Source organism: Streptomyces sp. NPDC030021 (genome assembly GCF_055574035.1).
In genome coordinates this window covers 63,883-118,913 of sequence record NZ_JBVIAH010000020.1, presented here as the reverse complement: position 1 = coordinate 118,913, position 55,031 = coordinate 63,883, and the positions used below count along the sequence as shown (strand labels likewise).

The window sequence follows — 55,031 nt, the reverse complement described above, 5'->3', positions numbered from 1 at the left end:
ACCACGGTGCGGGTGGGTGCGGGTACGGCCGCCCGGGATGGGGGCCCCGGGCGGTACCCCGCAGAAGGGGAGGCGGCATGGCCAAGCGGACCGACCTCACCACCTACGCCTACCACAAGCAGCGCGCCCGCCTCTTCGACCCGGTCCGCGAGTACCGCGCTCTGGCCGGGCTGCCCTGGAGCGTGGAGCCCATGGCCGGCTGGGCGGTTCTCCCACCGCGGCGATGTCCCCGGCAGTCCCGGCTGGAGTGACGAGGAGAAGGAGAGGGGCGACCGGATATGGGGAGTGCTCTAGGTTCTGTCCGGCGGATCCTGGCATGTGTTGCAATGGTTGAGTGAAGTTTGAACATGACAACATGGTCGGGGTCCACCTGGCCGTGTCGCTGGTGAATCTCGAGTCGAGTGGTTCCTGGGGGTCTGAGGCACTGGAACGGGCACTGCAGGAGCATGCGATCCGGCGTTCGCGTGTCACTGGCTCGGCCGGTGAGAAGATCAGGGTGTGGTCGCGGCGTTTGAGGCCCGTTTTCGAGGCTGCCTCGCAGGACGAACGGTGCGAGATGATCAACGCTCTGCTCGCGGACGGCGCTGGAAGCGTGTACCTGACCACGCACGACGACTTGCGGCCACATCTGCACTTCGCACCGGACGGCCAGGACGTCCAAAGCCGTGTGAAAGCCGTGACCGCGGGAGCTCTGGCCATCTTCACCATGGAGGCCGAGGGGGAACGGCTGGGCGTCTGCTCGCTGGACTCCTGTCGGACCGCCTTCGTCGACACCAGCCGCAGCGGTCGCCGCGCCTACTGCTGCGCGCGCTGTGCCAACACCGATGCGGTCCGCCGCCACCGCATGAAGCGGCGCTAGCCAGCCTTCCGCCCGGTTGTAAGCGCTATGCCGAGACCAGCGCCAGGACGAGCGGGACGGCGGCGATCCCAAGAAGTGTCTGCGTCGCGGTGATCCCGGCCATCAGGGGTGCGTCGCCGCCGAGTTGCCTCGCCATGATGTACGAGGACGATGCCGTGGGCAGGGCCTGGAAGAGCACGGCGATGATCAGCGCCTGGGATCCCAGGCCGACCATCTGAGCCGCCAGGAAGGTCGCGGCGGGCATGAGGGCGAACTTGACGGACGACGACGTGAGGATCGGCGCCGCCCACGACCGTGCCGCACCGAAGCGCAGCGCGGCGCCGATGCACAGCAGCCCCAGCGGCATCGAGGCGGCTCCGAGTGCCTGGAGCGCGGGCTCTACGCCCGGCGGCAGGCGCAGATCGAGAGCCTGAAGGAGGATGCCTCCCGCGCAGGCGAGGATGAGCGGGTTGGTCACGAGCTGTTTGACGATGCCCGCAAGACGCAGGCGTGCGCTCCCGAACCGCGCGAAGACCAGCACGCACAAGACGTTGACCGTGGGCACGATCGCCGCGTTGCAGACCGCGGCGGTGGCGATGCCCTGGGTGCCGTACAGGCCGGCAGCGATGGTCACGCCGATGTAGTTGTTGAACCTGACGCTGCCCTGGAAGACGGAGGTGAAGCCGTCGTCTTTCAGTCGCATCATGGGCCTGAAGGCGATGATCAGCACGGCGACTGTCACCGTGGAGGCGACCAGAGTGCCTGCCAGGGCCGCTACCGGCAGATCGTCAGTGTCGGCCGTCGCCAGACTGTGCAGGAACAGAGCCGGCAGCAGCACGTGATAGCTGAGGCGCTCGGCTGCGGACCAGAAGCCCTCGGCCGTGATCATCGATCGCTTGAGCGCGTAGCCCAGCGCGATCAGCAGGACGACCGGGATCAGGGCCTTGACGGTCAGTGCGATCACGCCGGGATCCCGTCCAGCGTGGCGACGATGATGCGGCAGCCCTCTTCCAGGGTGGCGATGTCGGTGGCGAAGGAGAGCCGCAGGTGGCCCGGCGCGCCGAAGGCGCTGCCCGGGACGGTCGCGCATCCCGCTTCGAGGAGGGAGTTCGCTGCCGTGAGGTCGTCGCCCTTCGCAAGGCGCGGAAGGAGGTAGAACGCGCCGTCGGGTTCCAGTGTGTCCAGGTGCCGGCTCTGCTGCAGAATTGCCAGAGCCGCGTCGCGCCGTTGGCGGTATGTTTCACACCGTTCCGCCAGCAGTTCCTGCGGTCCCTCCAGGGCGGCGACAGCGGCGATCTGGCTGACGGTCGCCGTCTGCGTGCAGTTCTGTGTCTGTACGGCGGTGATACGGCGGACAAGTTCGGCCGGGCCGAACCCCCAGCCGACCCTCCAGCCGGTCATCGCGTACGCCTTGGAGGCGCCGTCGACGAGCAGGATCCGCTCGTGCAGATCAGGTGCGACCTGCGCGATGCTGATGTACTCGCCCTCGCCGTAGCGGATGTGGGCGTAGATCTCGTCCGAAAGAATCATCGCCGAGGGGTGCCGTCGCAGGACTTCGGCGAGACCGGTCAGGGTGTCATGGCTGTAGGTGGCGCCCGAGGGGTTTCCGGGAGCGTTGAGCACGACCCAGCGTGTGCGTTCGGTCATGGCCGCTTCCAGGGTGTCGGGAGCGATTCTGAACCCTGATTCGGCCGAGCAGGCAATGATCACGGGCACGGCGCCGCACAGGCGAACCATGTCCGGGTAACTTGCCCAGTAGGGCGCCGGGATGATCACCTCGTCGCCCGGGCCCAGGGTGGCGAGGAGCGCGTTGAAGATGACCTGTTTGGCACCGCATCCCACGGCCACCTCGGCATCGGTGTAACTCAGGGTGCGGTCTCGTTCCAGCGCGTGCCGTGCGGCCTGGCGCAGTTCCGGTATCCCGTTGGCGGGGGCGTAGCCCAACGGGCGGGCGGCGGCCTCCTGGGCGGCAAGAACCGCGTGCGCAGGCGGGGCGAAGTCGGGCTCGCCGAGCGTGAGGTCGATGATGCGACGGCCTGCCGCGCGATACTCGGCCGCGCGGCGGGCCATCTCCAGGATGGGTGAGCCGGAAGGTGTCACCGGGCAGCCAGTCACCGGCCAGCCCTCCCCGAGCCGAAGGGAACATCCGTAGAGTCGGTGGCCGCTCTGACTCGCCGGTGGGGGTGGGAAGAGTCAGTGCCCTGGGCACTGGGTGTCAAAGAGTGCATGCCGACAGGTTGATGTAACGCTGCGAGGCATGACAACCATTACAGGATTCCCGTGCGGCGCAAGTTGCGCCCACTCGTCGTTCGTAAGATCACCCCGCCCCACGACCGCAACAATGACCCAACTCGAGGATCCCGGCGGCTTCACCCTCGACCGGCTCCTGCAGCTCCCGCACCAGGACATGGTCGACGACGTCGTCCACCAGCTCTACCTGGCCACCACCGGCCCCCTGGAGGCGCTGCGCGGCCGCACCCAGGCCCCAGGGCTGCATTAGGCGTTGGGGACCAGCGGTACAGCCGTTGGCGCTAGGGACTTGATCTTGATCGTCTAGCACAGGCGATCGGCGCTCATCGGCCTCCGTGCGCATCCAGCCGTCGCCCCGGGCCTCCCCGCTGCCGCGCACCCTGCGCCGGCGCTCCGCCCGCATCCGGTACGCCCCCGGCGTTTGCTTCATCTCCACTGCCCGCACCCCTGTCCATACTTGACGCACGCCACCGCCTCGCGCGCTGACGTGACAGGCACTGTGACCTGCAAAGAGGACAGGAAGCCGTACAGGTTTCCTCGAACACCGCCCGGCACACGACGGGGAGCACCTGGCGGAGGAGTCCGCGGGGCCCGGGCGTACGGTCGAGGGGTGAGCACGACGTTGACGGAGCCGGTGGAGTCCCGGCCATGGCGGCTCGAGGACGGGCCCGAGCCCACGGTCTGAAGCTGGCCTGCAGGCGACCGCCCGGCCCTGCAGGTGTGGTCCCCGCGGGGCGTGGCGGTACGGGGCTGTGATGGCGCGGCACGACTGGGCTGACGGCAGGGTGATCTACAAGGTGGCCGTCGACCTGGACGGGTCGACCAGCACGGTGTCCCGGTTCTACCCCATGGCCGCAGCCGGGCCTGCGCCGGGCGCATGGGTCCAGGTCGGAGCCCTCCGCCTCGGGCCCGCCGACGCTGGCCGCCGGTCGGCGGAGCGTCGACTCCGCGTAGAGACAGGCGGGGCTAGGCGGCTACAGGTGGGCCAGGTGGTGGAGGTTTCCGTGGGCGGTGGTCCAGGCGACGTCGTCGACCTGGTGGCCGGTGTACTCGGGGATGACGCGGTGCAGGTACTCCTCGCGTACGGCCTCGCGGGCCGCAGGTGGCGGGACGTCGGCGAGGGAGTCCAGGGCGGCGACCATCTCCTTCCACCATGTCTCGGGCAGGCCGGGGTTCTCGTCGAGGACGGGGCGTGGGGAGGCGATCGGGTCGGGGGCGAGGGCGTACAGCTCGGCCCGGTAGGCGTAGCCCTCGGTGGTCCAGTCCCGGATGCGGAACAGGTCGGGGCGCGGCACCGAGGCGGGGAGGGTGCGGGAGGTGGAGGGGCCGTTCTACAGGGTGCCGCCCTGGGTGCCGGTCTCGGCGCAGACCACGGGGAGCCAGTGCGGGCCGGCGGCCGAGGAGAGGGTGCGGCCCCGGTACCCCACACCCGGTGGCCGGTGGCGCGCAGGCCGAACTGGTCGGCGGCGTGCTGCCGGGCGGCCAGCATCCGGTCGACGGGGGCGGGGGCGGGGGCCTCGAACATGGCGGGTCCTACCTCGGTGGGAGACGGCGGCCGCGTCCTTGGATACCAGCTCGGTGGCGAGGGCCGCGGCCTGTTCCACGGTGAGGCCGGAGCGCCCGGCCAGGTCCCCGAAGGTGAGGCGGGCGCCGGAGACCAGGGCCTCCAGCACGGGGCGCACGGAGGTGTGGAGCTCCCATTCGTGTCCGGCGGCGCGCAGCACGACGGCCTCGTCGGCTCCCTCCAGCGCGGCCCGGGCGGTGGTGAGGGCCAGGACCAGGCCGGGGTCGGCGGGGACGTCGCCGATGTACGGGAGGGAGGGGGCCGGGCGGCCGGGGTCGCGGGCGTCCAGACAGGCGGCGAACTCCGAGACGATGTGGGGGTGGAGCGCCTCGGTGACTTCTTTGCGCAGCTGCTCGGCGTACGCGGTGCGCTCGGCGGGGCTGGCCACGGTGGGCACGTTCGGGCGCAGGGTGGGGGAGTGGAGGAGCTGTCCGGCCAGCCACACCAGGAGGTGGTGTCCGGTCGCCGGGGTCAGGCCGCATGTCAGGTGCAGGGAGCGGCCCTGGGTGGCGGCCACCGCGTGCCACCAGCCCCGCGGCGCGTACAGCATGTCCCCGGCCTGCAGGACCACCTCGGCGAGCGGCAGCCCCTCGGGCTTCTCGGGCGCTTCGACGTCCAGGCGCAGCGGGTCCGTACGGGTCGCCCCGTACAGGGTCCACCGCTTCGCCCCTTCGAGCTGGAAGATCACCGTGTCCTGTCCGGGCCCGTCGCGGACTACGACGCGCACTGTGGCAGACGTGCCGAGGTTCGGGGAAGGCGTCCAGCTCTCCAGCGGCTGAGGGAACAGCCCCCGTAGTTGTCTGCCAGCACGGGCTGTCACGTCGGGAGGGTTCCGTGGCCGGGGAGAGGTTCACCCGCTCACAGAGGCAGGCCTGCGATCACAGCCGCTGCCGCCCGTAGTCAGCAGCAACTGTTCCCTGGCCAGTACAACCAGGATTCAATGGGAGCGGACGAACGCGCGGGCCGTGGGTTTCGTATCGGGGAGGTTCAGTGACGGGTTTCGACGTCAGCTCTCTAACTGACATTGAGCGCCAGGTTGTCGACCACGTAGCGCGCGGCGAGACGCTTGATCTGGTTCGCGTTGGCCCAACCACGGCTGAGGCAATGCAGACCTGGGGCGAGGCCCGGACGGTGCGCGCCAAGGTGCTAAGGGAGATCGTCCGGGGGCGCCTGGTCGACGATCCTGATCCGCGTGGTTTGCGCCTGCGCGGAGCTCGGATCACTGGCCGGTTCGACCTGGAGAATGTGGCAAGTGCGGTTGGCGTCGAATTGACCGACTGCTTCCTTGAGGAAGGCCTCCATGCTTATGGCGCGCAGTTCCCTGTTCTGGCGCTTGTTGGATGCTTGGCTCTCGGAGAAATTAACTTGGGTGGTGCACGTATCGGATTGCTCGATTTTTCGAGTGCCATGCTATGTAACGCACGTGGTGCAGCCCTGTATGCCAATGGAGTTCAGGTTGACGCTGCACTCATATTAATGAACGGATTCAGTGCCCGAGGAACCGGAGAAGTGGGAGCTGTTCACCTGTCAGGAGCACGCATCGGGGGTTGGCTGAACTGTGAAGGAGCCGACATGCGCAATCACTCCGGACCGGCTCTGAAGGCAAACCAGGCGAGTCTTTGGTCGCTTAACCTGCGAGACTTCGTGGCTATCGGCGCCGGATCAGGAGCGGTAGTGAATCTGGAGCGGGTGGAGGTCGCGGGAGCACTCGTATTCTCCCCAGGGCAGCTGGAGCATGACACTGACTCTCGTCTAAGGCTACTGGTCGACGGTCTGACCTACAGGGGCTTGCCCATTGGGTACTCTTCCAGGCAATGGCTCGATCTCCTGCAACAGGCCACGCCTGCGTATGCCGCACAGCCGTACCAGCAGCTCGCCGCTGTTCACCGGGATGCAGGACACGACCGAGAAGTCCGTAGGATTTTGATGGCACAGCGCAGCGACCAACTTCACCGCCGCGCGCTGACAGGACGAAGCGAGCGCACCTGGACTCGACTGACCGGTGTGGCATTGGGCTATGGCTACCAACCCTGGCGTGCCCTGATAGGAATGCTCGCTGTAGTCACTACCGCTGTTGTCCTCACCTTGATAGCAGGGACGCACGGAGGCCTGTCACCCACACGAGCTGCTTCAGCGAGCTGCTCCCTGACCGAGAAGATCGGGGCTGGCCTGGACACCGCCCTCCCGGTGATCGCAACCGGGCCCGCAGACCGGTGCAAGGCAAACAACAGCGCTGCAGGGCAGCTGATCACCATGGCCAGCTGGGGGCTGAGGATCCTCGCCTGGGGCTTTGCCACGTTGTTCGTCGCTGGCTTCACCGGAGTGGTTCGCAAGCCATAGCCCCGAGCGCCCCGAACCCTGGTACGACGCCGATGTCCGCTGGCATGCCCGGGCCTGCTGGAGGCCGCCGTCGCCTGGCCCGCATCCGAACGGCTCGCACAGGCAGAACTGCTGCGCCTGGCCCTGGCGGGGTGGACCTCGCCCGAACGAGGCCTGCCGGTTGACAGTTTTTACGAGGCGATCGCCGACACAACCTGCTCAGCCACCACGCTCCGCAGCCGCCGCGACGAGTGGATACGACAGGGCGTCTTCGCCCGGCTCAAACGGATCGCGCTCGACGCCTACCAAGGCACTCGGAGGCGGCGAAGTGGCCGGGCGTTCCCCCGTCGATCGCGGCAAAAAGGGACTGAAACGCTCGGGCATGACGGACGGATACGGCATTCCACTGGGTCGTGTCCTGACCGGCGCCAACCGCCACGACTCCCCGCTGCTCGCCCCGACCCTGGACCGCCTGAACGACCTGGGACCGTTGCCCGACAACGTCACCGTGCACCTGGACGCCGACTACGACTCGGACAAGACCCGCACTCTACTCAACGAAGGCGGCCTCCACGGCCGCATCGCGCACGAAGGCGAGAAGGCACACATCCAGGCCAGTCAGCGCTGGCACGTCGAACGCACCCACGCCTGGCAGAACGCCTTCCAGCGGCTCGCCCGCTGCCACGAGCGGCGCGCCACCGTCGTTGACGCATTCTTTGACCTCACCGACACGATCATCACCGTGCGCAGCCTGATTCGGCGGGCATGGATAACTCACCGCTGGGACGAACGCCCGAACCGCCGACCATGACCGCACCCCTATCCGCACCACCTCTAACAGAATGGGCCGGAGACCAAGCCGCCGTACGCCTCGTATAGCTGGGCTATGCCACCGCCGTTCAGGAGCTCGTTGCCGACGACGGCCGGTCCGTGGGCCAGCAGCACGTACTGGACCCCTCACGGGTCCCGCCGGGCCGCGCCGCGCTCTGGGTGCAGCTCCAGGAGGTTCCGTTCGCGCCGTCGTCCGATGCCGCGGGCGAGCTGGACGTCTCGGCGGGGTGGGACGACGAGCGGCTGGTCGCGGGCTATGTGGAGCGGGTGCTCGGCCGGATCGAGGCGCATGCCCCGGGCCTGCGCGCCCTGGTGACCCGGTGGAGTGCGGTCAGTCCGGCGGGGGTCGCCGTGGCCAATCGCAACGCCGTCCGCGGCGACCCCTACGGCGGCTCCGCCGAGCTCGACCATAACCTGATCTGGCGGCCGGGGCTGGGTTCCGGACACCTGGTCGCCCGGCAGCTGTTCGCCGTGCCGCACAGCTCCGTGGCCTGTTCGCCGCAGGGTGAACGGTCCTGCGGCGATCCCTCGCCCGGGCACGGTTCGACCGGTCGGGGGCAAGGGCCGGGGGCTGCTCGAAGGGCCACCCCGGGAACGGGGCGTGCGGACGCTACCGTCCGGTGTAGGTGAACTCGTCGGCCGGGCTGGTGGGAGAGGTGGCCTTGCCGACCGTCACGGTGAGGTTCACCGTCTGGTGGTCGTCGAGCTGACCGGGCGCGGTTGCGGTGATCTGTCCGGTGGAGACGAACTTGACCGAATCGGATGCCTTGTCCTTGAAGTGCACGGTGGCGCCATCGGCGAAGCCCGAGCCGCTGATGGTGACCAGGGTGCCGACCTGTCCGCTGGTCGGGCTGACGGCACTGACCACCACAGGTGCGGGTCCGCCATAGGCGAACTGCCCCATCGCGACGGCCGGGGAGGTGCCGAGGGTGTTGGTGACGCGGACGTGGACGACGCCGGTTCCGTTGGGGACCTTAGCGGTGATCCTGCTGTCGGAGTCGATGTTGCGCGTGGGGCAGGCGAAGTCGCCGAAGTCGACCATGCTGTCCTTGCTGAAACCGGTGCCGTTGATGGTCACCGTGGCGCCTGGTTCGCCGAAGGTGGGGGTCACGTCGGTCACCACCGGTGCGGAAGGGACGGCAGGCGCTCCCACCAGGTCCAGGTAGGTGGAGTTGGCGTGCTGGAAGGCGACCTGGCCGAGGAAGTCCTGGGTGGTCTTGTTGACCAGGTTCTTGGCAAGGCTCGTGTAGCTGGTGTTTATCGGGCAGAGCATGCCGGGCTGGACGTAGACGTTGCCCTTGGTGCGCTTAGAGATCGCCCCGATGAGCAGCTTCACTTCTTCGGTTGCCTGCGGTCCCGGGCTCGGGTACCAGCCGGCGGTGGTGTCGAGATCGGCCCACGCGTGCGGTACCAGGTCGTAGGCGTTGTTGTGGCGCTCGTCGATGACCCACGGCACGGAGTCGAAGTAGTCGACGAAGCTCTGTACGCCGGCGGTGGGAGCGGCATAGGTGATCACCGCGAACTTTGGCTGTTTCGGCCAGGTCTGTGCCTGCAAGTACGGCGCGAGCATGGTGGCGATGCAACCGCCCAGGCTGTGACCGGTCAGATAGACGGTCGGCTGCGGCGAGGAGGGCGCCGAGTTGAGTGCGGCGGTGAGCGCCTGAGCGAGCGTGACGTTCGGGGAGGGTGAGGCGATCGAGCGGGCGTTGACAACCCGTTTGAACGCATCCATCGCCCCCTTGGAAACGGCGATGGGCTTCGGCGATCCGCTTTCGGGGAACGGGACGACTGTGCCGACATCGAGGTCCTCGAGGATGTCGGTCAGATCGGCGTCCGTTCCGCGAGCGACCACGGCGAACTCGTTCGAGCCGTTGGTGCTCCGTGCGATGTAGGCCATATTCGCGTTGGCCTCGCTCAGGGCGAGCCACACCAGCCTCCACGCGCCCTGCGTCGCAAGGCTGGGATCGCTCAGTTGCGCGTTGATGCCGGTGATGATTCGTTCGGTCTGTTGTTGCGGGGTTTCCCCGGACGGACGCGGGGTGGCCCCGGTGGCTGCAAGGGCAGCCAGGGTCATGGTCACCTGGGCGGTTGTCGGATCGGTTGCCATCGTCGTTCCTGCTTCTCGGATGTTTTGCCGGTGCGGAGGCGGGGCGGCCTTTCGGCAGCATCAGGGCAGATCTGTGCCGAACCGGCCGGCAGAGTGGATCGCACACAATCAGACCTCTCCTCTGCGTTGTCCGGTGCTTTTCCTGCCTGCAGGTTGGCCAGGTTCACCTTGTTGGCCGTTCGGCGTACGTGTGTGGGGTTCGCCGAGCCAGGTGCGCAGCGCGGTCGCCAGAGCTGCGGTGTCTGCGGGCAGGCCCGGGGCGGCGGCCCAGGCGACGATGCCGTCGGGGCGGATGAGCGCGGCCGAGGGATCGCCGCGGTCGGCAGGGGCGGCCGCCGCGGTCGACAGGCGCTCCCGCCATCCGGCCGCATCCTCGAAGCGCGGGCACAGGTCTCCCCAGTGATCACAGAACGTCGCAACTGCATGATCACCGAGACCTGTGCCCGTACTGTTGCCAACGTCCTCCGACCGTGCCTATCCGCGCGACCTCTTAGGTGTTCTTTCACCCGGCCAAGGTCGGGCACCGGCCGTTGTGGAGAGGTGAAGGCTGACGGACGTCAGGGGGTCTGACTGGCAGCGGCTGGCCGCAGCGACGTCTGGACGCCTGGCGGCCGCGCCGCCGGGCGTGGTGGGGCAGGGGCGCGCCGGTTCAGCAGGAGCAGCCCCACTGCGGGGTGGGTGCGGTCGAGATGGTTCCGGAGGCCCGGTCGGTGGGTGCGGGCGGGTGGACGGTGGTGCCGGCCTTGATGGTCTCGATCACCTTGATGTCGCGGATCTGATCGGGGTCGACCGTCAGCGGGTTCGCGCTGAGGATGACCAGGTCCGCGAGTTTGCCGACCTCGATACTGCCCTTGCGGTCCTGCTCGCCGTACTGGTGGGCGGCGTTGATGGTGATCGCGCGAACCGCGTCCAGGGCGGAGACCTGCTGGTCGGGGCCGATGACGTGGCCGCTGCGGGTGCGGCGGGTCACCTGGCTGGACAGCACGGCGATCGAGTTCGGCAGCGCCACTGGGGCATCGTGGTGCGAGGTGTAGCGCAGGCCCTTGTCGAGTGCCCAGCGGGCGGGGGAGATGCTCTCCGCCCGCTTCTTACCGAGGACGGTCTCGCGGTACCAGTCGCCCCAGTAGTAGGTGTGCATCGAGAAGAAGGACGGCAGGATTCCCAGCCGAGCGAACACGCCGATCTGGTCCTCGCGGGCGGTCTGCGCGTGGATCGCCACGGTCGGCCGCCGGACCGGCCCGGCGGCCTCGACCGCCTTGAGGAACTGGTCGATCGCCGCGTCGCCGTTGACGTGCGCCAGGACCTGCCAGTCCCGCTCGACCGCCGTACCGATCTGCTTGGCCACCACCGCGTCGTCCGGCACCGCCGGGTACCCGCAGTAGTCCTCGGGCTGTCCGGGCGGCGGCGTCAGGTAGGGCTCGGTGAGCCACGCGGTGCGCCCCTGCGGCGAGCCGTCCAGGACCAGCTTCACGCCGGCCGCGCGGACGCCGTCCACGTACTCGTCACTCACCCCGATCGGGTCGTCGAGCGTGGACGAGGTCGCCTCGTCGGCCTTCACGTACGCGACCACGTCGACCGGGAGCGGCACGGCGGCGGCCGTGTCCCGCAGCGCCTTGAGGTTGGCGAGGGTGGTGCCGCCCTCCTGCACGGTGGTGAAGCCGAAGCTCGCCGCCGTGGCCGCGCCCGTCGCGAACAGCATCAGCAGCTCCCGTTCCGGGAGCCCCACGAGGGCCAGGTCCGAGGCCGGGGTGAACGCCTTCTCCTCCAGCACGCCGTCGGGCTCGCCGTACGAGGGCGGGACGGCGAGTTCGCGCCGCCGGACTACCCCGCCCTCGGGGTCGGGTGTGGCGGCCGAGTACCCGAGCCGCTGCAGGCCGAGGCTGTTCACCGCGCCGAGGTGGAAGGACTGGTGGATGGCGAGCACCGGGCGGTCCGTGGACACCTCGTCGAGGTCGTCTCGGGTGGGGTGCCGGCGCTCGGCGAGCATCGCGTCGTCGTACCCGAAGCCGATGATCCAATCGGAGTCGGCACCTACCGGGCCCGCAGCCCAGGAGTGCAGCTTGTCCTTCAGAGAGGCGAGGTCGGTGATGTCGCCGTCCGGGTCGGCGAGCAGGTTGGCGATGACGGCCTGCAGTCCGATGCCGCCGAGGTGCCCGTGCGCGTCGATGAACCCGGGGAGCAGGGCGCGGCCCCCGAGGTCCCGCACGACGGTGTGCGGGCCGCGCCAGCGTTCCAGCACCTCCTGCTCGGGGCCGACGAGGACGATGGTGCCGGCCTTGATGGCCACCGCTTCGCCCCGTTCGTCGCGGTGCTCCGCGAGCGTGACGATGTCGCCGCCGTGGAGGATGAGGTCGGCCTGCTCGGCCATGCTGGTATCCCGTTCGGTAGAAGGATGGTGAAAGCGGCCCAGAGCCTAGAAGCGACGTGGGCAAACTTCGCCGAGGACGGCCAGACTTCACTGGAACGGGTCAGCGCGGTCGGGGAACGGGGGCCGCGCAGGGGGCAAGGAAGCCGTCACCGGTGATGCGGTAGCAAATCAGGCCCCGGGGACCAGCTCGGCCCTGATGCCAGCCGACAACCTCAGCGTGACCAGCTCCTCGACCCTGGTCGCCGGGTCGACGTGGTCGATGGTCCCGATTTCCATGTCGACCCGGCCCTCGCGCAGTGGCAACGAGCTCCGGGCGCGCCACGCTGAACCTGGCTCGTGGTCGCGTCCGCCGGGGTGTGTGGGGTGGCACCCGTCTGCGACCCAGCCCCCCGGCCATACGAGTCGGTCAGGTGGCGGGGTCGTAAGTGATCCTCGCGTTGGGGCAGTCGGCCGCGTAGCGCAGGAGTGCCTCGCGTTCGGCCGGGTCGATGGCGAGGCTCCAGCGGTGCTTGGTGGTGACCCATTCGCCGAGGTAGCGGCAGTGGACCGCGGGCATCGGCATCCAGGTGGCCGGGTCCTGGTCGGACTTCTGGCGGTTGGAGCGGGCGGTGACTCCGACGAGGGTGACGTCGGAGCCGAGGTCGTTGGCGTAGCGGCGGCGGCGTTCGGTGGTCCAGCCGTAGCCGCCAGCTGGCGGGGAGCGTCATTCGAGGTGTGCGGTATGCGTGCCGGATGGTCGCCATCTTCCCCGTGGTGGCTCTTTGAGCCGTCGAGGGCAACTCCGTCCTCTTGCTGGCAAAGGCGCATGACCGGTGGCGGAGGTTCAGGAAATTTATCGAGCCGAGGAAACCGCCACGGCCCGGCTGGCGGCGACGGTCGGCAGGTCGTCGTCGTCGAGGGAGGGGAGCCCTGGTGGAGGCTCCCCTCATACGCGGGTAGTCGGGAACCGCGCTTAGGGGAGGCCGGGCCAGTTGCCAGCGATCGGCTTCGGGTAGCCCTCGTCGACCTTGTCGGCCGCAATGTCATACCGCATGTACTCGGAGCCGCGGAAGAAGAACGCCTTGCCGTTGTTCCACACCACGCCGCCGTCGAGGTCCGACGCCCACAGGCCGGGCCAGTTGCCGGTGATCGGCTTCGGGTAGCCCTCGTCGACCTTGTCGGCCGCGATGTCGTAGCGGACGTACTCGGCGCCGCGGAAGAAGTACGCCTTGCCGTTGTTCCACACCACGGAGGCGTCGATGTGGTCCGGGAACAGTCCCTTCCAGTTGCCGGTGATCGGCTTCGGGTAGCCCTCGTCGACCTTGTCGGCCGCGATGTCGTAGCGGACGTACTCGGCGCCGCGGAAGAAGTACGCCTTGCCGTTGTTCCACACCACGCCTGCGTCGACGCGGGATGTGAACAGCCCTGGCCAGTTGCCGGCGATCGGCTTCGGGTAGCCGGGGTCTACCTTGTCCATGGTGACGTCGTAGCGGTAGTAGTTTCCGCCGTCGAACAGGTACGCCTTATCTTTGTTCCAGAGCACTGGTGCGGTGACCATTTGCCGAATACCTCCTGAGTGTCGCGGTCGCGTTTCGGGCTTGCGCCGACAACGTTCCACACCCGTCGAGCGTGAGCAGGGGCCGCCCGGAGCTTGATCGTTCCTGCAATGGACATGACCACCCGCGCGGCCCAGTAGTCTGCCCGGATCGCCACGCTGTAGCACGTTCTTGATCGCGCAGTGGGTTGTAGCGGTACCCCTGCGGCCAGGGACAGGCCCGGAGGCCACAACTTGCCCGGCCGAGGGTCGGGTTTCACCGCAGAAACGATCAGGGGATGGGTCGATCGGCACCGGACAGCTACAGCGCGCTGCCTTCTAGAGTCTGGCGGTCCAGTCGGATGGTGAGTCGCGGCGCCAGACCGTTCTCATCCCGAGGCGACGGCTCGGCTGTCGCTGGGGCAGCTTGTCAGCATCGCCTCGAACGTCACGTTAAGTCCAGAACCGGACACTTTCGGACACGAGTGCCTCATCGTGCCTGGAATACCAGCAGATTCCACGCCCACTCCATGGTTGCAGTCGATGCAACATCGTGGCTTCAGGTACCACCACCCCAGGCGAGAGACGTTGTCGTCACCGGAGCAACCGACGGCGGAACGTCACTGACCAGGTCAGGAACGGTCAGGAGGTCGAGCGAAATAATGCGTGCACCCCAACACCGCCCACTTGCTGTCGTGGACTTCGGCGAGCGGAACCATGTGGTCGATGTCGATCCCGGACGGGCCCTGGACGAGGACGTCGTCGTAGTAGGAGTGCCACACCCCGCCGGTGAGGGTGCAGCCGGCGCCGATGGTCGGTGCTTCGATTGCCTCGGCGATGAGGACGTCGTTGCGTGCGGTGCAGCCGTTCTCGTCGTCGTCCTTCCAGTGCGGGTACAGCTCGCGCTTGTAGCCGTCGCGGATCTCCTCGGCGACTGGCAGGGCGGTGATGCCGTCCATGAGGGTGACCTCGTCGGCCTGGGCGGGGGAGGCGGGGGCGAGGACGGCGAGGGCGAGGGCAGCGGCCAGGAGGCCACACCGGAAGTTGGTGATCATGAACCTGGTGATACCTGCTCACCAGGACACCGATCGAGCTGCCATCGGGCGTCTCACTCCACCGGGGGAGGGGATTCACCGCAGAACCGTGCCTGCTTCCCCCGATCCGCTCGAAAACGGTCACAGACCTGCACTCGTCGGGTTCCGGCCGGCCGTTGCCCTCGCCCGTGCCCGCGGTTGCGCTGCGGATGGTCCCCAGGCCGGTCATGGTGGGCCAGGCAGCACCGTGCCCGGTGTGGATCGTGAGGCTCAGCCAAGTCCTGGCTGCGTGGGGAGGATCGAGTGACCGTCGTGCAGATACACGGGGTGCCCGGCCTTGCCGGCCCGGATGGCGGCGGCGAGCCGGTTCCGCATCCGGCTGCGAAGAAGTACGAGGGCCTTGTCGATGGGGAAGAACGCGGCCTCGGAGAGCTCGTCGTCGTGGGGGCGGACGCTGGAGGCCTGGGCGTCGTCCAGGCCTCCGGCGTCGAAGATGAAGGCGATCTGGTCGTCCCACGGGCCGTGGGGTGGCACCCAGTCGACGACGAGCAGCCCGCGGAGGGCCGCGTCCAGGCCGAGTTCCTCGCGCAGTTCGCGTGCGAGTGCGGCTTCGGGTGCCTCGTTGGCCTCGGCCATTCCGCCAGGCAGGTCCCAGCCGGGCTAGTAGGTGGGCTTGACCAGGAGCACGTGGCCGGCCCGGTTGCGGATCAGTGCGTCGGCCGCGACGCGTTTGCGGGCCTGGGTGCGGTTGCCCTCGGCGAGGTAGGCGTACCAGGCATCGGGGTCATCGGGCGTGGGCCTCATGGGCGGCGTTTCTCCTGGGCGCGGTGATGATGTCGGCCATCAGGAGCATTCTGGCCCGGCGCGCGTCGTCGAATCGCACCAGGTACTGGCCGGCCGGCCCGTATGTCGTGTGGGGTTCGAGGCGGCGGCGCAGGTCGTCGAGCTGGTGGATGACGCGTACGGAGCTGAGGGTGGGGCTGGTGGCGAGGAGGTCGTGGCCGACCTTCACGGCGGCGTCGAGGTCGCCTCGGCGGATGTGGATGTCGGCCAGGGTGATCCGGGTCAGGGCCTGGGAGCGGGCACGGCCGGCCTCGCGCAGGGCGAGGGCATGCTCGGCCTGGCCGAGAGCCTGGTCGTAGCGGCCGAGGTCTTTGAGGATCAGCGCGGATTCGCTGGCCAGCGCGGCGGTGTCGAACGGGCTGAGCCAGGGGTGTACGGCGTCCGGGGGTTCCGCGATGGCCGCTTCGGCCTGGTCGAGGGCGCGCCGGGCGGGGGAGTGCTGGGCTGCTGCGGCCAGGGCGCGTGCGGTCATCTTGTGCAGGCGGGCGGTGAGGGCGGGGATGCGGGGGCCCTGGGCGGCGAGGTGGAGACCGGTCCTGGCCCAGCGGGCTGCTCCCGGCCGGTCGTTGGTGTGCAGGGTGAGGTGGCTGGTGCTCGCGGCGATGTTGGCGGCGAGCGGCGCGTCGCCGGAGACGCGGGCGAGCGGGAGCGCGCGGGTGAGGTGTTTGACGGCGAGGTCGTCGTGGGCGGAGTCGTGGGCCATCCAGCCGGCCATTCTCGGTGAGGGCCGCGGCCGCCGCGAAGACGCCCGGGCCGCTGGCTGTGTCGACGAGGCGGGGTGCGATCTGGTCTGTCAGGTGCCGGGTCACGGCCGCGTAGAGATGGCCGCCGCCGCTTCGGCGGTCCGCGTCGCGGAACGCGTCGATCGCCGCAAGGTCACCGGTGTCTGCGGGCAGATCGTTGATGGCCGGCGCTGAGGGCTCGGGCGCGGGTTCCCAGGGCCTGCGGGCCAGGCCGAGGAGGTGGCCGGGGATGCGGAGCCCGTCGGCGATCTGCTCGAACACCGAGAGCTTCTCCACGCGGCAGTTGCCGTTCATATAGTCGTAGAAGCGGCCCTGGCCGATGTCCACGGCGGCGGCGAGCTTGCGTGTGCTTACGCCGCGGGTGTTGAGGAGCGTGAACAGGGTGCCCATGTCCCGCCCGGCCAGGGCCTTGAGCATGCGCTCGTCGTCGAGGAGGCCGGCGGCGACAGTCGGCGGGTCCAGTCCCTGACTGCCCATCATGGGCCCCTTTCACGCGGCTGGTTCGATGCTAGGGCCAGGCGCCGACAGGTGACTCCGGGTTGGAGTCACCTGCTGGAGTCTCCTGCACGGCGTGTAGAGGCGTTCACTGGCTGTCAGCCGCCGAATCCGGACGGCCTTCCCTGATGCAGCCGGCCGCTGGACCCAAGGCACCGCGGTCCGCTGCACCCCCGTTTCGTCCGAGGAGGGACACCCATGCCCGGACCGCCCTTTCCCTCTCCGCCAGGTCCCAGCCCGGAGTTGCTCGCCCAAGCTGAGGCTGGATGGGCCCGCTTTCTCACGCTCGACGACTCAGACGGCCCTGACACGCTGGCTGCGGACGAGGAGGCAGTGAAACAGGGCGACGGACCCGGGGCCATGTGCGGCTCTGCGCAGCCGCTTCCCGCCCCCGGCATGCCTGCCGACGGCTGAGACGGGTCATCCCCCACCGGTCAGGAGCGGGACGGCGGGCAGCGGCCAGCCGCACGATCCCTGTGGGGGAACACCCCCACGGAACGTCCCGGGCCAGTACCGGTCGGCGTCCCCGGCGCCGGCTGGCCGTCCCTCAGGAGTTCTTCTTCGGCCGCGCGATCGGGCGCGGCCACCTTGTCACTGCACACCCGCTTCGGCCTGCCCGCCACATACGGCGGGCCTCGGAGGCTTCCGTGAAACAGGACGTCCACAGCACCACCGGCTACACGAACGCCGACGGCATCTTCGCCTCGTGCGGTGCGCCGTATGTCACCTACCGGCGCCCCCACCCCCCCCAGCCGTAGTCGACTACATCGCGAGCCAGTTCGGCAGCGCGACGGCCCAGCCCCGCATCCTCGACCTCGGATGCGGGCCGGGCACTCTGGCCCTCGACCTGGCCGAGCGCGGCGCCTCCGTCACCGCGGTCGACGTAAGGTGTTGGCCGGAGCGGGTTTGAAGGAGCTCTGCGAAGCCGCGGACGTGCGCGTGGAGGGCCTTCAGTTCAGGGCAGTGGGCAAGGACGGCGGCGAACTCCTGGTGTTCCCCGTCGGCCAGGTTCTCGGGGTGCCGCATCATCCAGCCGGTGACCCGGCGGATTCCTGGTGGTGCGGGTGGGACAACGCGGATGCGCCGGCGGCGCCTCGATCGCAGATAGTGGCTGATGATCTGGTAGCTCCCGAGTGCGCCGAGGTTTTGGAGCTCGGCATGCAGCTGGATGGCGTTGGTGTGTCCTTCGGGAGCTGGATCCCCGGGAGCGGCGTTCCGCGTGCATAGTTCCCGGCCAGGGCCGGGAACTATGCACGCCGGACCACCTACCGGGGCTTGCGCCCCTGATTCAATTCCTTCCGAAAGTTCGGCGACTTACTCGGTTGGGCTCGACTCGCCGCGCAGCGCCTCGCGGGCACGCCGCTGCGCGTGTCGCCGGTACAGCGCTCGCATAGCCGCACCGGTCACGCTCACGAGGGCGCCGCTGAGCGTACTGATGACAACGTCGTGGATTACAGGCCACATGAAGGCATGGGTGCGCCCACAGGGGCCGGGATGCGCACCGCGCTCCTTGTGAGAAACGAAATGGGTGAAAGAGTGCTGGGTCAGCCCCGGCCCGACGCGGACCCCGGCACGTTCGACGGCTCTACGCCGTGGGTGCTGGGGTTGGGCAGTCGGTGGGTGAGAACGCTGGAATGATGTGACGTTCCGGGCAGCTGACGTCTGGATCGGCAGCGGTGTGCCAGAGCATTGGCCGTCCGGGTTTGCCGCTGGGCAGCGCTGCGGATCCGGGTGATGATGCTGTGCCGCGAGAAGGGCTGATGCACCCCACAACGCTGGGATGCGACGACGCTCGGGCATTGCCGGGTGGTGAAACGCTCTCCGCAGGCCGTGCATTGCCGGCGCCGCAGCTCCGAGCCGTCAGCGTCGATGCGACGCGCGATGATGTAGGTGTAAGCCGAGCACGAAGGGCACTGCATCGTGTGTCCCTCCCTGCCTGACGAATGCCTGGGGCAGCAGTCTAGCGCCGCCCACGCCAGGTCTCCGGAGTCATGGTCCTGAACGCGCCCTTGTGCCAAGGATTTGGCGAGCTCACCGGGCTCGACGCGGGGAGGGGTTCCGCGGCTGTGCTCGGATTCAGGGGCGGAGGTAGCACAGGGGTGCGTGTGATGGTGAGGGCTATGTCAAGGGTCAGCTGCCGGGATGATGGAGCGGCTTCTGCAGGCGCTGCAGAGCCCAAGGTGTTCATTACCCTTGGTCCATCTCGGGCACGCCCGCCTCGGCGAGCATCGTGAAGAGGTCGGTGATGGGGCCGGTGCGGTCGGACCGTGGTGAAGATCAGCAGGGGCTATCGCCGAGGGTTGAGTGACGGTTGCGGTGTTCGCAGGAATGCCTGAATCTCGGAGGTTCCGGGCGTGTAGCCGTCCGATGTGTCCACGACCAAGGTCGGGACGTCGAGGCTGATGGCCTTGAACTGCTCGGGGTCGTAGGTGCTGGCTTCCATGTCGGCGAGGAGGGCCTGATCGCCGTGGGCCGCCCGGTGGCTGTCGGTGCGGGCGCGTTCGATGATGCGTTCGGTGATGGTCGGGGTGGGCGTGGTGCACCGGATGATGCGCAGGTTGGCGAGGTCCAGGAGGGGCTCCAGACCTGGTCGCCAGAGCCGGTCCTGGAAGGCCGCCTCCGCGACGAGGGTGACCCCAGCCTGAAGGAGGACGGTGATGGTCTTGAAGAAGACGTCCAGCGTGGGGATGTTGAGGGGGTCGTCGCCGGCGGTCTGGTGATGTGGGGTGCTCATGACCATGCCCTGTTTGATCTCGTCGCGGATGATCGCCGGGCAGCCCAGCTGCTGGGCGAGGGCGCGAGCGAGCGTGGTCTTCCCCGTGGCGGGAGGGCCGCTGACTACGACGAGGGTCGGGCGGTTTTGCATGGGCGGCACTCCGATGCAGGCAATCACGACTGGTCAGGACGGAGATCAGGGGCACCTGGCGGCTTATGGAGCTGGAAGGCGATGGACCCGGGCTGGTGGGCCAGTTCCTCGTACGCGGTCGGGTGGTGGAGGACCATCGAGTGGGCGGGGCGGTGTTCGACTAGACGGTCGACGGCGAGGCCTGCGGCGGTGAACTCGTCGAACCTTGTCTGGAGGGGCTGACGCCAGTAATGGTGGGTCATGCCGTCGGAGCAGGATTCCTTGACGTGGCGGGCGTCGAAGTGCTGCCGCCGTCTGCGAGCCAGTCCGCGGTGGGGTGGCTGGTGGAGATGATGATCCTCCCGTCGGGCCGTAGGACGCGTGTGAGCTCGGTCAGGGTGCGGACGCGGTCGTGGGCGTAGTAGAGGACCAGGGCGAGCAGGACGATGTCGAAGCTGGCGTCGGCGGCCCAGGTGAGGGGCGCGTCGAGGTCATGCCAGCGGATCTGGGCGAGCGAACCGAGGCGCTCGCGGGCGAGGCGGACCATGTCCGCACTCTGGTCGATGCCGACGGTGTCGGCTCCACGCGCGGCGAGCTCGGAGAGGTACAGGCCGGGGCCGCAGCCGCCGTCCAGGATGCGCAGGCCGTTCACGTCGCCGAGGAGACCGAGGACGGTGGGGCGGTCGTAGTGCGCGTTGTAAGGGCTGACGGCGGCCTCGCGGGCAAAGGAGTCGGCGAAGCCGTCGTACGGTGCGTCAGCGGGCTGCATGCACGGCTCCCTTCAGCGGGATGTCGGTCTCAGGCCGTTCGGTCCAGGAGACGAGGCCGTGGGGGAGTAGACGGGCGAGGAGGGCATGGTCGGGCGAGCGGTGTGCGGTGAAGGTGGCGTGCAGGCCGCGGACGGCGTGTTCGTAGACGTGGGCCGGGGCGGGCAGGCCCAGGGCGATGCGGGCATCGAGTCGCTGGTCGAAGTTGCGGAACCACTGCCAGTACTCCTCCGCGAGGTCTCCGACGGCCGGCCAGTGCCGGTAGAGGGTGTCACGGGCGAGGGTGAAGGGGGTGGGGCTGGTCCGGTAGGCGGAGGCGACCGCGCCGGGGCGGGGGACCTGGTGGTAGACGCTGGTGATGCTGTCGAGGCGGGCGAAGCGATGGCCGGCGGTGTGGTGGAGGGCGAGGAGGAAGTCCCAGTCCTCGCAGTGCTGCAGCGTCTCGTCGAAGCGGACCGGGGAGGCCGCAGGGTTGCGGGCGACGATCGACCCGGTGTGAATGGTGTTCGCGACGCCGAGGAACGTGGCGTCGAAGGGGTAGTCCTTGCGCGGCAGGCCGTGGGTGCCGCGTGGCAGGTCCTCGATCCAGGTGGGGCTGACAAGGGCCTGGCCGTAGACGGTGTCGGCCCGGCCGGTGCGCAGGGCGTCGTCGGCGGCCTGGAGGTGGTGGGGCAGGAAGACGTCGTCGTCCAGGAGCGCGACGTTCTCGCCCTGGGCCACGGCCAGAGCGCGGTTGCGGGCATGGGAGACCCCGTACGGGGTCTCGCCGTCGAGGAGGGTGATGGGCATCTCGCGCTGCCAGCGGGCGATGACCTGCTCGACGGGCATGCCGCCGTCGCGGGCGACGATGACCTCGAAGCGGCGGTAGGTCTGGCGGGCGAGGCTGCGCAGGGCGCGGTGCAGCGGCCCGGGGCGGTCCCGCGTCGGGACGATCACGCTGATCACAGGGCACCCTGGAGGCTCTGGTCGGTGTGGCAGCTGACCTGGGACTCGGCCAGAGTGCGGGTCGGCCGGTCACCGGCACCCAGGAAGCGGGCGGCAGAGCGGGGTATCGCGGAGAGGCGGTAGAACTCCGCGCGGGAACGTCCGGCGGACGTGGCGCGGGTGGAGACATGAAGGGTCCACTGCTCGCGGCCGTCGCGGTCGACGATCAGGGCGCGGCCGGCCTGAGCGTCGCTGATGAGGACAGTGCCGTCGTCCAGGCGCTTGCAGCCGCCGGCCATCTCGCAGAATAGGCCCAGCTCGTACTGCCAGACGATGCCCTGGGTGAGCGGGTCGATCTCCAGGACGCGGGAGCGGCCGAGGCCCCGGCCGTTGTCGAAGACGAGGACGGTTCCGTCGGGCTGCACGGAGGGCTGGTGCTGGCCGGACAGTTCGCCGGGCCCCCACCTCCAGCGCACCGCGCGGGCGCCGAGGTCCAGAACGGCGATCAGGTTCAGGTTGCGCAGCGAGACCAGGACGTTCCCGGCCGCCCACAGCCCGGCGGGGTGGCCGGTGGTGAGGATCTCGACGGTGTTGGTGTGGAGGATGTCGCTGGGCGATCCAGGACGGGCCCGGAGCAGGCGGGACACGTCGCGGCCGCGCCTCCAGCCGTTCGCTCCTTCCAGCCGCGTTGCGAGGGCGGCAGGGTCCGCGGTCCGTCCGGCCGCGCGATGCTCGTCGATCGCGCTGGTGATCAGAGTCTCCAGCCGGGGGTCGGTGGTCAGGATCTCGTACAGGGAGTGCGCGGCCCGCAGTTGCCCGTCCGGGCCGAGGACGGTGACGGAGTTGTCCAGCAGGACGTGGGATCCGCCGGTGCAGGGCACGGGGCGGGGTTCCTCGGTCAGGACGTAGATCTCACCGGCGGGGCTGAAGGCGAGGTCGTGATGAACTGCGACGTCAGCACGCCAGGTGAGGGTGGAGTCCGGAGCGAGCTTGAGCAGGGCGTGCAGCGGCACCATCGCGTACAGGCTGCCGTCGGGCCCGACCTCGACGTGGTTCCAGCCGCGCAGGTAGGACGGCGGGCTGCTTGTCGTCCCCCTCGGCCGCGGCACGCACCCCAGCGTCCGCCTTTGGTCGACGCGCGGTGTCCTGGCAGGTGTCGGGCGGTCTGGGAAGCGGGCGGGAGACTTCCGGGCATGGATGTGGAGTCGGTGGCGGTGGAGTTGTACGGGCTGCGGCTGTCGGAGTTCACCGCAGCCCGGGACGAGTACGTGGCCAGGGCCCGCAAGGCCGGGGACAGGCAGCTCGCCGCCGCGATCGCGGCGTTGCGGAAGCCGACGGTCGCGGCGTGGACGGCTGGCCTGCTGGCGCGCCGCCGGCCGGAGGAGGCGCACAGCCTCATCCAGCTCGGCGAGGCGCTCCTGCCGCACACCGGACGCTGGACGCTGGACAGTTGCGGAAGCTGTCGCATGATCAGCATGTGGTGATCGGCGACCTCGCGCGTACGGCGCGCGCTCTGGCCGCCGAGGCCGGGCAGGCGGTGAGCGAGCCGGTGCTGCACGAGGTCGAGCAGATCCTCCACGCGGTCCTCGCCGATGCCGACGTTGCGGCGCAGTGGGCGGAAGGCCGGCTGCTGAAGGCTCCGGATGCGGTGTCGGGGTTCACGGGCCTGGAACCTGAGCCGGGCGCCGCACCGCCACGGTGGAAGCAACCTGTCGGCCCCGCCGGATCCCGGTCGGAGAAGGGTGCCACCAGCAGCGCCGGCACCGGCTCCGGACGCGGACGCCGCTGCGGGACGGGCGCGGCACGGGCGTGTCGAGGCGGCCCGCACGGCGTTGGCCGAGGCCCAAGGGGAGGCGGAGCGTCTGGAGGAGGAGCACGCCGCCGCGCAAGAGCTGGCAGACCGGGCTGGTGCGGCGGTAGAGGAGGCCGAGGAAGATGTACGGGCCGCGAGGGAGCGGCTGGAGGCTGCGCGTGCGGCGAGTGCGGACGAGGCCACCGCCTTGCGGGATGCCGGGCGGGCGGCCGCGAAGGCGCGGCGGCAGGCGGAGGCAGCGGCCCGGAAGGTCGAGAGGCTCACCAGTTCCCAGGGGTGAAGGTGAACCTGCTGCGTGCGGCGAAGCCTGCGAGCCTGAAATGGTCATGGCGGCAGCGCATCGTTCCTGCGGTGAATCCACTCCTCCGGCCGAGTGAGAGTCCGTTCCGCAGGCCGTGTTGGCGTTGGCCGAGGCGCTATCACCGGGTCGGCGGCCATCGTCCGCACGCACCTCGCCAACGAGACCTTCCACGTACGTGGCTGGAGGCTCGCCGAGTTCGTTCAGGGCGTGGTGCTGGTGTTGTCGAGCCGTTTGACGCGCGCTACGTTCTCGCGGTCCTCGGCGTCCGTGCTCGCCTCGGCGGCGAACCAGGCGTCGAGGATCTCCTTGAGTAGCGGTTCCGAGGTCAGGCGCAGGCTGAGCGCGAGCACGTTGGCGTCATTCCAGCGGCGCGCACCGTCCGCCGTGTAGGCGTCCGTGCACAGGGCTGCGCGTACGCCGGGAACCTTGTTCGCGGCGATCGACGCGCCCGTGCCTGTCCAGCAGCACACGACGGCCTGGTCGGCGTTCCCGGCGGCGACCTCGCGGGCCGCCGCCTCTGAGCAGGCTGCCCACTGTGGATCGTCGCCGGGGTTCAGCGCGCCGTACGTCACGACATCGTGTCCGCGGTCGCGCAGTTGCCCGAGGAGTGCGCGAGCCACGGGTTCGTCCATGTCCGAGGAAACGGAGATCCGCATGTCCCGAGACTACTGAGGTTTGATGCGTGATGTCGCTGGGTCGACGCCTTGAACTGCGAAGAGGAGAGCCCGCCCCGCGGCATCATGCGAAGATCACCAGTAACACCCCGATGTCCCCAACCGTGACCAAGATCGTAAATCGCGGAAGAGCCCGTCATCCAGGTGCCCCCTCCCGACCGCCCTGGTAGCGTGCGCCGGCATGTCATCGGAACTGGAACGCCCCCCGCTCCAAGCGGACGAACGCACCGCGCTCATCGGCTGGCTCGACCTGCAGCGGCAGATCCTGCGCTGGAAATGCAAAGGGCTGAGCGACGAGGACGCGCGCCGCCCGGTCATCCCGACCTCACCGGCCATGACGATGGCCGGTCTCATCTCCCACATGCGCTGGACCGAGCACATATGGCTGGAAGTGCTGTTCCTCGGCGGCGACAAGAAGCAGAACCCCGCATTCGACGAGTCAAGCAAGAACGCCGACTGGCGCACCGACGGCCGCCCCCTCGCAGAGCTCCTCGCGGAGTACGAGGCCCAGTGCGCCCGCAGCAACGAGATCGTTGCCGCGGCCGACCTGGACGACGCCGGCCGCCACCCCGACTTCCGCGACGGCAGCGCCAACCTCCGCTGGATACTGATCCACCTCGTCGAGGAGACGGGGCGACACGCGGGGCACGCGGACATCGTCCGGGAGCTACTCGACGGCACGAAGGGCTACTACTAGCGCAGCTCCGCGAAGCGGGCCCTTCCCTCAGGAGCCAGGCCAACACGCCTCACGACCAATGCGGGAGAGCCCGTTACTGGTGATCTTCGCATGATGCCGCGCGGCGAACCCTCGTCTTCGCAGTTCAAGACGTCGACCCAGCGACATCACGCATCAAACCTCAGTAACCGGCCTGGAGCGGACGGTCTGCGCGGGTCGAGGAGTGATCATGCGCGTGCCGTAGCCCTGGCGTTGCCACTCGCTCGTCACCCGGCTCTTCATGATGTGAGCCCGGCGGCACTCGGCAGAGGACTGCCAGGTGAGCCGGGCGAAGTCGTAGCCGTTGCGTTCACAGACCTGGAGCTGCTGGGACCCGCCCCGTTCCTCGGCGCGTAGTACAACCAGAAGTCGGTGCGAGGCCGCAGGAGCGTTGCGAGCTTCCACTGCCGCACGGAGAAGCCGGTCGGCGGCGGCGACCAGTGATCAGCCGGAGTCATGCGATCCCCCTTCAGGGTGCGTCCGTCGCGTCCCGGTTGATCCTCTCGCCCTCCCAGGCCCTCGCCAAGAGGGCCCCCTGACGGGCCACCCGCCTCGGGTAGCGGACTGCCCGGAGCGCCGATCGGGGAAGGCGATCCGCTGTTTTCTGGCCGCCGTCACCCGGTTCCTGCTCCACTGGGACGAGCGCAACTTCCCGCAAACTGAGCGATGCAGGAGGCTGTCATGGCACTACGGTTCATCGGTATCGACCCGGACTCCGACACCGGCCAGTGCCCGACAGTGTGGGTCGACGAGGCAACGGCCGACGTCGTCATCCAGGGCTGGAAGGCCGACGAGGCCCTGCTCGCCCAGTGCCTGGAGACCGGCTCGATCCCCGAAACCGAGGGCGTCGTGAGGATCCCCGCCCGGATGGTGGCGATGCTGAGGAAGGCATGCGATGACGCAGAACGACGTCGTGCGTACACGGACCGCTTTTCCTACAAGAAGACGTTCTTCGCTGAGCATCCCGAGCTCAAGGGCAAGGTGGTCGTCCACCACGCGATCGAGCAGCAGACGCTCACCAAATATCCGGGACTATTCAAACCTGAGGAGATCCACTCAATCGAGAACCTGCGCGATATACCCAAGGATGATATTAGTAGCCGAATTCACCTCAGTGAGATCCGCGTCGAATGGAATCGATTCTATGAGGGTCATCCGAACCCCACGAGGCAAGAGGTCCTCGACCATGCGACAAAAATTGACGACAAATTGGGCAACTGGTTCAGTCCCAGGATAAGGTGACGTAGACGATGCATCCTTGGAGGGAGAATGTGGCATGAACTCGTGGAGCAGTACGACGGCGTCGATGTAACAGACCCTGCTTCCGGTCAGGACTTGCTCGAGGCAGAACGCCTACTGGGAGCAACCCTGCCAACCGGCCTGCGAACGCTGCTTCTCGAATCCAACGGTGTGATGGACGAAGACGGCACAGATGTCATCTGGAGCGCAGAACAGATCGCCCGGACCAACCAGGAGTTCCGAACGAGGGAGGATTTGAAGGGCCTGTACATGCCGTTCGATGCCCTTCTCTTCTTCGGGGACAACGGTGGTGGAGACCAATTCGCTCTTCCGATTCTTCCGGTGCGTCCTGATGTCTTCGTGTGGGACCACGAGAATGACAGTCGGAATTGGGTGGCATCGAGCATGGAGGAATACCTTCGAAAGGCGCTCGCGCAACCGGGCGGGGACTGGTATCGCTGACCGGCCGGCCCTCGATCCAGCGATAAGTAATACGCCGTGTCCCTCATCCGTGGTAACCATCGAAGCCCGCCGCACGTGACCGCTGCCACCGACGGCCGCTCTCGTCCCTCATGCCCTAGGCAACCCGCCAGCCGGTTTCGCCGGCGCGCCAGGTGCATTCAGTGCTCCGGTGAGGCCGACAGCAGGCGGTGCGGTGTTCGGGTGACGTGGCGGTGTGTCATCCGGTCGACGAGAGCCCGCCCTCTGCCTGATGTGGTCGAATCCGGAGCGGTGGGCCCGGCGGGGCCCGTGGTGGGCCCGGCGGGGCCCCAGTCCCTGCGCTCGACCCGACATCGAGCGCACCGTGGAAGAGCCAACTCGGCTGGCACCGCTGCATCCGTACATTCCTCGTGGCCCTCTGCCGCGCGCGCTGTGTCGGGACAGTCCCCGCGGCGTTATAGGGGCTCCGAGTCGTGAAGACCACCGTCATCGAACGCCGCACCGAATTGCTGCGCCTGTACACCGGGCTGCCCTGGAAAACCGCCCCAGTCGCCTCCAGCTCGGGGTCGGTGAGCGGTCGGTGGCAGCCCGTCGACTCGGAAGGGCTGCTCCTCTCGGGCCGCCCCCGAAGACCAACTAAACAAAAACAGCTACCTCCGCCGATAAAGTCCCAGCTCAGAAAGTGTCGACCCCGCGCCTGCGGGGATGGTCCCTCCGGGGGCGTGCGGCGGCCATGGCCGGCAGCGTCGACCCCGCGCCTGCGGGGATGGTCCCCCCAACGAGATCGAGGCGCTCCGCCTCCTCGCGTCGACCCCGCGCCTGCGGGGATGGTCCGGTGTGGTCTGAGTATTACGACGGTAAGCATCCGGCGACCCCGCGCGGTGTCGGTAGTCTGCGAGTCCTGGTTGTGGTGGTGGCAGGTCAGGCGGGTCGGAGACGACGGTCTCCGGGGTGTTCGTGGACGGCGGCGACACGGTTGTCCGTCGCGCCCGGGCGGGCTCTACTCGCTGACCCGTTGGGCGTCTTCCGCAGTCTTGCGCAGGCGTTCCGCGGTGTGGGCGATCCGGGAGATCTCGACCGCGAGGGTGTGGTGCGCGTCATGGCCGGGCGGAATGTGCTCGGCCCCCGCCCCGAGCAGCCAGGCGATCGCCTCGATCGTTCTACTGCCTACCTGATCAGCCGTTCGTGGGCGGTCCGGAAGGGGTCGGGGCTCGTCGGGCAGGTCCGCCAGGACGGGTTGGTCGCCTCCTCAATCATCTGGTTGGCCGTCACCTGTGCAAGAATCTTGAACACATTCAACTTGAACTCATTCAAATCGATCATGGGGTACGTGGTGGACTTCAGCAATTACGTGGGGGCGCCGAAGCTGCAGCCCTGGCGGCCGCCGCCGCCGGCCCCGCCGTGGCCGCGATGGCGGAAGTTCCTGATGGCCCTGACCGCTGTCGCGGCGATCGGATTGCCGCTGTGGGTGGTTTATGTGATCGGACAGCCCGAGGAGATCGAAAGACGTCCGGCCGCATGCGCGAAGGCCCTGAAGAGCATCGGCTGGAAGCCTCCGGCACGCCTGGACGAGGAGGACTGCACGGAGATCGAGAGCAGCATCTTCGCAACCGCCTGGACCGGAACGTTCCACATGCCTCGCGCCGATGTCCGCGACTGGCTCACCGGCCTGCCGTCCCGCCGGGATGGACCGCCCGTCCTGAGTGGGGAATCCGCCCCCCAGACCTTCTTCTTCGTGCCGCCCTCGGCCGGACGGATCGACACCGTGGAGGTCTCGGTCACATGGCGGGGTGAAGCGGACGCCGTCATCAGCTTCAAGACGTACAACGGCTAAGGGCTGTCCGCCGGTCGGTCGGCCGTTACTCCGTTCGTGGCGCGACGTCATGAACTGACCGATCAGGCCTGGGATTGATCGAGCCGCTGTCGGCCCCGCCCCGGATGGGCCGTCCGGGGCGGGACCGGCGCCAGGTCCCGAACGGCATCATGTGGAAGCTCGTCCGGGCCGGCCTTCCACCCGGCGTACAGGTGAAGCGCGACGTCCGCGTCGGTGCGGGTGTCCACGTCGGCGCCGAGGTGCTCCGCCCGCCGCTGTACGGCGGCCCGCTGCTCGGCGGCGGTGCAGCTCAGGCTGTCCGCCTCACCGGTCAGGGCTTCGCCGGTGGACGGCTTCCACACCAGCGTCGGGAGGTCGGCGGTGGTAACGGTGTCGCTCACGTGCTGCTCCTGGGGGTGTCGGCCCGTGAACACGCTGGCCGGACTGAAGTCGATCCGCGCCTCCCGGCCCGACGGAGCACCGATCTACGTGATCATGGACAACCGGTCCGCCCACAAGGGCAGCGAGATCCGCGGCTGGGCGGGAAGTGCAAGGTCGAGTTGTGCTTCGGCCTACGCCTCCTGGGCCAACCCGATCGAAGCCCACTTCGGACCGCTGAGGCAGTTCACCACCGCCGCTTCGAATCACCCGAACCACATGGTCCAGCCCCGGGCCCTGCATGCCTACCTGCGGTGGCGCAACGCCAACGCCCGCCTCTGCCTCGACGTGGTAGACCACGTGCCCGCCGTGCCCGCTGCTGCCGTCGCTCGGCGCGTAGGCGAGCCGGAGCACCACCACGGGCCCCCAGCTCCGGCGACACCCGCTCGACGACCGGCGCGGCGGACGACCACCAACCTCCGTCCAACTCGTACGGGCCCAGCAGGCCGAAGCATTCGTCTCGACGAGTCGTCGGCAGAGCGCGCCCGAGAGACAGCCTCAACCGTTGCGGCGATGCCGACGACTGTCCGACGGCGTCGGCCCCCGGCCATGCGCCAGCGCTGCTACCCGGGCCGAGACGGCGAACAGCTTCTCGCTCTGGCAGCGTTCGTCGCGATCATGTCACCGGTCTGAGACAGCGTTGTCCGGGAACGATTACATCGCCTTGAGCCGGCCCGCGGTTCCTGCATAGTCATCATGCAGCGCCGGGCCGGACCGCCCCGGCCGCGACCAACAACCGCAAAAGGGGATTCATCTCATGTCTGGCAACCGCCGTAAAGCCTCCCTCGTCACCACGGTTCTCGTGGGCGGAGCAATGCTGCTGACGGCCTGCCAGGACACGGACGCGGGCGCGGATGCCGGCGCCCCCCAGACCTCTGCCTCTGCCTCCGGCACTGCGGCTGCGGGCGCGGCCACGCCGTCCGCCTCACCCGCGGCCACCGCCGAGGCCTCCGGAGGCACGGGCAAGGACAACAAGAACGGCGGCGCCGGAGGCGGGCAGAAGCAGGTCGGGCAGGTCTGCGGCGCCAACGACATCTCCTGGAGCACCAAGTCCGAGACCCAGGCCGGCGGATACATTCTGGTCGTCGCGAAGGCGAAGCCGGGCATCACCTGTACCCTGCCCGCCGTTCATCCGACCGTTGCGTTCGGATCCGACGGCACGGAAGCCGGCCCCGCCGAGCAGTCCACCGGCAAGCAGATCACGCTGTCCGGGAACACCACCGCCTACGCAGGGGTGAACCCGAAGACCACCAGCGCGAACGGCGGCAAGGAACTGGACAGCATCATCGTCGCCATCGGAAACGACGACCCCGACCCGGTCTCCCTGCCCGTCGGCACCATCACCGTCGACAAGCCGATCGTCACCAACTGGCACACCTCCCCGAAGGACGCCGTCCCCTCCCAGTGAGCACGCTCGGGGCAGGAATCCAGGGAGGGGCGCGAACACGAGTCCGCCTTCCTGCGCGTTCTCATGACGAGTGAGGAGGCGTCCTTCGGAAGCGGACCCTTTGCGCTCAGACCGCCGTGGGAACGTCCGCGTGCGGACGGCGGGCTCGGCCCCACCTGCAGAAGACGCGGCAGCACGCTTTCTGGCCGTGCCCCTGTCCCGATTACCGCCCCAGCGCCGACCCGCCGCCGTCCGGCGCCTGGACGGGGTACGAGGTGCTGTACCCGCTCGCGACCGGCCGCCCGGACCGGAGCATCGACAACGCCGCCACCGAGCGGCTGCGCCGCCGGACCGAGGCCTGACCGTACAGGGTGCACCCGGGTGCGGGAATCACAGGTCGATCCCGCTCACGTCTCGTCACACGTCCCCCCAGGGCTCAGGGTTCGCTTCCGTCACCACCCCCGACGGTGAGCCGGCCCCGCTCGTTCCCACCACGTACGGCGAGGTCAAAGGAGCCGTGGGCGGGTGTGGCGGAACGGCCGCGGTGCGCAGACCCCGGCCGTGGACGTCCCCGGCAGCCCTCGGCGAGACCTTGCCCTGCGGGTCGTGCACCACCGCCAGGGACTCGCCCTCCTTCGCGAGCCGCGAGGGGGTGTCCAGGTGCTCCGGGCCGCCCGCGGGGCACTCCAGGCGGTGGTCGTACGAGGTCCGGGTCGTGGAGGTCCAGTGGCCCTCGGCGTCCATGGAGGATTCCGTCTCGGGTGTGCTCGGTGACCTTCAGCACGAGGCAGCTGATCTCGACGCCCCGGTCCTCCAGCGCGCTGTGCCCCACGGACGCGAGTGCCAGGATGGCGCCGAGACCGGCAGGGAGAGCGGACAGCGCGATGAGCGAGGCCCCTCGCCGCGCGGCGAGGGCGGCGTGCCAGCCGAGCAGGACCAGTGGGAGCAGCACCCCGCAGAGGAAGAACCCCCCCCAGTCGCCCAACGACCCGTACGCCGACCCCCACGCCACCCCGAACGCCAGGACCGCGGCCAGCGCCACTGCAGTCCGCCAGAGCCCGCGCGCCCGTCCCCCGTGCCAGCCCGCCATGCCCGCCATGCCCGCCCAATGTGTGCGCTCCAGGTAACCGCGAACGCACGGGGCACGTAAGGGGCGCGGCGGCCCGGCCAGTGGTCCGGCGGCCTGGTCCTCGACGGCGACTCGTCGTCCGGGACGCCGAGGCAGGCGCAGGGCCCCCGCGCCGCGGCTCAGGAACAGGTCAGGGCTGCTGGGTGTCGAGCAGGATGTGTGGAACTCCCTCTGATTGATCACTCGGGGGAGTTTCGCGTTTTGAACGCGCTGTTGAAGAGGGTGTGGATCGGGCTGGCCGCGACCTTGATCGTGAGTCTGGCCGCCGTGGTCGCGCCGGACCACGTTCAGATAGACGACGACGGGCGCATCCACCTGGGCGCGCCCGCGCCCGCACCGACGCCGTCCTTGTCCACGGCGGCGCCCGCACCGGAGTCCACGTCACCGCCCCTCACACGGGACGCCGTGGACGAGGTGATCCGGACCGCGGTCGGCGCGACGGGCCTTGACCCGGCGCAGGGCCGCCCGACCGTCGCCGCCGGCGCCGACTCGAAGAGGACGGGCTGGATGGCCGTCCGCGAGAAGAGTGCCGCGCAGTCGGAGATGGACGCGGTTTGCGCGGACCTGGAGCGCCAGGGCTGGACGCTGAACCCGAAGGACGACCGCCCCGATGCCTCCCGCAGCTACAAGCGCGGGGGCTGGTACCTGCTGGTGAGTACGCGCGGCAAGTTCCAGGTGCCGTCCACCGCCTCCGCCTTGACCGAGACGCAGACCTACCTGACCCTGACCGGGCTGCAGCTGAACCTTTCCGACATCCCCCTCCCCGAGATCACCGTCCGCATCGGCTGACCCCTCACGCAGAAGCCCACACCGTCTTCCCGGGAAACCGCGCACGCTGCCGCCGCCGGCGGCCTCGCCGAGAACTCCGCAGAGAGAGGGCTTTACCAGCCGTTCTACGGAAGACGACGGCTCACGACAGAGCTGGGTCGGCAGTGAGCTGGCCGAGGTCCGCAAGGGAGAGTGGCGAAGACCTTGCGGTCCTCCCGGCGGGCAGAGCCGCGTCATTCCGGAGTTCCGCACGCGTCGGCCGGAGCTCCCGCGCCCGTATCGCCGCCGGCGCCTGACATTCCCCGGCGCGGCTGACAGTGCCGCCACAGGCCATTCCGCGGGGCTTTCGAGGCGGCCGGCTCCGGTCGCGCCACGGATCGTGCAGCAGGGGTCAGGAGAACGTTGCCGCTGCATGTACCGGCGCAGGGCAGGCCCGGTCCGCATGACCGAATACCACCCCATTGGCCTGCTGGCCGAATGTGGAGCCGCGGTGTTGTCGAGGAATCGGCGCCGGGACATGATCACTTCTCGCACGACCTGACTATCCATTTGGGAACCGGAGCAGGAGCAGCGAAATCCCGGCCGGTGCCGGTCTCTTGCCGCTCCCAGACTCATCGAGGCAAAAGCGGGAGCCAGGAGCATGCCGGCGTCGGCGGCTCTTTTCTGCCGCCGCGCAGACGCTTCGCGCTCTCTTATGTCTTTCAATGAAAGGAATTTCAGGCTTTCATGTACAAACGTTCAGGGTTCCTCGCCCTCACCACAGTGGGCATCGTGCTGTGCACCGCTGGTCTCACGCCTTCCGTCAGTCAGGCAGCCGGCGGTACCGGCGACGGGAAGGGTTCCTATGCCGACAGCAACGGCCTGACAGCGGATGACGTCAGGCTCATCAACGCGCTGAACGAAGAGGCACTGGACCTGGGGCGGCCGGGCAAGCCCCCCGGCGGGGACGTGCCGAGCGCCACCGAGTCCCCCAGCGCCTCCGCCGCGGCCGGCGACAGGGTGACGCCGCCTGCCGAGCCGCTGGACCGCATGCCCGACGCATACCGGGCCCGTGGAGACAGGGCCACTACCGGCATCAGCAACTACATACGCAAGTGGCAGCAGGTCTACAGCCACCGCGACGGACGAGTGCAGCAGATGACCGAGCAGCAGCGGGAGCAGCTGTCCTACGGGTGCGTCGGCGTCACCTGGGTCAATTCAGGTCCCTATCCGACGAACAAACTGGCCTTTGCGTCCTTCGACGAGGAGAAGCACCGGAACGCTCTGGAGAACACCAGCGCCCGGCCGGGCGAGACGCGGGCGGAGTTCGAGGGGCGCATCGCCAAGCAAAGCTTTGACGAGACAAAGGGATTCAACCGGGCCCGAGATGTGGCATCCGTCATGAACAAGGCCCTGGAAAGCGCCCATGACGAGAGTACCTATCTGAGCAGCCTCAAGGCAGAGCTCGCAAAGAACGACGACGCTCTCGCCGCCGAAGACAGCCGTTCGAACTTCTACTCGGCCCTGAGGAACACCCCGTCCTTCAAGGATGGGAACGGGGGCAACCGCGACCCGTCCAAGATGAAGGCGGTCATCTACTCGAAGCACTTCTGGAGCGGGCAGGACCCCCGGAGCCCCTCCGACAAGCGGAAGTACGGGGACCCCGACGCCTTCCGCCCCAACCAGAACACAGGCCTCGTCGACATGTCGAAGGACAGGAACACCTCGCGTAGCCCCGCCAAGCCCGGCGAAAGCTATGTAAACTTCGACTACGGCTGGTTCGGGGACCAAAAAGAAACAAACCCTGACAACGCCATATGGACCCACGCCAACCACTACCACTCGCCGGAAGGCGGTATGGGGCCCATGCAGGTATACGAGAGCAAGTTCCGCAACTGGTCCTCCGGATACACGGACTTCGACCGCGGAACCTACGTCATCACCTTCATACCCAAGAGCTGGAACACCGCACCCGCCAAAGTGAAGCAGGGCTGGCCGTAACAACTCGCCCCCTCACGAGCGCGAGTCTGCGCAACCACCGCTGAACGGTGCGGGGGCCGCTCCTCGGCCACGCCCGGTAGGAGTCCTCGACGTCGGCCTCGGGGCCCGCCTGTAGGCCGGGATCCGGCAGTGCGGCCCTGACGAGTCGACAGGATCACGACTCCGTATCTGAGCGGAAACCGGAAAGGGAGAGTCCCTTTTGCGGTTTCAGAGCCGGTAACACGCGTTTGATCATGTACACGTCTCCAAGGAACCCTCCATGGCTACGCCTCCCGCGCCGGATGGCGCCCTCGGCGACCTGTTCGCCTTGTTCGCGCAGGTTGCGGCTCTCGTGGTCCCAAGCCAGTTCACCGAACGGGGTCGGTGCGCTGTTCACCCCTGTGACGGCGGCGTGGACGTCTTCGTCGAGAGCGTCGCGGTGCGCGATGAACTCGCCAGTGCCTATGCCCCGTGGCTGCCGTCGACGCTGCAGGGGACCTGATCCGGGCCCGGACCGAGCGGGCTGTTCAGATATCGCGCCCGATTCGGCAGGTCCAGACCGGGAACGGCGGCAGCATGGAATCGACCTCCGCCCGGTCCTGGCCGTCGGACTCGAATGATGTGAGTTCGGTCCACGGCACCAGACCGGGATCACTGTTGTCGAGGAAGCCGGTGATGATCGGTTCGAGCGTTCCGGTCAGTACGTAGTTACCACCGATCGGGAGCGATTCCGGGGGCTGGGAGGATGTTGAGCAGCGTAGTTGTCCGGCTTGCTCGTCGTGCCAGACGTAGAACGTGGCGGTCCCGTGCAGACCGAGGAGCCGGACGCGGTCACGCAACGCCCTCGCGGTGCTCTCGAAGGCGGCAGTCACCTCCTCCACAACCAGCGTCGTCCGCTCCTCGGCGTCGGCGCCGAGATGCCAGGTGTTGGTCTGCGACTCGGTCGCCTGGTTGCCCGGGTCCAGGACGAGGGGCTCGTCCGCCACCTCTGAGATGAACGTCAACAGCATCGGCCAAGTGTGCACGACCGCCGGTGGCCGCTCCACCAGGAGTGCGGCGGCCACCGGTCAAGGTCGAATCAGCCCGCCGGAGCCGCAATCCGGGCTTCGAGGTCGGCGACGCGGCGGTCCTGGAAGCGGAGGTTGCTGCGGGCGGCGCGAACGTGATCCGGCCGCACTCCGGGCAGGTCTGCACCTCGCTACCCCGCCCCGACGTGGCAGAGCTGTTAGCCGCCCGCCCCCGTTTCCGTACAAGGAGGGGCCGGGCCGGCTGCGGCTGCCAGGTGAGCGGTCGGTGGGGGCCGGCCGGTGTTGAGACCTTGCCAGGGCCCTGGTTCGCGGGTGGTGGCCGGGCAGGCTAGTTTGCTCGGATGAGTCTTCTTGATGATGTGGCCGAGCGCGATGGCTGGCGCTGCTGGGTGTGTGACGAACCGGTCGACCCCGACGAGTCGGTGAACGACCCGCGGGGGCCCAGTGTCGACAGCCGGACCGCTGACCGGAAGGCCAAGGTGGCCGAGCGGCTCGCGCACCGCGGGTGCAACACCCGCAAGGGTGCGGTCAAGGTGGTCATCGCCTGGCCGGAGCGCCTGTACGTAGTCGAACCCGCACCGCTGATCACCGTTGCCGAGAGGCTGGAGCGCAAGGGCGGCCGCGAGATGGTGGGCCGTTGTCCCACCAGGAAGGACGCCCAGGAGGCGGCGGACTGGCTGGTGGACCGCTTCTCCCGACTGGTACCAGGGCTACCGGTGACCGCCGACATCCAGGCCGGCGGCGGCCAGTTCCTCGTCATCCTGGCCGCCGGCCGCCGCTGACCGGGGATCACCCGGGCACACCCGCGTCGAGATGGTGGCCATCTGGGCGTACATCGCTGCAAAGCCTGGCCAGCGAGCGTGCGAAGGTACAGCGCCTCTGTGACTCGCAGCGGTAGTTGTCACCAGTGACGCCCACTGACCAGGGACGAGAACCCGGGATCGCAGCGCCTTCTGTCACTGAATGTGCGCGCTAGCTGACACTTCCGGGCTGTTCTCAATCGTGTTGTCACCAGCTCCGGAGAACCGCGCGGGCTCGATGCCGGGGGCGTGTCCTGTCGCATTGGATCTGTCGGCTTCCCACCCGTTCGTGCTGTCCGATTCTCATCCGGGCAAGTGCTGAGGGCCGCCGCCTGCTCCGTTCGTGGAACCTGTGCTCACCTCGCCGGGACCTGACGAAACGCAGACGGTGACGGCGGCAGGTCGGCGAACGAAGTCGGCCACGCGACGTCGTCGATCGCGAGCCACGGCGCAGCGGCCACGGCGGTGGGCGTCACCCCGGTGAACGCCTTGACCTCGCGGTGGAGGTGGGACTGGTCGACGTAGCCGCTTGCGGCCGCCACCCGAGCGGTGGCGTCACCCGCTGCGAGAAGGTGGGCGGCGTGGTCGAAGCGCACCAGCTGGGCGGCGCGCTTGGGGGTGAGGCCGATCTGGGACCGGAAGCGGGACCACAGGCGCTTACGGCTCCGTCCCACCTCGTTCGCCAGGCTGTCGACCCGCACCCGTCCCCGGCTGGTCGCGCGCGTTCGGCACCGTGTCGTAGTGGTGTGCCGAAGACGGATCCCAGCGGCGGTCGGCAGCGCCGAAGAGTCTTCGAATCGAGGACCAGCTCCTCGTCCACGTCTGCCAACCCCCGCTCCAGCTGCGGATCAGGGATGTCGGTGGTCGGGGACGGGGCGCGGGCACCTCGGGCAGAGGCCACCGCAGCGCCCGGGACGAGGTCGGCAGGCTCTGCGGCCGCGGCCGCGGCCGCGGCCGAAGCCGCGGCCGCGGCTTCGGCGCGGGCCGCGGGGAGTCAATGCCGGCAGGACGGCCGGACGCGGAGCAGCTCGGTCCGCAGCACGGGTGTGCCGTCGACCGGTGTCGGGTCCTCCGCGGTCGGCTCGATTCCTCCGGCGGCGGTTTTGTCGAGTGTCGCCAGGCCGTCGGGGCCGACCGTGCCGAACACCGTGTAGTTCGGGCGCAGTGCGGAGTCGCCGTAGACGACGAAGAACTGTGAGCCGTTCGTGTCCGGACCGGCGTTGGCCATCGCCAGCAGGCCGCGCCCGTACAGGCGGCGCGCGCCGGTCGGATCGGTCGGTGCGGGTGGCAAATCCACAGGTAGCTCATCCTTGTACTTGTACCCGGGCCCTCCCTCACCGGTACCGGTCGGGTCGCCGCACTGCAGGACCTTCAGCGTCGGATACGCCGTCAGACGGTGGCACACCGTTCGGTCGTAGAACCCATGCCGTGCCAGGTGCAGGAAACTCTGGACCGTGCACGGCGCCTTGGCCTGGTCCAAACGCAGCGGGAGCGGACCCTGGCTGGTCGGAACAGCCATGTCAACCGTGCCACGGCTAGGGGTGCGCCGTGGGTCGGGCGGCAATGGAACATGACGCGCGGGCGGCTCGTCCGGGGTCTGTGTGTACTGGCAAGGGCCGTGCGTGGTGCGCGGCGGAGCGCCGTCGGAAGCGGTGGCGGCACTTCCCCCGGACACGACTAACGTCACGGCCGCAAATGCGCTGATCAGTGCTCGGTTCATCTTGCGAGCCCTCCTGATGATCGCCAGGTTTTGGAGCGGTCGCAGTCTAGGGCGTGGCGTGGCCGGCGGGAATGGTTAACGACAGGAGGCCGGTGCGGCCGACCCCGAAGTCCTGCGGACTCGACGGCTGGGCAGGGGGAGTCTTTCCCTCCTCGGCGAGAACGACGAGATGCAGGACTCCTTCCTTGTCGATGGAGCCCGCTATCCCGGCGAATTCGGTACTGCGGACCAGTGAAGCGGAGGCCAGGGACGCCGACTTCGCGGCGTCGGCCGAGTAGCCGAGGGCCTCCTTGGCGTAGGTACGGGCGTCCGAGGCGTACTTGGCCGCGTTCGACGCGTGCTCGTACGCGGCCTTCGCGTCGCCCTGAGCCTGATTGGCGATGGCCTTGGCCGAGGCGGCCTCCTCCTGCGCGTTCTTGGCGTGCGCGTCGGCGATGGCCTTCTGCTGTTCCGCGATGCTCTTCGACGCCTGCCCGGTCAGCACGACGAGGCCGGCCGCCGAGTCGGTGGTGATGTACGGCGAGCCGAGCTGGACGGCGTCATTCGCGGGCTGGGCGACCTGTGAGGCCGCCTTGCCCGCGTCGACCGCAGCCTGGGCGGTCACGTAGGCGAATCCCGCCGCCTTGGCGGCCGCGGCCCGGGCCTTGCCGGCCTCCACGTTCGCCTTGCCCGCGTTGGTCTTGGCCGTCTTCCTGGCCGCGCAGGAGGGGGCGTCCGGCTCGTCTGCGGTGCGGGACTATCAGGCCGGTGCCCAGGTGGGCGCCGTCCGCGATGACCGTCGTCCCCGCCGCTGCGGCTGGCAGGTCCGACTCCCGCCAGACGTGGGCGTCGGCCTGGTTTCCCGGCGCCGGGCGGGCGCTCGCGACGATCAGTCGACTGCCCGCGTCGATGATGACCTGCACGTTCGCCGAGAACCGGTAATTGCGGGAGGAAGCGCCGACCGTGCGGTCGCGGACCGGGATGGGGGTTCCGTCCACGATCCACAACCGGTCCACATCGGCAACGGGCCGCGGCGCCGGCTCCAGCGCCAGCAAGGGCCGCAGCCGCTGGATGATGCGGCAGACGGTGGCTGGGGAGATTCCGAAGAGCGGGGCGAGTTGGCGCATGGTGAGGTTCGTGCGATAATACACCGCCACCAACAGCACCCGGTCCGCCAGCGGCAGGCACCACGGCCGGCCACCACCGGGCCCGTTCCCGCCCCGCTCCCGCACCACCTTCACCAGCTTCGCGAACCGCTCGATCCGCAAGCCCGTGAACGTCTCCACCCACACCGGCTCAGCCCGCAACACCCCACCCATACAGGCAAAATGCCCAAGATTCAGCCTTCTGCAACACCCTTTAGGCAGCCCAGCCTGATCGCGGGCTCCCACGGGCCGAGTGGCATGCCGTCCTCAACCTCCCCTCCGGGACGCGGTTCGCCGGGGGCCGCACCGGGCGACGCGGCATCTGCGAGATGCCCGATCCGGGCGCTCGACGGTTTCCTGAGGCACGTCGCGGAGCGTGGTAGCGCGTGGGTCACCACACGCGAACGCATCGCGCAGCACTGGCTCGCCACGCATCCTCCGCTGTCCTGATCGGTCCCCGCTCGTGGTTCGCGCCATCGCCCCCGGAGCGGGCCGGCGGACGCGCCCGAGCCGTAGCCCTGTGCCCGCCTCGGTTCGGGGCGGGCATGCTCAGGGCTCCGGCACGGGCTCCTGTGTGAGCGGTCAGGAGCGGTTGGCGTTCGACGGGCCGAAGAACTCGATCTCCGCGATGGCGACCTGCTTGTCGGCGGAGGTCGTGTGCGACGAATCGACGGTGAAGCGGACCTTCGTGACTTCGCCGACGGGGAACGGGCGCCGCTGGCCGCCCGCCCCCTGGTCCAGGGTCAGTCGGCGCGTGGTGACCTTGCCGTCCTTCCCGGTGATCGTCGCCGTGACGCGATGCGGAAGGGCCGACTCGCCCGTCTTGTCGGCCCGCGCGGAGACGCCCGGGGTGATGATCAGGTCCAGCAACCGGGTCGGCTCGCTGAAGGTGGCCTCGATCCACTCACCTTGGCCGGACTGCGAGACGCCGGGCCCCCACCAGGTGTTGCTGCGCTTGTCGAAGACGAGCTCCGGCTGGTGGCCGGGATACGAGCGGGAGGCCGCGATCCGGTCCGGGGCGACCGGGGCCCGATTGGCGAAGTGGTCTCGGGTGGCCTGGATTCCGGCGGGCAGGTACACGAAGCCGAGGATCGCCAGGGTGACGGCGACGGCGAGGGCGATCCAGGTGCCGATGCGGTCGAAGACACGGCGCAGCCGGGGGCGGTCGCCCGCCCACGGCGTCTCGCGGTGCCGCCCGCCGAAGAGACGGCGCCACCAGGGCGCCCGTCCGGGTGCGGCGGCCTCGCCGGTTTCGGCCAGCGGCATCGCGCAGCGCACGCAGTAGTGGCGGTCGGCACGGTTGGGCGTCGAGCACCACGGGCACGGCGGGCCGCCGTCCACGCCGGGCTGCTGTCCGGGGGCTCGTACGGCTGGCCGCTCGGTGTCCGGTCGGCCGGGCAGGACGGGCGCGGCGGCGGCCGGAGAGGGGCTCGGCGCGTCGTTGTCAGCCACGGGCACCAGGAGGGATCGGGCCCGGTCGGACATGGTGTCGCTCAGCGGGTGCGGGGCCGGTGCGGCGGGCGCGGGCCCGCTCGGCGCGACGCCCTCCGGCGACGCGCTGTCCTGCGGCGACGGGACGTCCCGGCGCGCCGGACCCGCCGACCCCGTGCCCCCCGACTCGGCGCGCCCCGGCGCGCCGGCCGCTCCCGGGCCTTCCGGAATCGCGGCAGTCCCCGGGCCGACCGTTCCCTGCGGAACCGACGGCAGTCCCCGCGAACCGCCGGATCCCGGCGCCGCCCCGCCCGGACGGGCGGCGTCATCCGGGCCTGCAGTCGTGCCGGCGTGCGCGGGCGTACTGGTGTCGGAGCCGCCCGTCCTGCGGGCGTCGCGCGCGATTTGGGCCGGCCGTGCGGCCTCGTTTGGCGGGCATGCACCGTCGGCGGCGGGTCCGTGCAGGTGCGATGACGAGTCGGCGGGCCGCGCGGCGCGGGCGACGCCCTGGTCCCAGCCGAGCACGGCGCCGCACGCGTCGCAGAAGGACTGGCCCGGTTCTGCGCGTGTTCCGCACTCGGGGCAGTTCTGCGTGGTCATGTCTTCAGAATCCTTTCGGTGGCGGTCACCTCGACCGTGTACGGCATGTGGGCGGGGCGGGCGGCGGCGACGAGGGTGTCCAGGCGGTGAGTGTCGGCCGGAGTCGGCTCGGGCAGCCGGAGGGTGACGTGCAGGCGGGGGCGCGGGGCGCCGGGGAAGGGGCCGAGCGGTCGGGCGTTCCAGTCGGCGCCGCCGCTCTCGGTGATTTCGGGTGCGATGCCGAAGGCGAGTCGTACCGCCTCCGCGAGGCCACGTCGGGTGCCGCGGACCCGGTGCAGCGCGACGGCGGCCGCGACGGCGGCCCGCAACCTGGGCTCCGGCTCGCCGCCGTCGGTCTCGGCACCCACCCAGGTGCCGAGCCACCGTGCGAAGTCGCCCGGGGCCAGCGCCGGGTCGAAATAGCTGTCCAGGCAGTCCAGGACGTTGAGGATGGGCGCGAGGACCTCGTCCAGGCCGCCGACGAACCGCTGTGCCAGGTCGTCGTCGGCGAAGACGGCGGGGAGCATCGCGCCCAGCGGGAGTGAGGAGCCCAGGCCGTCGACGGAGCCCCGGTAGGGAGTGGCCGTCATCCGTCGTCCCCGATCACCCGGACGCGATGGTCGAAGGAGAAGACCAGCGAGGGCCGCTCCAGGTCGATGCGGTCGGTCGGGTCGCCGCGCCTGCCGGTGAGGGGGTCGGCGGGGTGCAGGACGACCTGGTCGACGAGTTCCACTCCGGGGACCCGCTGCAGTACCGCGAACACCTCGCCGGTCTGGACGGGCCTGCCGAAGGGCCAGCCCTGCCCGTCCGTGCCGCCGGTCAGCGGGTCGAGGTGGCGGTAGAGCGCGTCGTGCGCCTGGCGGCGCACCCGGTCGGTGTCGACGCCGCGGAAGGCGTGGACCGTGGCGACGACCGTGACGCCCTGGTAGTACGGCGGGCCGACGGCCAGCCGGGTGCCGATGAGACGGCGCTCGTCGAGGTGCCGGGTGATCCGGCGCAGCAGGTCGTCGCCGGGCACGAGCTGCTCGAAGCGCAGCCGCCCGCCCGGGTCGGGGACGGCCTGGGGGACGACGAGGACGCGGACCGCGTAGGCGCCGTGCTCACCCTCCTCGCCCTCCAGGCAGGCGATGCGCGCGGTCTCCGGCGCGGCGCGCCGGGCTAGCTCCTCGTAGTCGCGAAGGGTGACGGCGCGGTCCTGGGCGCGGAGCGTGATCGGCGCCCGCAGCTTGGCCTCCTCCACCGTCTCGCCGTCGACACCACCGCGCGCCGCCTCGCGGTTGACGACCTCGGCCACGTACGGGATGGAGGTGCGCAGCACCTGGACGGCGCCGCGCGCCACGTTGCCGCCGCGTCCGCCGCCGCTGCGGTAGCGGCGCGCGCGGACCACGGAGCCCTTGGGGGCGACCGCCCCGTACTGGCGCAGCATCCCGTCCGGTTCGCGGACAGCCGGGCCGAAAGCGATCTCGCCGGTGGCGCCGTCCAGGGTGACGTGGCGGTCGCCGGGCCGGGACGCGGCGAAGTGCGGGACCACCTGCCAGTCTTGCCAGCCGTCGTCGTCGGCGGTCTGCAGGAGCAGCGGCGGGTCGTCGGCGACGACCGGGGCGTGGGCGAGCCGCAGCCGCTGGCCGGGCAGTCCGGTGGCCTCGCCGAGGGCTTCGTCGTGGACGGTCTCGGCGTGCACTGCGCGGGTGGTGCCGCCGATGGTGTAAGCCTCGACGGAGCGGATGCTCGGCGAGGTGGTGTAGAAGGGCTGGCCGGGCAGCGGATCGGTGGCGCGGCAGCGGACCCAGCCGGCCTCGTGCCCGCCGTTGCGTGAGAGCACGTGACCGCCGGGCAGGTGCAGGACGACGTCGCCGGGCCGGTTGAGACCGCCGGTGCCGTCCCGGTCCACCTCGCAGGGCTGCCAGCCGTCCTCGGTCCACGCCTCCCACAGCAGCGGCGGCTGGCGGGGATCGACACCGACGCCGTCGACGCGGCTGTCGAGCTCCAGCGCGAGCGCGCAGTGCGGAGCAGCCGCGGTCAGACCGATGAGCATGCAGTCGCCGGGGTTCGGGGCCTCGGCGAAGCACAGTACGTCCTTGCCCTCGACGAGTTCCGTGGTGCGGTCCGCGACGGGCTGCCCGCGGTGCTGCACCACCACGTGGGACATTGCGCACGGGACGACGGCCAGGTCGTGCTCGGTGGCGAAGACGACGGCCTCCTCCCGCTCGGTGCGCAGCGTGGCGACCTCGGTACCGGCCGGGACCAGGACCACGTCCTCCTGGGGCGCGGCCAGCCAGAAGGTGACGTCCGTGCGCGCCGCGGAGGGCGGGAAGAGGGTGATACCCACCAGGTCGAGGAAGGCGAGGTGGTTCTTCTCCGGGACGCGGTTGAGCCGGTACACGATCTGGTCCGCCATGTGCGCGACCGTCTCGACGAGCGTGACGCCGGGGTCGGAGACGTTGTGGTCGGTCCACTCCGGGGCGCGCTGCCGGATGTAGCGCTTGGCGTCGTCGACGAACTGCTGGAAGCGCCGGTCGTCGAGGTTGGGGGATGGCAGGGACATCAGTGGTCGCTTTCCGAGGAGCCCGGCTCGTCGTGGGAGGGGATGACATAGAAGGGGAAGACGAGGCTGCGCGGGTTGTTCGTCCCGCGGATGGAGTACCGGACGTCGATGAACAGGACGCTCTGGTCGGAGCCGGTGGAGACCTCGACGTCGTGGACCTCGATCCGGGGCTCCCAGCGGTCCAGGCTCACGTACACCTCGTGCTGGATTCGTCCCGCGGTCTGCTCGTTGACCGGGGCGAAGACGAGGTCGTGGATGGCACAGCCGAACTCCGGGCGCATCGGCCGCTCGCCCGGGGCGGTGGCCAGGACGAGCCGGATGGCCTCCTCGACCTCGCGCTCACCACTGACCAGGGCGACGCCCCCGGTGGGTCCGATGCGCATGGGGAACGCCCAGCCGGAGCCGACGAACTGTTGGGCCATCAGGGGGCCACCTGTCTTCTGGTCATCCGAAGGGGTACTTGATGTTGTTGACGTAGAGGAGACCCATGAGGTCGACCTTGATGGCGCGGATGCCGACGTTGGCGATGGAGTTGACCTGGACCGTGCCGCCGGAGGTGATCATGGTGGCGCCCACGGCCTTGAGGCTGAGCGCGCCCATCGCGTCGATGCTGACGGCGCCCGCGAGCGACTTCAGGTTGACGATGCCGCGGCCCTGGATGTCGAGGAGCCCGCCGCTCTTGATGGTGAGCCGGCGCCGGGCGCTGAGCGTCAGGTCGGTGCCGGCTTCGATCGACACCGAGCGGCCGCCCTTGATGGTCACCGACCCCTTGCTGTCGACGGTGATCTCCGTCTCGGTGCGGTCCAGGTTGATGGTCAGCCGGTCGTCGCCGCTGGCGATGCGCACGCCCTGCTTGCGCCTGCCGGTCCGCTGGCTGAGCAGGTCGACGCGGTTGCCCTGCCGGTCGGACAGAGTGTGCCGGGCGGCCTTGCGCTTCAGTCCGTCGTGCAGGGGCACATCGTCGATCCGGGTCGGCAGGTCCCGGCCGTTGTAGAGTCCACCGATCACGAACGGGTGGTCCAGCGCGCCCCGGTCGAAGGCGACCAGCACCTCGTCCCCGACGTCCATCGGGAACACGCCGCCGCCCCCCACCCCGCCGGACTGCACGCTGCGGGCCCAGTCGCTCACGTACGTGTCGTCCAGCCACGGGAACTGGAGCTTGACCCGTCCCTGCTTCAGCGGATCCTGCACGTCGGTGACGATGGCGTTCGCGACGCCGGGCAGCCGCGTGGCGCCGGCGGCGTCCGCCCCGCCGCCCCCGCCCGCCGCCAGCCCGTAGAGGGAGCGCCACTGCCGTCCGCTGACCGTGATCCACGACTCGTAGTGTTTGCCGTCGCCGAAGACGTGCCGCACGGAAGTGACGGTGTACTTGCCCTCGAAGGGCTTGCCCACGTCGGCGAGGGCCACGGGCACGCCCGGCCGGAGCTCGGGATTGCCGTACACCGCGACCTCCAGCTCAGCGAACGACGAGGTGACGTCGGCGGCCAGGGCCCTGGCGGCCTGCTGGACCTCGTCCTGCCGGTCGTACGGGACGGCGGTCTCGACGAGCTGCGCCGGCGCGAACTTCCCGGCCGCCTGGCCCGGGGTGAGGCCTATGGAGATGCCCGGGTCGGTCGTGGCCGAGGCTGTCTCGACGATCTTCTTCTTGGTGGTTACGTTCCAGCCGCGCGATTGGACCGTTCCGACCTGGTCCGCGGCGGTGACCGCAGCCCGCAACCGGAGGATGTCGTGGCCGGCCTGGAGCACGAACGGGCTCTTGTCGCCGTCGGTCTGCGGGGACGGCGCGCCGGCCGACGGCGCCGGCGTGACGAACCGGAACTTCCCCTTGGCGTCCAGGGACATCACCATGCCGTTCTCGTCGGCGAGCCGGGAGAGGAAGTCCCAGTCGGTGACGTTGGGCTGGCTGATGAACCCGTACGCACCCTTCGTCGACTGGATCCGGCCGATCGGCACGCCGTCCAGGGCGGCGAGCTTGCGGGCGATGTCCGAGGCCTTCTGGTTGCGGTAGGCGGCGACGCGGCGTCGGCGCATCATCCGGTGCCCGAAGTCGTAGCCACGGATCACGGTGAAGCTTCCCGTGCCGTCGTAGTCGGCCTCCAGGGCGGTGACCTCGCCGGTCAGCACGGGCTTGCCGCCGCCCTGGCCGTCGGAGATCGGCGTCAGGACCACCCTCGTGCCGAAGGTGACGCCGAGCTTGCCGAGGACCAGGCGGTACGGGTCGCGGAAGGTCAGCCGGAACGCGGCGGGCACGCCGACGCCCTGGTCGACCCAACCGTCGACGAGCAGCGGGGCGATGTCGTCGGGGAGTCTCACGGAACCGATCCGCACCTGCATGATGCTGGAGAACGCGGGCTGCACCATCAGCGCGACACCTCCTCGGGTGCGGGAAGCACCAGTTCGGTGCCCGTCGGCAGCCGGGACGGGTCGTCGATGCCGTTGATCTCGGCGATCGCCCGCCAGACGGTGGCCGTGCCGTACTCTCGCCACGCCAGCGACTGGAGCGAGTCGCCGGCCACGACGCGGTGCACGCGCTGCGCGCTGAGCGCGCCGGACGTCGGGTTCTGGCCCTTGGTCTTCCCCGGGATCTCCACCAGGTGCACCTGACAGGTGGCACGGATCGGCACGCCCGTGGTGCCGAAGAGGCTGTACGACGCCTCGACGGAGCTCACGTACGCGACGAAGCGGGCCGTGGAGAACGACCCCCACTCGAACACCACCCACGGCGGCGACGGCTGGTCGGCGGCGATGCTCTTCGCCGTCACCTCGCAGCAGTCCAGCAGCGATTCGACCTTCTTCAGCACCGTGTTGGCGGTCGGCGCGGTCGACGAGTCCAGGAAGATCTCCAAGGTCATCTCGCGCGGCTCGGCGCCCATGAACTCCGGCTTGGAGCCGTCGCGCACGGCCATCGTCGGCGTTGCCTTCCACTGCGCGCGCTGGCTCAGGGACAACTGCGCCGGATTGAACTCGAAGCCGAACGTCCGCATCAGCGCCCCGGGCGTCGTGCTCGTCCCGACCGGCGGCTCGTGGATCGCCAGCGTCGCGCGCACCAGGCTCTTGCCGGCGCCCCTGCTGCTCGTGGCCATGGGTGTCCCTCCCTTCCGCTCCGTCGCGCCGTCAGTCCGTGAACCCGTGGTGGGCGATCTCCAGGACCTCGGTGGCCACGGCGGGGCTCGCGGGATCGAGGATGGGGCCCTGCCAGCTCACGGGCAGGACGTCGATGAGCCCCCAGCGGGCCACCAGCGACCCGTCGGCCCGCAGCGCCGCGATCTGGGCGGTGGGCCGCTTGATCCCCGTCTGGACCGACGAGATCCACTTGGCGACCTTCGAGGTGTCCGGGGTGAGCGGCCGGGTGAGCCGGATGGTGGGGAAGGTGACCCGGGTGGGCAGGTGCCACACGAAGCCGTTGTTACCGCCTTCCTGGCGGTGCTCGACCTCCACCTGAGACGACAGGCCTTCGCATCCGTTGAAGAAGCCGAGGCTCTCGCCGTCGATGGTGAGGGTGAACCAGATGGTGGACCCGGGGTCCTGGCGAGGCATCCGAGGTGGGCCTTTCTGTCGTTCTGTGGTGGTGGCGCGCGGTGACCGGGGTTCCGTCAGGCGCGCGGATCGCGGAGTCTGCCGATCCGTTCGCGGTCCATGCGCAGTTCGGTACGGACGAGGCGGGTGACCCGGCCGATGATCCGGTGCACCAACTCGTCCAGCTGGAAGTCGGTCAGATCGCGCGGATCGAACGCGCCGGGGGGCATTGCGGTGTACTCGGGCGGCGGGTCCTCGGCGGAGACCGCCGTTCCGGAGGCCGGGCTGCCGCCGGGCGGCTCGTACGGTGGCGGCGGTTCGGCCGACGGAGCCGGCGGGGAGGACTGCGACGACGGCTGGAGATGCCCCAGCGTCTGGGCCAGGCCGGCCGACGCGGCGGCGGCGAGCGCGCCGATGGCCCGACCGGAGCCGGAGCCGGAGCCGGAGCCGAAGCCGAAGGAGGGGAAGCGCTGGACTGTGGGCCCGGCGGGCGTAGAACCCCCGGACGGTGCCCTGGCCGCCGCGCCCGCGGGCAACGCCGGAGCCGCGGCCGCGGGCGGCGGGCTCAGCGGAGCCACGCGCAGCGGAACGCGCGCCGTGGCGCCGGCGCCGGGCACGGGGCGCTGGCGCAGTGGAACACCCCGCACGGGGAAGGCCCGTTGGATGGGAAGAACATCGGCCGTACGCGCAGGTGCCGGCGCAGGCGCGGAAGCGCCGGTACGGGGACTGCGGTGCTCCGGCCCGGCGCCCGGTGCCGTCCGGGCGGGCGCGCCGCCGAGCGGCGCCCCCAGCGGGGAGCGTGCTTGGGCGGAGGGCGCCGGGGACGACATGGAACCGGGTGCCGGGCGCGACGGGGCCGGCGATGACGCGGCTCCGGGGGCGGGAGTGGCCGGGGCCGCCAGGGGCGCACCGAGCCCCGCACGGGGAGCCGCGACACTGCGCTGCACCGGGACCGCGGGTGTCGAGCCGGTGGAGGCACGGGGTCGGGGTGCCGGTCCGGGGCTGGTGGCAACGGATCCGCCCCGTGACTCCGCACGGCCGGGGGCCGACGGGGGTACGGCCGCGGGCGGGCGGGGCGGTCCGGGGCTGGTGGCGAGGGGTCCGCTCTGTGACTCCGCACGGCCGGGGGCCGACGGGGGTATGGCTGCGGATTCCCAGCGGACGACGGGCGCGGGCGGGCGGGGCGGTCCGGAATTGGTGGCGAGCGGTCCGTGCTGTGACTCCGCAGGCCCCGGGGTCGACGGAGGTACGGCCCCGGGGGCGCGGTCGACGACGGACACGGGCGGGGTCGTGGCGCGTTGCACCGGGGGCGGCGCAGTACTGCGCCGGGCAACAGGGAGACCGGCGACCGGCGACGCTGCGGCCGTGGGGGTCCGAACGGAAGAGTCTGGAGACGGGGGAACGGGCTGGGTGGTCGCAATCTCCGGAACGGGCATCGGAGCCGGTGCGTCCGACCGCGGCGTGGTGTACGGAGTCGGTCGGGGTGTCGCCGAGGCGCCCGTCCTCGGCTCGTCGCCCGACGCGCTGTGGCCGGCCGCCGGGGCACTGCGCTGGGTGTGCGTGTGGGGCTGGACGGCAGGCCTGGCAGCCGTGCCGTCGGGTACGGCAGAGGATCGGCGACCGTTGCCCGGAGCGGACGATGCCACTCCGGGCGCGGTCACCGCTCGCTGAACGGGCGTACCGAACCCGGACGCGGTTGCTGTCACCGCCCGCGCGGGACCAGGGGTGTTGGTCGTGGGTGACCCGGCGTTGGCCGGATTCGTGCCAGCCCCCTCGGACTTCGCCCGGTCGCGCTGCGGGACGCTGCCGGGCGCCTGCGTGGGCGGCGTCTTCGCGGCGGGTACCGCTCGCTGGACGGGTGCGCCGGTCGCGGGTGGCGGAGCGGCCGCCGCCGGTGTGGGGACGGAGGTGTTGGTCGCGGGTGACCCCGACCGGGACGGGTGCGCGTCCGTCCCCTTGGGCTTCGCCAGGTCGCGCTGCGGGGGGCTGCCGGGTGTGTCCGTGCGCGGCGCGCTCGCGGCGGGTACCGCTCGCTCGACGGGCGTACCGATTCCGGACGTGGCTGCTGTGACCGCCCGTGTGGGGACGGGGGTGTTGGTCGTGGGTGACCCGGCGTTGGACGGGTTCGTACCAGCCCCCCTTGGCTTCGCGCTTTCGCGCCGCGGGGCGCTGCCGGGCGTGTCCGTGCGCGGCGCCTTCGCGGACGGCAGCGCACGCCTCACCGTGGGCGCCGGCTCGAATGCCGGTGCGCCCGACTCGCCCGGCACGTCGGTACGCGGCGCGGAATCCTCGGGACGGCGCACCGCAGCTCGCTGTATCGGTGCGCCAAGCCCCGTACGCCTGGCGGCCGGAGGGCGGGGCGGGGTGTTCCGGCCCCGACCGTCCCGCGTGGACGTGGGAACCGCAGCCCGCTGTTCAGCAGCCGGTGCGGAGTTCGGGGCAGCGGAGGCGGTCGGGCCGGGGCCGTCCCGGTCCGCACCCGCACCCGCATCCGCAGGCAGGGACGCCGGGCGCGGTGCGGCCGGCGTGGCCGCCGGGACGGCAGGAGCGGTCCGGTGCGTCGTCGGCAGGACCCGCGGGGCGGTCGCGGGCGCAGCCTTGGTCAGGGGCTGCCGCGCCCGAGGCGAAGAAGACGGTGGCACGGGCTTCACCTGGACACCGCGATTCGCCGTTCCCGCCAGTGTCGACGTCAAGTCTCGTGCCGACAGGGGTGGCTGAGTCACCGTCCGCGAGGGCCTGTCGGCACGCGCACGCTGCACGGGAGGCACCGAAGGCGCCGGGGTCACGGGTACCGCCGGTACGGACGCGGCGGGCCGGGCCCCCGCGCGTATCGAGGGGATCCCGGTCGCCGCGGGGGACCGCATGCCGGTCTGGATCGCCCGGAGCGGTGCCACCGGCACGCCCGGCACAGCGGGCATGCCGGGCGAACGGCCCGACGGCAGGTCCGGAGCGGGCCGTTCGAGTCCCGCGACCGGGTGGGCGGACCCGGTCAGCGTGCGCGACAGCAGGCTGCTGCCCGCCGCGGGGTCCAGGACCGCGGGGGAGGGAGCCCGCGTGAACGACGGGTCCTGCCAGGTCGTCAGTCGCCCGCCGAACCCGGTGTCCGCGACGCCCGCCGGGCCGTTGCCCGCCGTACGCCGCAGCGGCGGCAGGCTGGCCCAGGCGGCGACGGCCACCGGGGCCACGGGTGCCGCGGAGGCCGGGGGAGCCGTGCTCCCGGTGGCGTCCGCAGCCCCCGGGCCCTGAGCCGGGGAGCCGTGGGACGCAGCAGCGCCGGCGTCGCCGCGCCGCCCCCGCAGCCGGTCCAGGAATGCCACCTGCTCAGCCCTCCGTCGCGCCGCGCGTCACGAGGGACGCGATCTGCTCGGTGTACCGGCGCCGGTCCTGGTGCTCCAGGTCCAGGATCGCGTCCAGGCCCCAGTGGAAGTGGTAGGCGACGTACGCGATCTCCTCGTGCAGCCGGTCGGTCGCGTACGTCACGATTCCCCCAGGCGGCTCGCGCCGAGTTCCACCTCGAAGGGCTCCGAGCAGTGCGGGCACTGCACGGCCGCGCGGGTGTGGCCCTCCGCGTTGATCTGGCGGTAGAAGTCCTGGAGGAACGCCAGGTCGGACGCGAACATGTTCTCCACGATCCCGTCGTGCACCATCGGGAGCGCGCCCAGCCGGGTGATGACCCGGCCGAGCAGCACCACCGAGAGGTACGCCGGATTCTCCTGCACGCGCACGTCCCGCAGCGGGACCAGCTCGTCGCGCGCCGTGGACAGCCGCATGACACCGTCACGGTGCACGGTGCCCGCGTCGTCGACGTAGCCGCGCGGCAGCTCGAAGGGGAACTCGGTGCGCAGCGACTGCCGCGGCGCCGGGTCGGCCGGTACGTGGTCCGTTGCGGCGGCGGGGGCCGGGTGGGGGAGATCCGCCCCCGCCGCCGCGGTCTGGGGCACCGCGGAACCCGAAGCCCTGGCAGCCGAACGCCGCATTATTCGATGACCAGTTCTTCGAACACGATGGTGACGGACTCGGTCAGCGCCGCCGCCTCGCCGGCCTTCACCGTGCTCGTCTCGATCTTGCTGCACCAGGCGTTGCGCAGGTTGTAGCGCTTCACCGGGTTGTCCTGGTAGTCCATCATGATGATGGAGGCGTTCTTGCGGGCCGTGCTCATCTGGCCGCGGATCGAGTCGTTGATCCACTGGGTGAACGACGTCGACTGGGTCATGCCGCGCACGACCGTGCACTGGCCGTTCTTCTTCACGCCCGGCAGCAGCGCCACCTCTGCCCGGCCCTGCGAGCTGTTCTGCTGGTAGGTGATGACGTCCTGTTCGAGGGTGAGACCGCTGACCTCGGCGAGGTACTCGACCATCACTCCGTCGATCTGGAGGCCGAAGTTGTGTGACGTGAGGGCGTCACCCGGCTGGAGACTCATGTGTTCGCTGTCCTTCTGAAGGGAGGAGGGGCAGGGGGAGGCGACGGGGGCGCAGGCGGGCGCCGCGCGGGTTACTCCTCGAGCTCCCCGTTGCCGCTGGAGAACTGAGCCAGCCGGAAGATCACGAACTCGGCGGGCTTGACCGGCGCGATGCCGATCTCGCAGATGACCCGGCCGAGGTCGACCGCCTCCGGCGGGTTCGTCTCCTCGTCACACTTGACGTAGTACGCCTGCTCGGGGCTCTGCCCAAACAGGGCGCCGTTGCGCCACTCGTTGACCAGGAACGCGGAGACGTTGCGGCGGATGCGCGCCCAGAGGTTGTGGTCGTTCGGCTCGAACACCACCCACTGGGTGCCGATCAGGATCGACTCCTCCAGGTAGTTGAAGTACCGGCGGATGTTCAGGTAGCGCCACGCGGGGTCGGAGGAGAGGGTGCGGGCGCCCCAGATGCGGATGCCGCGGCCGGGGAAGGCCCGAATGCAGTTCACGCCGATCGGGTTGAGCAGATCCTGTTCACCGCGGGTGATCTGGAGCTCGAGGTCGACGGCGCCGCGGACGACCTCATTGGCAGGGGCCTTGTGCACACCGCGCTCGGAGTCGTTGCGAGCCCAGACGCCGGCGACGTGACCGCTCGGCGGCACCAGGCGCGACTGCCCGGTTGCCGGGTCGAAGGACTTGATCCAGGGGTAGTACAACGCGGCGTACTTGGAGTCGTAGTTGGCCGTCTCCTGGCGCCAGACCCGGATGTCGCGGGCGTTCAGGCCGGGCGGCGGGTCGATGATCGCGACCCGGTCGCCCATCAGTTCGCAGTGCGCGATCAGCCCGAGCTGGACCGCCTTGACGGCGTCCAGGTCGATCGCGCCACGCTGGTACGCGGCCATCAGGTCGGGCACGGCGACCATGGATATCTCGTCGACGGCCTCCAGGCCGCCGAAGCCCGTGCGGTCGGCGGAATCGCCCAGGTACTGCGCCGGGCCCGGGTGAGAGCCCTCGGTACGGCCGGCCGGGGCGCTGGGCGTCGAGGATGCGGGCGGCGGCGCCGGCAGTACCACGGTCTGGTTCTCCGGGCGGGCCAGCTGCGCGGCCGGCGCGGCCTCGGTCACGGCGATGAGCTTGGAACGCTCCTTGACCTGCGTGACGACGTAGGTACGGCTGCCCTTCTTCGCGGTCACGTCGAAGGTCTCGACCGGCTCGTCGCCGTCCTTGACGATCAGCTTGAAGCGTTCGGCGGGCCCCTCGCCCTCGGCGTCGGCGACCTCGACGGACAGCGCGCCGCCGCGGCCCTCCGCGGTGACGGCCACGGCGAAGGCACCGAGCCGGCGGGGCTCGGCGGCGGGCAGCGCGGACGGGGCGGCAGCACTGGTGACCGCGGCGGGCGCGGATGCCTGCCCCTGCCCGGCGGCGTCCTCGGCGGAGCCGCCGACGCGCACGACATACGCCGCCGAACCGCCGTTGTTGAAGAACCCGTAGACGGAGTGGGCGAGGTAGTAGCCGTCGGTGAAGTCGCCGAAGGCCGCGACGTACTGGGTCCAGTTGGTCACCAGCGTCGGCTCGTTCAGCGGGCCGGTCGACGCCAGACCGACGAAGGCGGCCACAGACGTGCCGACTCCCTCGATGGGGCGCGAACCGCTGGCCACCTCCTCGACGTAGACGCCGGGCGACAGATAGGACGGCATGCTCTGCTCTCCTCCGGTACGAGACAGGACACCCACACTGTGGCGCGCGCGTCGCGCCCGCCGGAACGTCCCCCGGTACCCGACTGGGGGCACCGCCGCTGCCCCCGCCGCTGCCCGGAGGGGCAGGTCCCGGGGCACCCGGCGACGGGCCCGGCCGCGCGGGCCGGCCCGATTGCCCCGAGGTCTGCCCCCGCAGACCTGCGGGGCGGGCGGGGGCTCGGGTAAGGGCGGACGGTCAGCCGCCGGGACGAGTCGGGAGGGAGCGCCGTGCGCGCGCACGGTGAGCGGACCCGTCGTCGGCCGGAGGCCGTACGGCGCGTCCAGGCCGGCCTGGACGCCCGGGGCGCGCAGATCGCCTGGCCGACGGGGGCGGCGGCGCCCCGCCTCCGCCACGGGCCAGGTCGGTCTCCCCCTGAAGGAAGAGCTCGTGCCGTATGCACAGAAGACCGGGGAGCCGCCGCCCCGGGGCGGACGCGGGGCGGGTACGTCGGGGCAACCAGGTCTGCCCCCGCGACTCCTGACCGCCGGCGGCGGGCGCGGTTAGCGTGCCGGGGTGAGCCTCTGGACTTCCCTGGAACCCGCCTCCGTCACCGTCGACCCCGGCAGCAGTGCGCGCGTGCGCCTGCGCGTGCGCAACACCGGCGACGTGGTGGACGAATACCATTTCGAGCCCGTCGGCGACGTGGCGCCCTGGACGACGGTGGAACCGGCGACCTTGCGGTTGTACCCGGGCACCACCGGGACGGTCGAGCTGACGTTCGCGCCGCCACGGACCCCCGATGCCACGGCGGGGCCCAACCCGTACGCGGTCCGGATCACGCCGACCGAGCATCCCGACGCCGTGACCGTGCCGGAGGGGAACCTGACGATCACCCCCTTCACCGAGGTGCGCGCGGAACTCGTACCACCGACCGTGAAGGGCCGCTTCCGCGGGCGTCCGAAACTGGCGGTTGACAACCTCGGCAACACCAAGGTGACGGCATCGGTCACGGGCAGCGACAACGGAGACCACCTCACGTACGAGATCCGCCCCGGGAACGTCCAGATCGAGCCGGGGCGAGCGGCGTTCGTCGACACGACCCTGCGGTCCCGGCAGATCATCTGGTTCGGCTCGAAGGAGGAGCGGCCCTACACGCTCGCCGTGCGCCGCTCCGGCATCGAGCCGTTGGAGGTCGAGGGGACATACGTCCAGCGAGGCTTCCTCCCCCGCTGGCTGGCCACGTTCTTCGGGCTCTTCCTGGCCGTGGCCATCGCCTCCGTGATGCTCTGGATCGCATACAAGCCGCAGGTTCGCAGCCAGGCCACCGAGGCGACCGAGCAGGCGGGCGCCGTCCTCCCGGCCACTCCGGCTCTCTCCCCACCGCCCCCGCCGTCGCAGTCGCCCAGCGCCGAACCCGCACCGGCGAAGTCCGAGAAGCCCAAGGAGGAGGGCGGCGGGGGAGGGCAGTCCGAAAAGCCCGCGGGACCGCCGCCCGTGGTACCCGCGGAGAAGGTCCTGCTGCGCAACACCGCCACCCGTAAGTGCGCCGAACTGCCGGGCCGGGACAAGGGCCAGATCAACATGGCCGTCCAGCAGAGCGACTGCGACGGCACCGACGGGGACAACCAGCTCTGGAACCTTGAGGTGAAGTACCCCAAGCTCGGCCCCGGTGGCACGCCGCTCTTCCAGATCCGCAACGTCAAGGACCAGTTCTGCATGGACCTCGGCGAGTACGGCGGCCGGCCCGTGGGCACCGGCATCGGCGAGTTCCACTGCGACGGCACCACCGCCGACAACCAGCTGTGGTGGATCGCCAAGCAGGACAGCGGCGACTACTGGATCCGCAACTACGCCAGCAACAACAAGTGCCTGAACGTGAACGGCGGCGCCAGCGTGGGGGACCGGCTGAACATCTCCGACTGCACCAACACCGGCAACCAGGAGTGGAAGATCGTCCACCCCAAGACCGGCTGAGGCCCGCGGCGGCCGGCCCCGGGGCACAGGGGAGAGGGACGGGGGGCGGGGGGAAGGGGGGGCCAAAAAACCCCCGCCGAAACCAGACCACCCACCTTCCGCGTTACTCCTCGGCGTACC

Annotated in this window: 53 protein-coding genes and 4 pseudogenes; 19 read left to right on the top strand and 38 right to left on the bottom strand. The window is 70.1% G+C overall.

The window, feature by feature from the left end:
* The first annotated feature begins 77 nt into the window (after nt 1-77).
* Both ACZ4YL_RS32280 and ACZ4YL_RS32275 read left to right on the top strand, forming a co-directional pair.
* Nucleotides 78-251, top strand: coding sequence for a hypothetical protein (locus ACZ4YL_RS32280; RefSeq protein WP_468121345.1), 174 nt, complete (start codon nt 78-80; stop codon nt 249-251).
* A gap of 83 nt (nt 252-334) precedes the next feature.
* A complete protein-coding gene (locus tag ACZ4YL_RS32275; protein ID WP_266635016.1) occupies nt 335-859 on the top strand; it encodes a CGNR zinc finger domain-containing protein in 525 nt (174 codons plus the stop codon).
* Between the two features lie 25 nt (nt 860-884).
* Here ACZ4YL_RS32275 and ACZ4YL_RS32270 read toward each other — a convergent pair whose 3' ends face one another.
* Entirely contained in the window at nt 885-1,802 is a 918-nt protein-coding gene (locus ACZ4YL_RS32270; RefSeq protein WP_468121344.1) for an AEC family transporter, read from the bottom strand.
* Entirely contained in the window at nt 1,799-2,908 is a 1,110-nt protein-coding gene (locus ACZ4YL_RS32265) for a pyridoxal phosphate-dependent aminotransferase (protein WP_468121343.1), read from the bottom strand. Before ACZ4YL_RS32265 ends, ACZ4YL_RS32270 begins: the two co-directional genes overlap by 4 nt.
* A gap of 271 nt (nt 2,909-3,179) precedes the next feature.
* Between ACZ4YL_RS32265 and ACZ4YL_RS32260 the strand changes: the two genes are divergently transcribed.
* Nucleotides 3,180-3,338, top strand: a complete 159-nt coding sequence (locus ACZ4YL_RS32260) for a hypothetical protein (protein ID WP_468121342.1) — start codon at nt 3,180-3,182, stop codon at nt 3,336-3,338.
* A 724-nt stretch (nt 3,339-4,062) separates the two neighbouring features.
* On the opposite strand, the gene ACZ4YL_RS32255 is transcribed toward ACZ4YL_RS32260, so the two are convergent.
* Together ACZ4YL_RS32255 and ACZ4YL_RS32250 are read right to left on the bottom strand one after the other, a co-directional pair.
* Nucleotides 4,063-4,383, bottom strand: coding sequence for a hypothetical protein (locus tag ACZ4YL_RS32255; RefSeq protein ID WP_468121341.1), 321 nt, complete (start codon nt 4,381-4,383; stop codon nt 4,063-4,065).
* 36 nt (nt 4,384-4,419) lie between these two features.
* Nucleotides 4,420-5,472 carry a JmjC domain-containing protein gene (locus ACZ4YL_RS32250; RefSeq protein ID WP_468121340.1) on the bottom strand — a complete coding sequence of 351 codons (1,053 nt, stop codon included), beginning with the start codon at nt 5,470-5,472 and terminating at the stop codon, nt 4,420-4,422.
* A 170-nt stretch (nt 5,473-5,642) separates the two neighbouring features.
* Between ACZ4YL_RS32250 and ACZ4YL_RS32245 the strand changes: the two genes are divergently transcribed.
* The 3 genes and pseudogenes from ACZ4YL_RS32245 (at nt 5,643) to ACZ4YL_RS32235 (ending at nt 8,432) form a co-directional block, all read left to right on the top strand.
* Nucleotides 5,643-6,992 (top strand): hypothetical protein, encoded by a 1,350-nt coding sequence (locus ACZ4YL_RS32245; RefSeq protein ID WP_468121339.1) that lies wholly within the window; start codon nt 5,643-5,645, stop codon nt 6,990-6,992.
* 171 nt (nt 6,993-7,163) lie between these two features.
* Nucleotides 7,164-7,782: pseudogene (locus ACZ4YL_RS32240) on the top strand (transposase); the annotation flags it as partial.
* A gap of 119 nt (nt 7,783-7,901) precedes the next feature.
* Nucleotides 7,902-8,432, top strand: coding sequence for a hypothetical protein (locus tag ACZ4YL_RS32235; RefSeq protein ID WP_468121338.1), 531 nt, complete (start codon nt 7,902-7,904; stop codon nt 8,430-8,432).
* On the opposite strand, the gene ACZ4YL_RS32230 is transcribed toward ACZ4YL_RS32235, so the two are convergent.
* The 14 genes and pseudogenes from ACZ4YL_RS32230 to ACZ4YL_RS32165 all read right to left on the bottom strand — a co-directional run bounded on the left by ACZ4YL_RS32230 (nt 8,413) and on the right by ACZ4YL_RS32165 (nt 22,550).
* The gene (locus ACZ4YL_RS32230; protein WP_468121337.1) at nt 8,413-9,909 is read right to left on the bottom strand and encodes an IPT/TIG domain-containing protein; all 1,497 of its coding nucleotides are present in this window, start codon (nt 9,907-9,909) and stop codon (nt 8,413-8,415) included. The genes ACZ4YL_RS32235 and ACZ4YL_RS32230 overlap by 20 nt on opposite strands.
* Nucleotides 9,910-10,017: 108 nt before the next feature.
* A complete protein-coding gene (locus ACZ4YL_RS32225; protein ID WP_468121371.1) occupies nt 10,018-10,299 on the bottom strand; it encodes an aromatic-ring hydroxylase C-terminal domain-containing protein in 282 nt (93 codons plus the stop codon).
* A 259-nt stretch (nt 10,300-10,558) separates the two neighbouring features.
* Nucleotides 10,559-12,277 (bottom strand): amidohydrolase, encoded by a 1,719-nt coding sequence (locus tag ACZ4YL_RS32220; protein ID WP_468121336.1) that lies wholly within the window; start codon nt 12,275-12,277, stop codon nt 10,559-10,561.
* Between the two features lie 406 nt (nt 12,278-12,683).
* The gene (locus ACZ4YL_RS32215; protein WP_468121335.1) at nt 12,684-12,839 is read right to left on the bottom strand and encodes a hypothetical protein; all 156 of its coding nucleotides are present in this window, start codon (nt 12,837-12,839) and stop codon (nt 12,684-12,686) included.
* Between the two features lie 390 nt (nt 12,840-13,229).
* A complete protein-coding gene (locus tag ACZ4YL_RS32210; protein ID WP_468121334.1) occupies nt 13,230-13,814 on the bottom strand; it encodes a hemopexin repeat-containing protein in 585 nt (194 codons plus the stop codon).
* 608 nt (nt 13,815-14,422) lie between these two features.
* A complete protein-coding gene (locus ACZ4YL_RS32205; RefSeq protein WP_468121333.1) occupies nt 14,423-14,845 on the bottom strand; it encodes a hypothetical protein in 423 nt (140 codons plus the stop codon).
* Between the two features lie 249 nt (nt 14,846-15,094).
* Nucleotides 15,095-15,628, bottom strand: a pseudogene (locus ACZ4YL_RS32200) (NUDIX domain-containing protein).
* Nucleotides 15,609-16,370: a hypothetical protein gene (locus ACZ4YL_RS32195; RefSeq protein ID WP_468121332.1), complete on the bottom strand. Its 762-nt coding sequence runs from the start codon at nt 16,368-16,370 to the stop codon at nt 15,609-15,611. The pseudogene ACZ4YL_RS32200 and the gene ACZ4YL_RS32195 overlap by 20 nt, the downstream one beginning before the upstream one ends.
* A 2,079-nt stretch (nt 16,371-18,449) precedes the next feature.
* Nucleotides 18,450-18,824 carry an NrdR family transcriptional regulator gene (locus ACZ4YL_RS32190; RefSeq protein WP_468121331.1) on the bottom strand — a complete coding sequence of 125 codons (375 nt, stop codon included), beginning with the start codon at nt 18,822-18,824 and terminating at the stop codon, nt 18,450-18,452.
* Nucleotides 18,825-19,192: 368 nt separating this feature from the next.
* Complete coding sequence (locus tag ACZ4YL_RS32185) at nt 19,193-19,771, bottom strand: P-loop nucleotide/nucleoside kinase family protein (RefSeq protein WP_468121330.1); 579 nt, start codon at nt 19,769-19,771, stop codon at nt 19,193-19,195.
* 23 nt (nt 19,772-19,794) lie between these two features.
* The gene (locus ACZ4YL_RS32180) at nt 19,795-20,013 is read right to left on the bottom strand and encodes a hypothetical protein (protein WP_468121329.1); all 219 of its coding nucleotides are present in this window, start codon (nt 20,011-20,013) and stop codon (nt 19,795-19,797) included.
* On the bottom strand, nt 20,010-20,519 hold the full coding sequence (locus ACZ4YL_RS32175) for a class I SAM-dependent methyltransferase (RefSeq protein WP_468121328.1): 510 nt from the start codon (nt 20,517-20,519) through the stop codon (nt 20,010-20,012). Before ACZ4YL_RS32175 ends, ACZ4YL_RS32180 begins: the two co-directional genes overlap by 4 nt.
* Nucleotides 20,506-21,462: a glycosyltransferase family 2 protein gene (locus tag ACZ4YL_RS32170; protein ID WP_468121327.1), complete on the bottom strand. Its 957-nt coding sequence runs from the start codon at nt 21,460-21,462 to the stop codon at nt 20,506-20,508. The genes ACZ4YL_RS32175 and ACZ4YL_RS32170 overlap by 14 nt, the downstream gene beginning before the upstream one ends.
* A complete protein-coding gene (locus tag ACZ4YL_RS32165; protein WP_468121326.1) occupies nt 21,459-22,550 on the bottom strand; it encodes an arylsulfotransferase family protein in 1,092 nt (363 codons plus the stop codon). The genes ACZ4YL_RS32170 and ACZ4YL_RS32165 overlap by 4 nt, the downstream gene beginning before the upstream one ends.
* Before the next feature lie 84 nt (nt 22,551-22,634).
* On the opposite strand from ACZ4YL_RS32165, the gene ACZ4YL_RS32160 reads away from it, so the two are divergent.
* Nucleotides 22,635-22,925 carry a hypothetical protein gene (locus tag ACZ4YL_RS32160; protein WP_468121325.1) on the top strand — a complete coding sequence of 97 codons (291 nt, stop codon included), beginning with the start codon at nt 22,635-22,637 and terminating at the stop codon, nt 22,923-22,925.
* Nucleotides 22,926-23,755: 830 nt separating this feature from the next.
* Here the strand turns inward: ACZ4YL_RS32160 and ACZ4YL_RS32155 are convergent.
* Nucleotides 23,756-24,211: an RpiB/LacA/LacB family sugar-phosphate isomerase gene (locus ACZ4YL_RS32155; protein WP_266608250.1), complete on the bottom strand. Its 456-nt coding sequence runs from the start codon at nt 24,209-24,211 to the stop codon at nt 23,756-23,758.
* A gap of 199 nt (nt 24,212-24,410) precedes the next feature.
* Here ACZ4YL_RS32155 and ACZ4YL_RS32150 point away from each other — a divergent pair, with 199 nt between their 5' ends.
* The 4 genes from ACZ4YL_RS32150 to ACZ4YL_RS32135 all read left to right on the top strand — a co-directional run bounded on the left by ACZ4YL_RS32150 (nt 24,411) and on the right by ACZ4YL_RS32135 (nt 28,458).
* Nucleotides 24,411-24,926: a DinB family protein gene (locus tag ACZ4YL_RS32150; RefSeq protein ID WP_468121324.1), complete on the top strand. Its 516-nt coding sequence runs from the start codon at nt 24,411-24,413 to the stop codon at nt 24,924-24,926.
* Nucleotides 24,927-25,625: 699 nt separating this feature from the next.
* A complete protein-coding gene (locus ACZ4YL_RS32145) occupies nt 25,626-26,186 on the top strand; it encodes a hypothetical protein (protein ID WP_468121323.1) in 561 nt (186 codons plus the stop codon).
* A 42-nt stretch (nt 26,187-26,228) separates the two neighbouring features.
* On the top strand, nt 26,229-26,645 hold the full coding sequence (locus ACZ4YL_RS32140) for an SMI1/KNR4 family protein (RefSeq protein WP_468121322.1): 417 nt from the start codon (nt 26,229-26,231) through the stop codon (nt 26,643-26,645).
* A gap of 994 nt (nt 26,646-27,639) precedes the next feature.
* Nucleotides 27,640-28,458, top strand: coding sequence for a hypothetical protein (locus ACZ4YL_RS32135; protein ID WP_468121321.1), 819 nt, complete (start codon nt 27,640-27,642; stop codon nt 28,456-28,458).
* Between the two features lie 62 nt (nt 28,459-28,520).
* On the opposite strand, the gene ACZ4YL_RS32130 is transcribed toward ACZ4YL_RS32135, so the two are convergent.
* Complete coding sequence (locus tag ACZ4YL_RS32130; RefSeq protein ID WP_468121373.1) at nt 28,521-28,838, bottom strand: hypothetical protein; 318 nt, start codon at nt 28,836-28,838, stop codon at nt 28,521-28,523.
* Nucleotides 28,839-28,866: 28 nt separating this feature from the next.
* On the opposite strand from ACZ4YL_RS32130, the pseudogene ACZ4YL_RS32125 reads away from it, so the two are divergent.
* Together ACZ4YL_RS32125 and ACZ4YL_RS32120 are read left to right on the top strand one after the other, a co-directional pair.
* Nucleotides 28,867-29,151 (top strand): annotated as a pseudogene (locus tag ACZ4YL_RS32125) (IS630 family transposase); the annotation flags it as partial.
* Between the two features lie 481 nt (nt 29,152-29,632).
* Nucleotides 29,633-30,283, top strand: coding sequence for a DUF4232 domain-containing protein (locus ACZ4YL_RS32120; protein ID WP_468121320.1), 651 nt, complete (start codon nt 29,633-29,635; stop codon nt 30,281-30,283).
* 396 nt (nt 30,284-30,679) lie between these two features.
* Here ACZ4YL_RS32120 and ACZ4YL_RS32115 read toward each other — a convergent pair whose 3' ends face one another.
* Nucleotides 30,680-31,006, bottom strand: coding sequence for a hypothetical protein (locus tag ACZ4YL_RS32115; RefSeq protein WP_468121319.1), 327 nt, complete (start codon nt 31,004-31,006; stop codon nt 30,680-30,682).
* A 586-nt stretch (nt 31,007-31,592) separates the two neighbouring features.
* Between ACZ4YL_RS32115 and ACZ4YL_RS32110 the strand changes: the two genes are divergently transcribed.
* From ACZ4YL_RS32110 to ACZ4YL_RS32100, 3 genes are all read left to right on the top strand, one after another.
* Nucleotides 31,593-32,180 carry a hypothetical protein gene (locus tag ACZ4YL_RS32110; RefSeq protein ID WP_468121318.1) on the top strand — a complete coding sequence of 196 codons (588 nt, stop codon included), beginning with the start codon at nt 31,593-31,595 and terminating at the stop codon, nt 32,178-32,180.
* 705 nt (nt 32,181-32,885) lie between these two features.
* Complete coding sequence (locus ACZ4YL_RS32105) at nt 32,886-34,139, top strand: protein-glutamine gamma-glutamyltransferase (protein WP_468121317.1); 1,254 nt, start codon at nt 32,886-32,888, stop codon at nt 34,137-34,139.
* Between the two features lie 259 nt (nt 34,140-34,398).
* Complete coding sequence (locus ACZ4YL_RS32100; protein WP_468121316.1) at nt 34,399-34,620, top strand: hypothetical protein; 222 nt, start codon at nt 34,399-34,401, stop codon at nt 34,618-34,620.
* A 25-nt stretch (nt 34,621-34,645) separates the two neighbouring features.
* On the opposite strand, the gene ACZ4YL_RS32095 is transcribed toward ACZ4YL_RS32100, so the two are convergent.
* Nucleotides 34,646-35,128 carry a hypothetical protein gene (locus tag ACZ4YL_RS32095; RefSeq protein WP_468121315.1) on the bottom strand — a complete coding sequence of 161 codons (483 nt, stop codon included), beginning with the start codon at nt 35,126-35,128 and terminating at the stop codon, nt 34,646-34,648.
* A gap of 359 nt (nt 35,129-35,487) precedes the next feature.
* On the opposite strand from ACZ4YL_RS32095, the gene ACZ4YL_RS32090 reads away from it, so the two are divergent.
* A complete protein-coding gene (locus ACZ4YL_RS32090; RefSeq protein ID WP_468121314.1) occupies nt 35,488-35,928 on the top strand; it encodes a hypothetical protein in 441 nt (146 codons plus the stop codon).
* 374 nt (nt 35,929-36,302) lie between these two features.
* Here ACZ4YL_RS32090 and ACZ4YL_RS32085 read toward each other — a convergent pair.
* From ACZ4YL_RS32085 to ACZ4YL_RS32030, 12 genes and pseudogenes are all read right to left on the bottom strand, one after another.
* Nucleotides 36,303-36,665: pseudogene (locus tag ACZ4YL_RS32085) on the bottom strand (helix-turn-helix domain-containing protein); the annotation flags it as partial.
* 275 nt (nt 36,666-36,940) lie between these two features.
* Nucleotides 36,941-37,666 carry a peptidylprolyl isomerase gene (locus ACZ4YL_RS32080; protein WP_468121313.1) on the bottom strand — a complete coding sequence of 242 codons (726 nt, stop codon included), beginning with the start codon at nt 37,664-37,666 and terminating at the stop codon, nt 36,941-36,943.
* A gap of 46 nt (nt 37,667-37,712) precedes the next feature.
* Nucleotides 37,713-38,270 (bottom strand): hypothetical protein, encoded by a 558-nt coding sequence (locus ACZ4YL_RS32075; RefSeq protein WP_468121312.1) that lies wholly within the window; start codon nt 38,268-38,270, stop codon nt 37,713-37,715.
* Nucleotides 38,206-38,964 carry a transposase family protein gene (locus tag ACZ4YL_RS32070; protein ID WP_468121311.1) on the bottom strand — a complete coding sequence of 253 codons (759 nt, stop codon included), beginning with the start codon at nt 38,962-38,964 and terminating at the stop codon, nt 38,206-38,208. Before ACZ4YL_RS32070 ends, ACZ4YL_RS32075 begins: the two co-directional genes overlap by 65 nt.
* A 408-nt stretch (nt 38,965-39,372) precedes the next feature.
* Complete coding sequence (locus ACZ4YL_RS32065) at nt 39,373-40,821, bottom strand: zinc ribbon domain-containing protein (RefSeq protein WP_468121310.1); 1,449 nt, start codon at nt 40,819-40,821, stop codon at nt 39,373-39,375.
* A complete protein-coding gene (locus ACZ4YL_RS32060; RefSeq protein ID WP_468121309.1) occupies nt 40,818-41,390 on the bottom strand; it encodes a phage tail protein in 573 nt (190 codons plus the stop codon). Before ACZ4YL_RS32060 ends, ACZ4YL_RS32065 begins: the two co-directional genes overlap by 4 nt.
* Nucleotides 41,387-43,345 carry a putative baseplate assembly protein gene (locus tag ACZ4YL_RS32055; protein ID WP_468121308.1) on the bottom strand — a complete coding sequence of 653 codons (1,959 nt, stop codon included), beginning with the start codon at nt 43,343-43,345 and terminating at the stop codon, nt 41,387-41,389. Before ACZ4YL_RS32055 ends, ACZ4YL_RS32060 begins: the two co-directional genes overlap by 4 nt.
* Nucleotides 43,345-43,767, bottom strand: coding sequence for a GPW/gp25 family protein (locus ACZ4YL_RS32050; RefSeq protein ID WP_468121307.1), 423 nt, complete (start codon nt 43,765-43,767; stop codon nt 43,345-43,347). The genes ACZ4YL_RS32055 and ACZ4YL_RS32050 overlap by 1 nt, the downstream gene beginning before the upstream one ends.
* Nucleotides 43,768-43,789: 22 nt before the next feature.
* The gene (locus tag ACZ4YL_RS32045) at nt 43,790-45,706 is read right to left on the bottom strand and encodes a VgrG-related protein (RefSeq protein ID WP_468121306.1); all 1,917 of its coding nucleotides are present in this window, start codon (nt 45,704-45,706) and stop codon (nt 43,790-43,792) included.
* Nucleotides 45,706-46,428 carry a CIS tube protein gene (locus ACZ4YL_RS32040; protein ID WP_468121305.1) on the bottom strand — a complete coding sequence of 241 codons (723 nt, stop codon included), beginning with the start codon at nt 46,426-46,428 and terminating at the stop codon, nt 45,706-45,708. The genes ACZ4YL_RS32045 and ACZ4YL_RS32040 overlap by 1 nt, the downstream gene beginning before the upstream one ends.
* Before the next feature lie 31 nt (nt 46,429-46,459).
* Nucleotides 46,460-46,882, bottom strand: a complete 423-nt coding sequence (locus ACZ4YL_RS32035; protein WP_384716062.1) for a phage tail protein — start codon at nt 46,880-46,882, stop codon at nt 46,460-46,462.
* Between the two features lie 56 nt (nt 46,883-46,938).
* Nucleotides 46,939-47,508: a hypothetical protein gene (locus ACZ4YL_RS32030; protein ID WP_468121304.1), complete on the bottom strand. Its 570-nt coding sequence runs from the start codon at nt 47,506-47,508 to the stop codon at nt 46,939-46,941.
* A gap of 2,215 nt (nt 47,509-49,723) precedes the next feature.
* Between ACZ4YL_RS32030 and ACZ4YL_RS32025 the strand changes: the two genes are divergently transcribed.
* Nucleotides 49,724-50,107: a hypothetical protein gene (locus tag ACZ4YL_RS32025; protein WP_468121303.1), complete on the top strand. Its 384-nt coding sequence runs from the start codon at nt 49,724-49,726 to the stop codon at nt 50,105-50,107.
* A 75-nt stretch (nt 50,108-50,182) separates the two neighbouring features.
* Here ACZ4YL_RS32025 and ACZ4YL_RS32020 read toward each other — a convergent pair whose 3' ends face one another.
* The 4 genes from ACZ4YL_RS32020 to ACZ4YL_RS32005 all read right to left on the bottom strand — a co-directional run bounded on the left by ACZ4YL_RS32020 (nt 50,183) and on the right by ACZ4YL_RS32005 (nt 52,957).
* Entirely contained in the window at nt 50,183-50,341 is a 159-nt protein-coding gene (locus ACZ4YL_RS32020; RefSeq protein WP_187743631.1) for a DUF6760 family protein, read from the bottom strand.
* Entirely contained in the window at nt 50,338-50,838 is a 501-nt protein-coding gene (locus ACZ4YL_RS32015) for a hypothetical protein (RefSeq protein WP_468121302.1), read from the bottom strand. Before ACZ4YL_RS32015 ends, ACZ4YL_RS32020 begins: the two co-directional genes overlap by 4 nt.
* On the bottom strand, nt 50,838-51,281 hold the full coding sequence (locus ACZ4YL_RS32010; protein ID WP_030862950.1) for a phage tail protein: 444 nt from the start codon (nt 51,279-51,281) through the stop codon (nt 50,838-50,840). The genes ACZ4YL_RS32015 and ACZ4YL_RS32010 overlap by 1 nt, the downstream gene beginning before the upstream one ends.
* A gap of 71 nt (nt 51,282-51,352) precedes the next feature.
* Entirely contained in the window at nt 51,353-52,957 is a 1,605-nt protein-coding gene (locus ACZ4YL_RS32005; RefSeq protein WP_468121301.1) for a phage tail sheath subtilisin-like domain-containing protein, read from the bottom strand.
* A gap of 553 nt (nt 52,958-53,510) precedes the next feature.
* On the opposite strand from ACZ4YL_RS32005, the gene ACZ4YL_RS32000 reads away from it, so the two are divergent.
* Nucleotides 53,511-54,911 (top strand): RICIN domain-containing protein, encoded by a 1,401-nt coding sequence (locus tag ACZ4YL_RS32000; RefSeq protein WP_468121300.1) that lies wholly within the window; start codon nt 53,511-53,513, stop codon nt 54,909-54,911.
* Nucleotides 54,912-55,031: the final 120 nt, after the last annotated feature.

What these genes read in the sequence shown, in the direction of transcription:
- ACZ4YL_RS32190 (WP_468121331.1), bottom strand. Translation starts at nt 18,824, where the DNA reads ATGCAGTGCCCTTCGTGCTCGGCTTACACCTACATCATCGCGCGTCGC.
- ACZ4YL_RS32005 (WP_468121301.1), bottom strand. Translation starts at nt 52,957, where the DNA reads ATGCCGTCCTATCTGTCGCCCGGCGTCTACGTCGAGGAGGTGGCCAGC.
- ACZ4YL_RS32260 (WP_468121342.1), top strand. Translation starts at nt 3,180, where the DNA reads ATGACCCAACTCGAGGATCCCGGCGGCTTCACCCTCGACCGGCTCCTG.
- ACZ4YL_RS32010 (WP_030862950.1), bottom strand. Translation starts at nt 51,281, where the DNA reads ATGAGTCTCCAGCCGGGTGACGCCCTCACGTCACACAACTTCGGCCTC.
- ACZ4YL_RS32265 (WP_468121343.1), bottom strand. Translation starts at nt 2,908, where the DNA reads ATGGCCCGCCGCGCGGCCGAGTATCGCGCGGCAGGCCGTCGCATCATC.
- ACZ4YL_RS32115 (WP_468121319.1), bottom strand. Translation starts at nt 31,006, where the DNA reads ATGGACGCCGAGGGCCACTGGACCTCCACGACCCGGACCTCGTACGAC.
- ACZ4YL_RS32015 (WP_468121302.1), bottom strand. Translation starts at nt 50,838, where the DNA reads ATGCGGCGTTCGGCTGCCAGGGCTTCGGGTTCCGCGGTGCCCCAGACC.
- ACZ4YL_RS32050 (WP_468121307.1), bottom strand. Translation starts at nt 43,767, where the DNA reads ATGGCCCAACAGTTCGTCGGCTCCGGCTGGGCGTTCCCCATGCGCATC.
- ACZ4YL_RS32090 (WP_468121314.1), top strand. Translation starts at nt 35,488, where the DNA reads ATGAGTCTTCTTGATGATGTGGCCGAGCGCGATGGCTGGCGCTGCTGG.
- ACZ4YL_RS32025 (WP_468121303.1), top strand. Translation starts at nt 49,724, where the DNA reads ATGCCGGTCTGGATCGCCCGGAGCGGTGCCACCGGCACGCCCGGCACA.
- ACZ4YL_RS32035 (WP_384716062.1), bottom strand. Translation starts at nt 46,882, where the DNA reads ATGCCTCGCCAGGACCCCGGGTCCACCATCTGGTTCACCCTCACCATC.
- ACZ4YL_RS32215 (WP_468121335.1), bottom strand. Translation starts at nt 12,839, where the DNA reads ATGCCGATGCCCGCGGTCCACTGCCGCTACCTCGGCGAATGGGTCACC.
- ACZ4YL_RS32055 (WP_468121308.1), bottom strand. Translation starts at nt 43,345, where the DNA reads ATGTCCCTGCCATCCCCCAACCTCGACGACCGGCGCTTCCAGCAGTTC.
- ACZ4YL_RS32280 (WP_468121345.1), top strand. Translation starts at nt 78, where the DNA reads ATGGCCAAGCGGACCGACCTCACCACCTACGCCTACCACAAGCAGCGC.
- ACZ4YL_RS32145 (WP_468121323.1), top strand. Translation starts at nt 25,626, where the DNA reads ATGGCACTACGGTTCATCGGTATCGACCCGGACTCCGACACCGGCCAG.
- ACZ4YL_RS32095 (WP_468121315.1), bottom strand. Translation starts at nt 35,128, where the DNA reads ATGCTGTTGACGTTCATCTCAGAGGTGGCGGACGAGCCCCTCGTCCTG.
- ACZ4YL_RS32065 (WP_468121310.1), bottom strand. Translation starts at nt 40,821, where the DNA reads ATGACCACGCAGAACTGCCCCGAGTGCGGAACACGCGCAGAACCGGGC.
- ACZ4YL_RS32220 (WP_468121336.1), bottom strand. Translation starts at nt 12,277, where the DNA reads ATGGCCGAGCAGGCCGACCTCATCCTCCACGGCGGCGACATCGTCACG.
- ACZ4YL_RS32210 (WP_468121334.1), bottom strand. Translation starts at nt 13,814, where the DNA reads ATGGTCACCGCACCAGTGCTCTGGAACAAAGATAAGGCGTACCTGTTC.
- ACZ4YL_RS32230 (WP_468121337.1), bottom strand. Translation starts at nt 9,909, where the DNA reads ATGGCAACCGATCCGACAACCGCCCAGGTGACCATGACCCTGGCTGCC.
- ACZ4YL_RS32180 (WP_468121329.1), bottom strand. Translation starts at nt 20,013, where the DNA reads ATGACCCACCATTACTGGCGTCAGCCCCTCCAGACAAGGTTCGACGAG.
- ACZ4YL_RS32185 (WP_468121330.1), bottom strand. Translation starts at nt 19,771, where the DNA reads ATGCAAAACCGCCCGACCCTCGTCGTAGTCAGCGGCCCTCCCGCCACG.
- ACZ4YL_RS32070 (WP_468121311.1), bottom strand. Translation starts at nt 38,964, where the DNA reads ATGGGTGGGGTGTTGCGGGCTGAGCCGGTGTGGGTGGAGACGTTCACG.
- ACZ4YL_RS32100 (WP_468121316.1), top strand. Translation starts at nt 34,399, where the DNA reads ATGGCTACGCCTCCCGCGCCGGATGGCGCCCTCGGCGACCTGTTCGCC.
- ACZ4YL_RS32120 (WP_468121320.1), top strand. Translation starts at nt 29,633, where the DNA reads ATGTCTGGCAACCGCCGTAAAGCCTCCCTCGTCACCACGGTTCTCGTG.
- ACZ4YL_RS32160 (WP_468121325.1), top strand. Translation starts at nt 22,635, where the DNA reads ATGGATGTGGAGTCGGTGGCGGTGGAGTTGTACGGGCTGCGGCTGTCG.
- ACZ4YL_RS32105 (WP_468121317.1), top strand. Translation starts at nt 32,886, where the DNA reads ATGTACAAACGTTCAGGGTTCCTCGCCCTCACCACAGTGGGCATCGTG.
- ACZ4YL_RS32060 (WP_468121309.1), bottom strand. Translation starts at nt 41,390, where the DNA reads ATGACGGCCACTCCCTACCGGGGCTCCGTCGACGGCCTGGGCTCCTCA.
- ACZ4YL_RS32080 (WP_468121313.1), bottom strand. Translation starts at nt 37,666, where the DNA reads ATGAACCGAGCACTGATCAGCGCATTTGCGGCCGTGACGTTAGTCGTG.
- ACZ4YL_RS32150 (WP_468121324.1), top strand. Translation starts at nt 24,411, where the DNA reads ATGTCATCGGAACTGGAACGCCCCCCGCTCCAAGCGGACGAACGCACC.
- ACZ4YL_RS32195 (WP_468121332.1), bottom strand. Translation starts at nt 16,370, where the DNA reads ATGGCCCACGACTCCGCCCACGACGACCTCGCCGTCAAACACCTCACC.
- ACZ4YL_RS32175 (WP_468121328.1), bottom strand. Translation starts at nt 20,519, where the DNA reads ATGCAGCCCGCTGACGCACCGTACGACGGCTTCGCCGACTCCTTTGCC.
- ACZ4YL_RS32040 (WP_468121305.1), bottom strand. Translation starts at nt 46,428, where the DNA reads ATGGCCACGAGCAGCAGGGGCGCCGGCAAGAGCCTGGTGCGCGCGACG.
- ACZ4YL_RS32205 (WP_468121333.1), bottom strand. Translation starts at nt 14,845, where the DNA reads ATGATCACCAACTTCCGGTGTGGCCTCCTGGCCGCTGCCCTCGCCCTC.
- ACZ4YL_RS32155 (WP_266608250.1), bottom strand. Translation starts at nt 24,211, where the DNA reads ATGCGGATCTCCGTTTCCTCGGACATGGACGAACCCGTGGCTCGCGCA.
- ACZ4YL_RS32045 (WP_468121306.1), bottom strand. Translation starts at nt 45,706, where the DNA reads ATGGTGCAGCCCGCGTTCTCCAGCATCATGCAGGTGCGGATCGGTTCC.